47 protein-coding genes, 6 tRNA genes, 1 pseudogene and 1 CRISPR repeat array (1 of these 55 running past the window's edge) are annotated in these 57,671 nt (G+C 40.5%); of the genes and pseudogenes, 44 read left to right on the top strand and 10 right to left on the bottom strand.

Annotated features, from left to right (window positions below):
• The 11 genes from H8S07_RS12480 to H8S07_RS12430 all read left to right on the top strand — a co-directional run.
• Nucleotides 1–968, top strand: partial view of an InlB B-repeat-containing protein gene (locus tag H8S07_RS12480; RefSeq protein ID WP_186856128.1) — the 3' portion only. 220 nt of this gene lie to the left of the window's left edge; only the last 968 of its 1,188 coding nucleotides appear in the window; its start codon lies off the left edge, out of view; its stop codon occupies nucleotides 966–968.
• Nucleotides 969–1,100: 132 nt separating this feature from the next.
• On the top strand, nucleotides 1,101–4,229 hold the full coding sequence (locus H8S07_RS12475) for an Ig-like domain-containing protein (protein ID WP_186856127.1): 3,129 nt from the start codon (nucleotides 1,101–1,103) through the stop codon (nucleotides 4,227–4,229).
• A 206-nt stretch (nucleotides 4,230–4,435) separates the two neighbouring features.
• Entirely contained in the window at nucleotides 4,436–5,485 is a 1,050-nt protein-coding gene (locus tag H8S07_RS12470) for an IS30 family transposase (protein ID WP_186856126.1), read from the top strand.
• Between the two features lie 7 nt (nucleotides 5,486–5,492).
• The gene (cas9, locus tag H8S07_RS12465) at nucleotides 5,493–8,882 is read left to right on the top strand and encodes a type II CRISPR RNA-guided endonuclease Cas9 (protein ID WP_243176027.1); all 3,390 of its coding nucleotides are present in this window, start codon (nucleotides 5,493–5,495) and stop codon (nucleotides 8,880–8,882) included.
• Nucleotides 8,879–9,751, top strand: a complete 873-nt coding sequence (cas1, locus tag H8S07_RS12460; RefSeq protein WP_186856125.1) for a type II CRISPR-associated endonuclease Cas1 — start codon at nucleotides 8,879–8,881, stop codon at nucleotides 9,749–9,751. Before cas9 ends, cas1 begins: the two co-directional genes overlap by 4 nt.
• Before the next feature lie 4 nt (nucleotides 9,752–9,755).
• Complete coding sequence (gene cas2, locus H8S07_RS12455; RefSeq protein ID WP_021861462.1) at nucleotides 9,756–10,061, top strand: CRISPR-associated endonuclease Cas2; 306 nt, start codon at nucleotides 9,756–9,758, stop codon at nucleotides 10,059–10,061.
• Nucleotides 10,058–10,729: a type II-A CRISPR-associated protein Csn2 gene (gene csn2, locus H8S07_RS12450; RefSeq protein WP_186856124.1), complete on the top strand. Its 672-nt coding sequence runs from the start codon at nucleotides 10,058–10,060 to the stop codon at nucleotides 10,727–10,729. Before cas2 ends, csn2 begins: the two co-directional genes overlap by 4 nt.
• A 56-nt stretch (nucleotides 10,730–10,785) precedes the next feature.
• Nucleotides 10,786–12,465: a CRISPR direct-repeat array (repeat unit 36 nt; unit sequence GTTTGAGAATGATGTAAAAACGTATGGTACTGAAAC).
• Between the two features lie 453 nt (nucleotides 12,466–12,918).
• Nucleotides 12,919–14,319 (top strand): glycerate kinase type-2 family protein, encoded by a 1,401-nt coding sequence (locus H8S07_RS12445; protein ID WP_330598583.1) that lies wholly within the window; start codon nucleotides 12,919–12,921, stop codon nucleotides 14,317–14,319.
• Nucleotides 14,320–14,366: 47 nt separating this feature from the next.
• On the top strand, nucleotides 14,367–14,888 hold the full coding sequence (locus tag H8S07_RS12440) for a GNAT family N-acetyltransferase (RefSeq protein WP_118519583.1): 522 nt from the start codon (nucleotides 14,367–14,369) through the stop codon (nucleotides 14,886–14,888).
• Between the two features lie 170 nt (nucleotides 14,889–15,058).
• A complete protein-coding gene (gene cutA, locus H8S07_RS12435) occupies nucleotides 15,059–15,391 on the top strand; it encodes a divalent cation tolerance protein CutA (RefSeq protein WP_186856123.1) in 333 nt (110 codons plus the stop codon).
• A 102-nt stretch (nucleotides 15,392–15,493) separates the two neighbouring features.
• The gene (locus H8S07_RS12430; RefSeq protein ID WP_021861220.1) at nucleotides 15,494–15,904 is read left to right on the top strand and encodes a peptide deformylase; all 411 of its coding nucleotides are present in this window, start codon (nucleotides 15,494–15,496) and stop codon (nucleotides 15,902–15,904) included.
• A 174-nt stretch (nucleotides 15,905–16,078) separates the two neighbouring features.
• On the opposite strand, the gene H8S07_RS12425 is transcribed toward H8S07_RS12430, so the two are convergent.
• From H8S07_RS12425 to H8S07_RS12410, 4 genes are all read right to left on the bottom strand, one after another.
• A complete protein-coding gene (locus H8S07_RS12425; RefSeq protein ID WP_186856122.1) occupies nucleotides 16,079–17,434 on the bottom strand; it encodes a fibronectin type III domain-containing protein in 1,356 nt (451 codons plus the stop codon).
• 93 nt (nucleotides 17,435–17,527) lie between these two features.
• Nucleotides 17,528–21,037 carry a rhodanese-like domain-containing protein gene (locus H8S07_RS12420; RefSeq protein WP_186856121.1) on the bottom strand — a complete coding sequence of 1,170 codons (3,510 nt, stop codon included), beginning with the start codon at nucleotides 21,035–21,037 and terminating at the stop codon, nucleotides 17,528–17,530.
• Nucleotides 21,038–21,267: 230 nt separating this feature from the next.
• On the bottom strand, nucleotides 21,268–21,729 hold the full coding sequence (locus H8S07_RS12415; protein ID WP_021861217.1) for an Hsp20/alpha crystallin family protein: 462 nt from the start codon (nucleotides 21,727–21,729) through the stop codon (nucleotides 21,268–21,270).
• Between the two features lie 97 nt (nucleotides 21,730–21,826).
• Complete coding sequence (locus H8S07_RS12410; RefSeq protein WP_021861216.1) at nucleotides 21,827–22,252, bottom strand: Hsp20/alpha crystallin family protein; 426 nt, start codon at nucleotides 22,250–22,252, stop codon at nucleotides 21,827–21,829.
• Nucleotides 22,253–22,635: 383 nt separating this feature from the next.
• On the opposite strand from H8S07_RS12410, the gene H8S07_RS12405 reads away from it, so the two are divergent.
• Both H8S07_RS12405 and H8S07_RS12400 read left to right on the top strand, forming a co-directional pair.
• On the top strand, nucleotides 22,636–23,310 hold the full coding sequence (locus H8S07_RS12405) for a YkgJ family cysteine cluster protein (protein WP_186856120.1): 675 nt from the start codon (nucleotides 22,636–22,638) through the stop codon (nucleotides 23,308–23,310).
• Nucleotides 23,311–23,341: 31 nt separating this feature from the next.
• The gene (locus H8S07_RS12400) at nucleotides 23,342–26,101 is read left to right on the top strand and encodes an NYN domain-containing protein (RefSeq protein ID WP_186856134.1); all 2,760 of its coding nucleotides are present in this window, start codon (nucleotides 23,342–23,344) and stop codon (nucleotides 26,099–26,101) included.
• A 192-nt stretch (nucleotides 26,102–26,293) separates the two neighbouring features.
• Here H8S07_RS12400 and H8S07_RS12395 read toward each other — a convergent pair whose 3' ends face one another.
• The 3 genes from H8S07_RS12395 to H8S07_RS12385 all read right to left on the bottom strand — a co-directional run bounded on the left by H8S07_RS12395 (nucleotide 26,294) and on the right by H8S07_RS12385 (nucleotide 31,562).
• Entirely contained in the window at nucleotides 26,294–27,214 is a 921-nt protein-coding gene (locus H8S07_RS12395) for a DUF4234 domain-containing protein (protein WP_243176026.1), read from the bottom strand.
• A gap of 64 nt (nucleotides 27,215–27,278) precedes the next feature.
• A complete protein-coding gene (gene carB / locus H8S07_RS12390; protein WP_186856119.1) occupies nucleotides 27,279–30,506 on the bottom strand; it encodes a carbamoyl-phosphate synthase large subunit in 3,228 nt (1,075 codons plus the stop codon).
• A 186-nt stretch (nucleotides 30,507–30,692) separates the two neighbouring features.
• Nucleotides 30,693–31,562 (bottom strand): YitT family protein, encoded by an 870-nt coding sequence (locus tag H8S07_RS12385; protein WP_021861211.1) that lies wholly within the window; start codon nucleotides 31,560–31,562, stop codon nucleotides 30,693–30,695.
• Nucleotides 31,563–32,109: 547 nt separating this feature from the next.
• Between H8S07_RS12385 and H8S07_RS12380 the strand changes: the two genes are divergently transcribed.
• The 6 genes from H8S07_RS12380 to H8S07_RS12355 all read left to right on the top strand — a co-directional run bounded on the left by H8S07_RS12380 (nucleotide 32,110) and on the right by H8S07_RS12355 (nucleotide 36,551).
• A complete protein-coding gene (locus H8S07_RS12380; RefSeq protein WP_021861210.1) occupies nucleotides 32,110–33,042 on the top strand; it encodes an AEC family transporter in 933 nt (310 codons plus the stop codon).
• A gap of 208 nt (nucleotides 33,043–33,250) precedes the next feature.
• Nucleotides 33,251–34,231, top strand: coding sequence for a (Fe-S)-binding protein (locus H8S07_RS12375; RefSeq protein ID WP_186856118.1), 981 nt, complete (start codon nucleotides 33,251–33,253; stop codon nucleotides 34,229–34,231).
• A gap of 46 nt (nucleotides 34,232–34,277) precedes the next feature.
• Nucleotides 34,278–34,985: a TVP38/TMEM64 family protein gene (locus tag H8S07_RS12370; RefSeq protein ID WP_186856117.1), complete on the top strand. Its 708-nt coding sequence runs from the start codon at nucleotides 34,278–34,280 to the stop codon at nucleotides 34,983–34,985.
• A complete protein-coding gene (locus H8S07_RS12365; RefSeq protein ID WP_117536929.1) occupies nucleotides 34,957–35,133 on the top strand; it encodes a DUF3641 domain-containing protein in 177 nt (58 codons plus the stop codon). Before H8S07_RS12370 ends, H8S07_RS12365 begins: the two co-directional genes overlap by 29 nt.
• A gap of 19 nt (nucleotides 35,134–35,152) precedes the next feature.
• On the top strand, nucleotides 35,153–35,599 hold the full coding sequence (locus tag H8S07_RS12360; RefSeq protein WP_186856116.1) for a C-GCAxxG-C-C family protein: 447 nt from the start codon (nucleotides 35,153–35,155) through the stop codon (nucleotides 35,597–35,599).
• 13 nt (nucleotides 35,600–35,612) lie between these two features.
• Nucleotides 35,613–36,551, top strand: a complete 939-nt coding sequence (locus H8S07_RS12355) for a sulfurtransferase (protein WP_186856115.1) — start codon at nucleotides 35,613–35,615, stop codon at nucleotides 36,549–36,551.
• A 256-nt stretch (nucleotides 36,552–36,807) separates the two neighbouring features.
• On the opposite strand, the gene H8S07_RS12350 is transcribed toward H8S07_RS12355, so the two are convergent.
• Nucleotides 36,808–37,527, bottom strand: coding sequence for a zinc-ribbon domain-containing protein (locus H8S07_RS12350; protein ID WP_186856114.1), 720 nt, complete (start codon nucleotides 37,525–37,527; stop codon nucleotides 36,808–36,810).
• 322 nt (nucleotides 37,528–37,849) lie between these two features.
• Here H8S07_RS12350 and H8S07_RS12345 point away from each other — a divergent pair, with 322 nt between their 5' ends.
• The 15 genes from H8S07_RS12345 (at nucleotide 37,850) to H8S07_RS12275 (ending at nucleotide 53,460) form a co-directional block, all read left to right on the top strand.
• A complete protein-coding gene (locus tag H8S07_RS12345) occupies nucleotides 37,850–38,449 on the top strand; it encodes a DUF4234 domain-containing protein (RefSeq protein ID WP_118519570.1) in 600 nt (199 codons plus the stop codon).
• 73 nt (nucleotides 38,450–38,522) lie between these two features.
• The gene (locus H8S07_RS12340) at nucleotides 38,523–39,212 is read left to right on the top strand and encodes a double zinc ribbon domain-containing protein (RefSeq protein ID WP_186856113.1); all 690 of its coding nucleotides are present in this window, start codon (nucleotides 38,523–38,525) and stop codon (nucleotides 39,210–39,212) included.
• 39 nt (nucleotides 39,213–39,251) lie between these two features.
• On the top strand, nucleotides 39,252–40,355 hold the full coding sequence (locus H8S07_RS12335) for a YARHG domain-containing protein (RefSeq protein ID WP_118519568.1): 1,104 nt from the start codon (nucleotides 39,252–39,254) through the stop codon (nucleotides 40,353–40,355).
• A gap of 192 nt (nucleotides 40,356–40,547) precedes the next feature.
• Nucleotides 40,548–41,456 (top strand): substrate-binding domain-containing protein, encoded by a 909-nt coding sequence (locus tag H8S07_RS12330; RefSeq protein WP_118519567.1) that lies wholly within the window; start codon nucleotides 40,548–40,550, stop codon nucleotides 41,454–41,456.
• Between the two features lies 1 nt (nucleotide 41,457).
• Nucleotides 41,458–42,333, top strand: a complete 876-nt coding sequence (gene pstC / locus H8S07_RS12325; RefSeq protein WP_186856112.1) for a phosphate ABC transporter permease subunit PstC — start codon at nucleotides 41,458–41,460, stop codon at nucleotides 42,331–42,333.
• Entirely contained in the window at nucleotides 42,326–43,189 is an 864-nt protein-coding gene (pstA, locus tag H8S07_RS12320) for a phosphate ABC transporter permease PstA (protein WP_118519565.1), read from the top strand. Before pstC ends, pstA begins: the two co-directional genes overlap by 8 nt.
• 37 nt (nucleotides 43,190–43,226) lie before the next feature.
• A complete protein-coding gene (pstB, locus tag H8S07_RS12315) occupies nucleotides 43,227–43,976 on the top strand; it encodes a phosphate ABC transporter ATP-binding protein PstB (protein ID WP_117536925.1) in 750 nt (249 codons plus the stop codon).
• A 3-nt stretch (nucleotides 43,977–43,979) separates the two neighbouring features.
• Nucleotides 43,980–44,633 carry a phosphate signaling complex protein PhoU gene (phoU, locus tag H8S07_RS12310; protein ID WP_186856111.1) on the top strand — a complete coding sequence of 218 codons (654 nt, stop codon included), beginning with the start codon at nucleotides 43,980–43,982 and terminating at the stop codon, nucleotides 44,631–44,633.
• Nucleotides 44,634–44,658: 25 nt separating this feature from the next.
• Nucleotides 44,659–45,333 (top strand): response regulator, encoded by a 675-nt coding sequence (locus H8S07_RS12305; RefSeq protein ID WP_186856110.1) that lies wholly within the window; start codon nucleotides 44,659–44,661, stop codon nucleotides 45,331–45,333.
• 14 nt (nucleotides 45,334–45,347) lie between these two features.
• Nucleotides 45,348–46,688 (top strand): HAMP domain-containing sensor histidine kinase, encoded by a 1,341-nt coding sequence (locus H8S07_RS12300; RefSeq protein ID WP_186856109.1) that lies wholly within the window; start codon nucleotides 45,348–45,350, stop codon nucleotides 46,686–46,688.
• A 126-nt stretch (nucleotides 46,689–46,814) separates the two neighbouring features.
• Nucleotides 46,815–47,774 carry a glycosyltransferase family 2 protein gene (locus H8S07_RS12295; protein ID WP_186856108.1) on the top strand — a complete coding sequence of 320 codons (960 nt, stop codon included), beginning with the start codon at nucleotides 46,815–46,817 and terminating at the stop codon, nucleotides 47,772–47,774.
• Nucleotides 47,761–50,505 carry a YfhO family protein gene (locus H8S07_RS12290; protein WP_186856107.1) on the top strand — a complete coding sequence of 915 codons (2,745 nt, stop codon included), beginning with the start codon at nucleotides 47,761–47,763 and terminating at the stop codon, nucleotides 50,503–50,505. The genes H8S07_RS12295 and H8S07_RS12290 overlap by 14 nt, the downstream gene beginning before the upstream one ends.
• A 44-nt stretch (nucleotides 50,506–50,549) precedes the next feature.
• Nucleotides 50,550–51,287 carry a peptidylprolyl isomerase gene (locus H8S07_RS12285; RefSeq protein WP_118519559.1) on the top strand — a complete coding sequence of 246 codons (738 nt, stop codon included), beginning with the start codon at nucleotides 50,550–50,552 and terminating at the stop codon, nucleotides 51,285–51,287.
• 86 nt (nucleotides 51,288–51,373) lie between these two features.
• A complete protein-coding gene (locus H8S07_RS12280) occupies nucleotides 51,374–52,165 on the top strand; it encodes a zinc dependent phospholipase C family protein (RefSeq protein WP_118519558.1) in 792 nt (263 codons plus the stop codon).
• A 62-nt stretch (nucleotides 52,166–52,227) separates the two neighbouring features.
• Entirely contained in the window at nucleotides 52,228–53,460 is a 1,233-nt protein-coding gene (locus H8S07_RS12275; RefSeq protein WP_118519594.1) for an MFS transporter, read from the top strand.
• Nucleotides 53,461–53,602: 142 nt separating this feature from the next.
• On the opposite strand, the gene ymfI is transcribed toward H8S07_RS12275, so the two are convergent.
• Nucleotides 53,603–54,334 carry an elongation factor P 5-aminopentanone reductase gene (ymfI, locus tag H8S07_RS12270; RefSeq protein WP_117536922.1) on the bottom strand — a complete coding sequence of 244 codons (732 nt, stop codon included), beginning with the start codon at nucleotides 54,332–54,334 and terminating at the stop codon, nucleotides 53,603–53,605.
• Nucleotides 54,335–54,436: 102 nt separating this feature from the next.
• Between ymfI and H8S07_RS12265 the strand changes: the two genes are divergently transcribed.
• The 9 genes from H8S07_RS12265 (at nucleotide 54,437) to H8S07_RS12225 (ending at nucleotide 56,874) form a co-directional block, all read left to right on the top strand.
• Complete coding sequence (locus H8S07_RS12265) at nucleotides 54,437–54,973, top strand: HD domain-containing protein (RefSeq protein ID WP_186856106.1); 537 nt, start codon at nucleotides 54,437–54,439, stop codon at nucleotides 54,971–54,973.
• Between the two features lie 164 nt (nucleotides 54,974–55,137).
• The gene (locus tag H8S07_RS12260) at nucleotides 55,138–55,407 is read left to right on the top strand and encodes an acylphosphatase (protein ID WP_021861187.1); all 270 of its coding nucleotides are present in this window, start codon (nucleotides 55,138–55,140) and stop codon (nucleotides 55,405–55,407) included.
• A 57-nt stretch (nucleotides 55,408–55,464) separates the two neighbouring features.
• Nucleotides 55,465–56,049: a TetR/AcrR family transcriptional regulator gene (locus H8S07_RS12255; protein ID WP_021861186.1), complete on the top strand. Its 585-nt coding sequence runs from the start codon at nucleotides 55,465–55,467 to the stop codon at nucleotides 56,047–56,049.
• Between the two features lie 166 nt (nucleotides 56,050–56,215).
• Nucleotides 56,216–56,287 (top strand) — tRNA-Glu (locus H8S07_RS12250).
• Nucleotides 56,288–56,309: 22 nt separating this feature from the next.
• Nucleotides 56,310–56,382: transfer RNA gene (locus tag H8S07_RS12245), tRNA-Thr, on the top strand.
• A gap of 27 nt (nucleotides 56,383–56,409) precedes the next feature.
• Nucleotides 56,410–56,483 (top strand) — tRNA-Ile (locus tag H8S07_RS12240).
• Nucleotides 56,484–56,486: 3 nt separating this feature from the next.
• Nucleotides 56,487–56,560: transfer RNA gene (locus tag H8S07_RS12235), tRNA-Asp, on the top strand.
• 42 nt (nucleotides 56,561–56,602) lie between these two features.
• Nucleotides 56,603–56,675, top strand: a tRNA-Val gene (locus H8S07_RS12230).
• A gap of 112 nt (nucleotides 56,676–56,787) precedes the next feature.
• Nucleotides 56,788–56,874, top strand: a tRNA-Leu gene (locus H8S07_RS12225).
• 83 nt (nucleotides 56,875–56,957) lie between these two features.
• On the opposite strand, the gene H8S07_RS12220 is transcribed toward H8S07_RS12225, so the two are convergent.
• Nucleotides 56,958–57,350 (bottom strand): tyrosine-type recombinase/integrase, encoded by a 393-nt coding sequence (locus H8S07_RS12220; protein WP_243176025.1) that lies wholly within the window; start codon nucleotides 57,348–57,350, stop codon nucleotides 56,958–56,960.
• Between H8S07_RS12220 and H8S07_RS12215 the strand changes: the two are divergent.
• Nucleotides 57,297–57,467 (top strand): annotated as a pseudogene (locus H8S07_RS12215) (winged helix-turn-helix transcriptional regulator); the annotation flags it as partial. The gene H8S07_RS12220 and the pseudogene H8S07_RS12215 sit on opposite strands and share 54 nt — an antisense overlap.
• Nucleotides 57,468–57,671: the final 204 nt, after the last annotated feature.

Genomic DNA, 57,671 nt, shown 5'->3' with positions numbered 1-57,671 from the left:
TGCTTTGGAATGTGGAAATCTCAGATGCAACCAATAACCATAGTGTCAAGCTGTTGAAAAGCCAAGTAACAACAACGAAAGATAATGAAGGGGATTATTATATCCTTCCAATTCCTATTTCTTATGTGGTACCGGCAAACCATGAAGTAAACGGACAGACACTAACAACTGAGCTAGATGAAAGTGAAGGAAGATGTGGACTTTATGTGAGCCAGAGTGGATCAAAATATTACAGTGCAGCATGTGTCGATAACGATACAACAAAAAGCCAGTATCTGATGGTGAATACAGCTCAGGTAGGTCTGCGAACTGTTGATGGATACAGATATAATTATACGACAGGTTCAAGAGCGATCGTTACATTAACTTTAAAACGTCCGAAGTACAAGGTAACATTCAATGCCGGAACCGGTACAAGCTGGGGAAGTGCGACAACCAAAACAGCAACTGTGGCAAGAGGAAACACGGCATCCATAACAGCACCGACAAAAACCGGGTATACATTTGCCGGATGGGATAAAACACTGACAAATGTAAAATCCAGCTTCACAACAAACGCGAAATGGACAGCCAATAATTATCCGTGTAATTTCTATGCAAACGGTGGAATAGGAACCATGGATGGACAGGATATTGCTTATGATTCCACTGCAACATTGAAAAAGAATACGTTTCAGAGAACCGGGTATATATTTGCCGGATGGAGTACAGAAAAACGTGGTAAGGTAATTTATAAGGATGGGGATTCTATAAAGATGTCCAGTACATCCGGAATTGACCTGTATGCAATCTGGAAGAAAAAAGGGCTTATATCTGATTTCACGAATGTAGAAGAGGATGAAGGTATGTTTTATGGTGATGAAAAACTGGAAGGTGGCAATGGTACAGTTTACGATAATAGACATACAACATCTGACTATGCACATACGGATGAGGAAGATGATCCGGGATATTTTACTGGAAAATAAGAGCTGTAAAGCCTGTAAAAAGTACAGACTTTAGAAATGAATTATGGTACTATAATAATAGTTACAAAGGAGAGTGCCTCGGTAATCCGGGGCATTTCTTATAAATGCTTATGACAAAAGGTGGCAATGAATATGAAGAAATTGAATTGGTTATTAAAAGGGGCAGGAGTAGCACTTTTGCTGGGAGTGTTACTACTTCCTTGTAAAGTGAAAGCTGCAGATTATGCGATAGAAAATGAGGAAACGCTTACTACACATGAAGATGGTATACGATATACATTGAGTAAAAAAACATATGATTCCTGGGAAGAGGCTGCAGATGATATCGGAGAAATTGCAAAAGAATTTGGAGTAAAAAGAGATCATAAAAAAGAATGGCTTGTTATTCCGGTTGAAATAGAATCTGAAAAAAGGATTCCTGAAATAGATGAATCTTATTCACAGGAATTTAAGAATAGGATAGAGAACAGTACTTTTCAAGAGGAAACAGGCAATCCAGATGCAGGACATATGTTACAAAGTGATGTTGGATGGACAAATGGGTTTAAATATCAGTATGAGGATGGCAAGTATATAGGAATGTCTACGATTATATTTACTTATCAAACTCCCTTAGAAGTCTATAAAAACTTCCAAAAAGAAACTACGGACGTAATTAACAGTTTAAATTTGGAAGGAAAATCCGATTATGAAAAATGCCTTTTGGTAGAGGAATGGGTTGGTAAACACATCGCTTATAAGGAAAGTTATAGTAATCCGGAACATTATTGTAATGCGGTGTTTGTTTTTTATTCTAAAGCCGGTGTTTGTATGCATTATGCGGATTTATTTTATTATATGGCGAATAAAGCAGGGCTGCTGGCACTGGAAGATAGTGGAACTTTGGGATATTCTGGACATGCGTGGAATTTAGTTAAGATAGACGGAACGTATTATTATACAGATCCAACAAATTTTCAAAATTTTACGTTTGTAAATGGAACTGCAAAGGCAGAGTTTTTATATGGATCAGATGATTTCAGTTTTCATCGATCTTATAAATCGTCTAATGAATATAAGGACAAATATCCGATTGCATCTGAAATGTATAGTAAAGAGCATTCTTCCTGTAATGGAAAACATGAGTTTACAATAAGCGGAGTACAAGGTGGTTGTTACCCAGGTACTGTTTATAAGTGTAAGAATTGCTTTTATGAATATTGCGTATATACCGGAGAGGAAGACCATGAGTACAATAATGGGAAAATAACACAGGAAGCAGACTGTACGCATGACGAGATTACAACCTATCAATGTAAGAATTGTAGAAATGCTGATTATACAGTAGTAACCGGACCGGCACTGGGGCATGATTATCAAAAAGAAGAGGTAGAGCCGACTTGTACGAAAGATGGATATATTAAATATACGTGCAGCCGGTGTAATGATACCTATACAGAGCCGGGAAAAGAAAAGTTGGGGCATGATTATAAGGAGACTGTTCTTAAGGAAACTACTTGCTTAGTAAATGGTAAAGTTCAGTATACGTGCAGCCGGTGTGGTGATACATATACAAAAACCATACAAAAATACGGACATGATTATAAAGAAACGTCAGTAACTCCGGCAACTTGTAAAACCGGAACCATCCATATCTTAACCTGTACAAGATGCGGTGGAACATCAAGAAGGATCGATAATGATAAGCTAACAGAACATGATTGGATTACAACAAAAGAGCAGAAAGCGACCTGTACGGAAGATGGATCTAAGACCTCTAAATGTAAAGTCTGCGGTACTACAAAGACGGAAACGACAAAAGCAACCGGTCATGATCCGGAAGTACTCAATGCTGTAGAAGCAACCTGTACAGAAGATGGCTATACTGGAGATACCTACTGTAAAACCTGTGGAGCATTGATCAGTAAAGGAAAGACAATTGATAAGCTCGGTCATTCCTATGATGAAGGAAAAGTGATCAAGGAAGCTACGAAAGAGGAAGAGGGACTTAAGGAATATACCTGTAAGCGTTGTGGTGAAAAGAAAGAAGAGACAATCCCGAAGTACGAACATCTACATGATTCTTATGAAGAGATCGTGATCAAGAAAGCGACCTGCAAAGAACCGGGAATCATGAGATATCAGTGTACAGAGTGTGATTACTACTATGATACAGTCATTCCGGAACTCGGACATGGAGAGCTGGAATACCGGAACCAGAAAGAAGCAACCTGTACGGAAGACGGATATACTGGAGACGGTTACTGTAAAAATTGCGGTGAGCTGTTCCTTGAGGGGGATGTAATCGAAAAACTGGGACATTCCTATGATAATGGAAAAGTGATCAAAGCAGCCACTTATACTCAGAAAGGCTTAATGGAATATACCTGTGAACGCTGCAATGAAAAGAAACAGGAAGAAATCCCGATGTTAAAGTTTGATCTGAAGCTTTCTGTACAGATCAAATCCAATATCCAGGCATTATTCCAGTGGGATACAAAAGACGCCCTTTCCTATCAGGGCACACAGATCCAGCAGCTTAATGGAACGGATTATGAAACGATAGAAGAGAATGGATGGACGGTATTTGCTCCGGATGATCAGAAACAGAAGACTTTTTATAGAGCAAGAGGACACTATCAGTACAAAACGGAATCTGGATCTTATGAAGACGTTTATACAGAATGGGTAGAATTTTCATTGTTTAATGATCCGGAACCGGATAAACCAACACCAGTAAAACCAACTAAGCCGGTTGTAAAAGTAAAGAAGGTTACTATATCCGGAACATCCCATGTCTTATCTGCAGGAAAGAAAATCCAGTTAAAAGCCACTGTAACACCTGCAAATGCCAAAAGCAAAGCAGTTACATGGAAAAGCAGTAACACAAAATATGCTACAGTAAATGCGAAAGGTGTGGTTACAACGAAAAAAGCCGGTATCGGTAAAAAAGTAGTGATCACAGCAATATCAAAAGATGGCAGTAAAAAGTATGGCACTTACAAGATCAAGACTGTAAAAGGTGTAGTTACCAAAGTAAAGGTTACCGGATCGAAAACTATTAAAAATGGTAAGTCAGCCAAATTAAAAGTTGCAGTTTCCGGAACAAAGGAATCTTACAAAGCGGTCAGATGGGTAAGCAGCAATAAGAAGTATGCAACAGTCAATGCAAAAGGCGTTGTTACGGCAAAGAAAGCAGGAAAAGGCAAAACAGTGAAGATTACAGCCGTTGCAAAAGACGGCAGTAAAAAGCAGATGGCAATGAAGGTCAAGATTAAATAAGTATTGCCAAAGTTAGGAGTGTATTTTATAATGTAGTTGTTAATTCAATTTCAGCATTGAATTAGTTAAATTGTCATAAGCAAAAGAGCACTGCGAAAGTAGTGCTCTTTTGTTGTCTGCATGGAAATATTGTAAAAACAAATTGATTTCCGTTATACTGAAATTAATAAGGTAAGAAAATATAGTGGAAATGAGAGAGGTACAGTATGGGGGGAAAGTTTGATCATTTATCAATGCGTGATAGGATTCGGCTTGAAACATTAATTAAGGCAGGTCATACAGTTATAGAAATAGCGAATATGCTTGGGGTTCATCGTAGTACAATTTATAGAGAAATCAAAAGAGGTCGTTTTGTAGCTTTAAATACAAATTTGACAGAAGAAGAACGTTATAGTCCTGATATTGCACAGGAAAAATATGAAGAAAACTTGAAATGTAAAGGTAGTGGATTAAAGATAGCAAATGATATGAAACTTGCCAATTACATAGAAGAAAAGATAGTTGATAAGAAATATAGTCCAGCGGCAGTATTAGGTGAGATTAAAGCGGAAAATAAAGAAAGTGAGTTTTCCGTAATGATTTGTACAACCACTTTATATAGTTATATAAATAAAGGAATATTTCTGTGCTTGACAAATAAAGATTTACCGGTGAAGAAAAATAAAAAGAGAAAAAAGAAGACTTTGAAAAGACAAGCCAGAACAGAAGCTGGAGAGAGTATAGAGAACAGACCAGAAGAAGTAGATGCCAGAGAAGTATTCGGTCATTGGGAAATGGATACGGTTAAAGGAAAAAGAGGAAAATCACGCAATAGTCTTCTCGTATTAACAGAACGGAAGACAAGAAATGAGATAGTGAACAAAATTTCTGACGGAACTACTGCGTCCGTAGTAAATGCGTTGGATATGCTTGAAAGAAAATGGGGAGAACAATTTAAAAAAGTGTTTAAGACAATTACAGTAGATAATGGATCAGAGTTTGCAGATTGCACAGGTATGGAGCGGTCTATTTTTGATGAGAAAAAACATAGAACAAAGATATATTACTGTCATCCATATAGCAGTTGGGAACGTGGATCTAATGAGGTTACAAACAAGTTAATAAGGAGACATCTACCGAAAGGTGTAAATTTTGATAATAAAACAGAGGAAGAAATAGCAAATATAGAAAATTGGATCAACACATATCCACGTAAAATACATGGATGGAGTTCAGCGGAAAAGATGTTTAAAAAAGAAATTGAAAAAATAGGATAAGCATTTGTTGAAAAATAAAAAAATGTCGCATTTAATATTGACATTTAAAATACTTGGTGCCAGGACAAAGTGCGAAAAGGCGGTGATTACTCTTCTGACTGGTGGAACAGCTAAATTGAGTGACATTTTTGCAAATGAAGAGTTGGATGAAAATGAACGACCTAAGATCTCATTTGCTGACAATGGATACGATGAGTATATAGATTCTGTAGAGGCAGAACTTGGAGAACAGTTTTATATTATTGCATCGGCAAAAGCTGTCTATGACTGGTCTGTATTAACAGATATTCTGGATGGATGCACTTCTATTTCCGAAGCAAAGATTAAAGTATATGAAAAACATAAAGCAGACCTTCGCTTATTAAAGAAAGTGGTAAGAGAAAATTTTTCTAAAGATATTTATAAGAAAATATTTGTTATATCAGATGCAAAACTTGCCAATTATCCAGCCTACATTGGAATGACGAAAGTGAATGGTAAAAAGACTGCATTGGAGGGGAAGCAATGCAGTCGGGAAGACTTTTTGAAATATCTGCATAAAACAATGGTGGAAAAACTGCCAGAGAGTGAAGAAAAGACATATTTGAAAAATGAAATAGAGACGGATCAATTTTTGCCGAGACAGGTTACAAAAGATAATGGAGTATTGCCATACCAGATTCATAAGTATGAATTACAGAAGATTTTGGATAACCTTAGTGCTCGTATCCCGGTGATTGCTGAAAATAAAGAGAAATTAATACAGCTATTTACTTTCAGAATTCCATATTATGTCGGACCGTTAAATAAAGTAAAAGAAGAAAATGAACAGAAGTATACCTGGGCTGTAAGAAAGAGTGAAGATAAAATTTATCCGTGGAATTTTACGGATATCATAGATGTTGAGGCAAGTGCAGAAAAGTTTATAAAAAGAATGACGAATAAGTGTACATATTTGATTGGCGAGGATGTACTTCCGAAAGATTCATTACTGTATAGTAAATACAGGGTATTGAATGAATTGAATAATGTTCGCTTGGATGGAAAAGAAATATCAGTAGAATTAAAGCAAAAAATTTATGAAGGTGTATTCTGTAAAAGAAGAAAAGTACGTCAAAAAGATTTAAAGAACTTTCTGCTTAGGGAAGGAATTGCAGAAAGAGATGTTGATATTACTGGAATTGATGGAGATTTTAAGGCATCGCTGACGGCTTACCATGATTTTAAAGAAAAATTAAGCGGAATAGATTTAAAACAAAGTGAAAAGGAAGAGATAATACAGAATATTGTATTATTTAGAGATGATAAAAAGCTATTAAAACAAAGATTAGGGAAACTATTTCCAAAGCTGACAGATAAACAGAAAAGCAGCATAGCAGCTTTGTCTTATCATGGCTGGGGAAGATTTTCAAAAAAATTTTTAGAGGAGATAACCATACCAGCGCCGGAAACAGGCGAAGTATGGAATCTTATAACTGCATTATGGGAAACAAATGAAAACCTGAGTCAGTTATTAGGGAAGAAGTATCAATTCAGTGATCAAATCAAAGAGTATAATGGGGAACAAAATAATCCAACATTGTCGTATAAAACTGTAGAGGAACAATATGTATCTCCGGCAGTAAAACGTCAGATATGGCAGACGTTACAAGTGATAAAAGAAATAAAGAAAGTAATGGGAAAAGAGCCGGAGAGAATTTTTGTTGAAATGGCAAGAGAATCGCAGGAGAGTAAACGGACGGAGTCTAGAAAAAAACATTTGATGGATCTCTATAAAGTATGTAAAGAGGAAGAAAAGGAAATATATGAGAAATTAGAAAAGCATGAAGAACAACAGCTTAGGAAAGATAAATTATTTTTGTATTATACTCAGAGAGGACACTGTATGTATTCTGGAGAACGCATTGAATTTGATGATCTGTGGGATAATACGAAATATGATATTGATCATATATATCCGCAGTCCAAAACAATGGATGATAGTTTAAATAACCGCGTACTTGTAAAAAAGGAATATAATTCTAAGAAATCTGATGATTATCCAATAAATTCCGATATACAGAAAAAACAAGGTGGATTCTGGAAAAGTTTGTTAGATGGTAATTTTATTACAAAAGAAAAATATAAACGTTTAGTCAGAAAAACAGAACTTACTTCGGATGAACTGGCTGGGTTTATTGAGAGACAGATTGTTGAAACAAGACAGAGTACAAAAGTTGTTGCAGATCTATTAAAAAAAGTTATGCCGGATTCAGAAATTGTGTATGTGAAAGGCAGAAGTGTATCTAAATTCCGACAGGATTATGATTTTGTTAAAGTGCGTGATATGAACGATTTGCATCATGCAAAAGATGCATATTTAAATATTGTAGTAGGAAATGCATATTATACGAAATTTACCAAAAATGCGGTTTGGTTTATAAAAGAAAATCCGGGCAGATCATATAATTTAGAGAAAATGTTTATCCATGATATTTCCAGAAATGGAAAAGTAGCATGGAAAGCAGGAGATAAGGGAACGATAAAAACTGTTCGAAATGTAATGAATAAAAATAATATTCTTGTAACCAGAAGATCTTATGAAGAAAAGGGTGGACTGTTTGACCAGCAGATTATGAAGAAAGGAAAAGGACAGGTTCCGGTTAAAACGAGTGATGAGCGGTTACACGACATTAATAAATATGGTGGCTATAATAAGGCGGCTGGTGCATATTTTATGCTTGTCAAATCTACAGATGCAAAAGGAAATGAACAAAGGACGATAGAATTTGTTCCGATTTACAAAAAAGATTATATAGAACAGAGTGAAGAAAATGCACTAGGATATTTATGCGAGATTATGAAAGACCGAAAATTGTTAAATCCGATTATTCTGATTAATAAGATAAAAATCGATACTTTATTTAAAGTAGATGGATTTTATATGTGGCTTTCTGGAAGAACAGGAAAACAATTGATTTTTAAAGGTGCAAATGAATTATTATTATCAGATGAAGAAACTAAAATACTAAAAAAGGTTATAAAATTCATAAATCGGAAAATAGAAAATAAAAATGTGAAGATTGTGGCGTTTGATGGTATAAACGAAGCAGAACTTACACATTTGTATGATGTATTTGTGAGTAAATTACAGAATACAATTTACAAAATCAGACTTGGATTGCAGGCATCAACCTTGATAGACAATAAAGGGAAGTTCGAAAAACTGAGTCTGGAAGATAAATGTACTGTATTAGCAGAAATATTACATTTATTCCAATGTCGAAGTACGATGGCTAATTTAACATTGATTTCAGGACCGGCGAAGGCTGGATCAATAAAAATAAATAATAATATAACAAAATGTAAACAAATTTCTATTATAAATCAATCTGTAACTGGAATATATGAAAAAGAGATTGATTTATTAAAACTATGAGCTGGCGTATAATTGTTATTTCTAAACGGGCAAAACTGGATCTGCAATTGGGATACATGGTTGTACGAAGTGAAGAAGTAACAAAAGTAGTATTAAGTGAAATATCAACAATTCTAATAGAATCAACAGCTGTATCATTGACTACCAGTTTATTGGCAGAATTGACGAGAAGAAAAATCAAAGTGATATTCTGTGATGAGAAGAAGAATCCTTCGTCAGAATTAATCAGTTATTATGGTAGTCATGATACAAGCAATAAAATTCGAAAACAGATTGCCTGGAGAAAGAACACAAAGGAGGCAGTCTGGACGGAAATAGTAACAGAAAAGATCCGGAAACAAAAAGAATTATTAGAAATAATGGGAAAGGAAGAAGCGGAGCTTTTATCATCTTATTTAAAAGAAATAGTCTGGAATGATACAACTAACAGAGAAGGACATGCTGCCAAGGTTTATTTTAATGCATTATTCGGACTGGATTTTACAAGGACAGAAGACAATAATATTAATGCTGCATTAAATTACGGGTATTCTATTATCTTGTCAACATTTACAAGAGAAATAGCTGCCACTGGATATATTACGCAGTTGGGATTATTTCACGATAATATGTTTAATCAATTTAATTTAGCGTCCGATTTGATGGAGCCGTTTCGTGTTCTGGTTGACCGTGAAGTCAAACAGATGAAATTGGATAGTTTTGAGCATGATGAGAAAATGCAACTGGTTAACATTTTGAATCAAGAAGTTTCCATAGATGGAAGAATACAGTATGTAAATAATGCAATAAAGATTTATTGTAAAAGTGTATTTGATGCTTTGAATGATGATGATAGTTCTCTGGTTCGGTTTTACAGGTTTGAGCTATAGGTTTATGAGGGTATTAGTATTTTTTGACCTGCCGGTATTAACAGCAGAGAATAGAAGAGCGTATACCAGATTCCGAAAATTCTTACTTAAAAATGGCTTTCTGATGTTACAGGAATCGGTATATTGTAAATTAGCTTTAAATGGAACGGCAGTTAACGCAATTGTAGATAATGTACATAAGAATAAACCAGAGGAAGGGTTGATTCAGCTTCTTACAGTTACAGAAAAGCAATATGCTAAGATGGATATTGTTGTTGGAGATTTAAAGAGTGAGGTTTTAGATACCGATGAAAGGTTAGTGGTTTTGTGAAATTAGTTCATCCGGAATTAAGCAGAGCAATCATTGATGCTACTGTTGATTATACAGAATGGATAATTGAGGCAACAGAAAGATTCGCGGCATTTGTATATGAACTGAAGAATCAATGTGACGGAAATGATGGAAGGTATGTACTATCTGATGCCGATAAAGAACTGGGAATATCAAAAAATATGGATATCGTATTTGATATTTTCAGCATAGATATCAACAGTAAAAAGATAGTGAATAAATTATATGAGGAAATGCAACAAGTTGCCTATTCTGAAAAGTTGTATGTAAAAACGCAAGAGATAGCACAAAGTATACAAAAATATATTTTAGAATTAGAACAGGAAACAGATTATATACTTACATTTACAGAAGATGTTGACTGGATGGCAATATTTAAAGCATTACAGGTACAGCATGAAATAATAGAGGAAGATTATTTTGAAAAACTGATTCGTTATATTAAAGTTGCAGCGGTAGTCATGAAGTATAAGATTTTTGTATTTGTAAATCTCCGGAGCTATTTGTCAGATTTGCAAATGCAAAAACTTATCCAAGAAGCAATTCATCAGGAAGTAAAACTGATATTTGTGGAAAATTGTGTAAAAGATTGCATGGGAGAGGGATTAAGGTATATTATAGATAGAGATCAATGTGAAATCTATTAAATGTGTTTGAGTACCTTGTTTTGCGCAAATGATGGCGGTTCATTTTTGAATTTGAGGTTTGAGAATGATGTAAAAACGTATGGTACTGAAACGACGAGCGGAAGTAATCTCCCGCTCGTCAGGTTTGAGAATGATGTAAAAACGTATGGTACTGAAACGGCGCACAAATAGCATTGGATGTACTGATGGTTTGAGAATGATGTAAAAACGTATGGTACTGAAACCAATTCATCAATACCAAGTGTATAGGTCTGTTTGAGAATGATGTAAAAACGTATGGTACTGAAACACTAAAATGAAAGTAACGAAAAAAATTACAGTTTGAGAATGATGTAAAAACGTATGGTACTGAAACGTTAGCTAAAGCAATCTTTTTCCGATATGCGTTTGAGAATGATGTAAAAACGTATGGTACTGAAACCATGGCAATACATGCCACGATTGGAAATCCGTTTGAGAATGATGTAAAAACGTATGGTACTGAAACAATCTGCAATGCTGATAGGTGTTATCCCATGTTTGAGAATGATGTAAAAACGTATGGTACTGAAACTATCCAAACGAAGGAGTTGCGTATGTTTAAGTTTGAGAATGATGTAAAAACGTATGGTACTGAAACCGGTCCGCTATAATCTCTTCTGCCGCGTCCGTTTGAGAATGATGTAAAAACGTATGGTACTGAAACTACTTGATGCAGACGGACATGAACTTGCTGTTTGAGAATGATGTAAAAACGTATGGTACTGAAACTGAAAATGTTTAAAGAAGAGTACGGGGAAGTTTGAGAATGATGTAAAAACGTATGGTACTGAAACGTGGTGGTCGGTATCCACAGGCTTTTGTGAGTTTGAGAATGATGTAAAAACGTATGGTACTGAAACAGTACAATGCCAAGAAAAAGCAGCGATAGCGTTTGAGAATGATGTAAAAACGTATGGTACTGAAACGGTATAATGTTATCCAATTGTGAACAACTGTTTGAGAATGATGTAAAAACGTATGGTACTGAAACGATTCAGACACATGGTTCTAATTTTGCTACGTTTGAGAATGATGTAAAAACGTATGGTACTGAAACAATTAGTGCATTAGACTTGTACCCGTCTGGGTTTGAGAATGATGTAAAAACGTATGGTACTGAAACCCAGACATCACGAGCGACAGCAGAGTCATGGTTTGAGAATGATGTAAAAACGTATGGTACTGAAACTACTTGATGCAGACGGACATGAACTTGCTGTTTGAGAATGATGTAAAAACGTATGGTACTGAAACTTGACTGATCTCTTTTTACGCCTGCCGTATGTTTGAGAATGATGTAAAAACGTATGGTACTGAAACGCCTTTTGGTGGTTACAAACCTAAAAACAAGTTTGAGAATGATGTAAAAATGTATGGTACTGAAACTTGACTGATCTCTTTTTACGCCTGCCGTATGTTTGAGAATGATGTAAAAATGTATGGTACTGAAACTTTGAGATCCCAACACGTGCCAGCGCGTCAGTTTGAGAATGATGTAAAAACGTATGGTACTGAAACCTGCAGTCACGAAATGAGCGTATGTTTCTGTTTGAGAATGATGTAAAAACGTATGGTACTGAAACTACTGGTTCTGGAATGGCACACAATAACATGTTTGAGAATGATGTAAAAACGTGTGGTACTGAAACACAGATTCGACAGTTACAGTATCCACTGGTGTTTGAAAATGATGTAAAAATGTATGGTACTAAAACTGATAAGTAATCGGTTATAAAAAAAGGAACTTGAAATTGATGTGAAAACATATAAACTATAGCATACATTAAGCTCCTCCACATTAAGTTTGAAAATGATGTAAAAGAATACGGCATTAAAAGTACAAATGTACCCAATTTGGGTGTGTGGGTGTTTGAGAAAGATTGTAAAGTTAATGTATATGGAAACTAAAATCAATGTAATCTATTTATATTTGAGAATGATGTAAAAGGTTAAAGGCGGCAAGTTTTTTGCTACCTTTATTTGTTTTAAAGCTTACAAAAGTCGCTTTATCGTATACCTATTTTGCTATGCTATAACTATAAAGAAACATAAACAAAAAACGTTTTTTCTATTGATATATTAATTATAAATAATTTCCTGTATAATATTGGAGAGGCAAAATTTGTAAAAACAAATTTAAATTAAAGATAATATATGAGGTGTTAGTTTTGAGCCATGAATTGAAGAACATTAACGAATTTAATATAGAAAAATATTTAAGAGAAAGCAAGGACAGAGGAGCCAATATTATGACACTTAGACAACAATCCGAGTATATCATCCGTCATGCACTCCACAGCGTTCTCCCGGATGAGGCGGTAAAAGCTGTTCTGACCGGGGATAGATTCCGTTCGGTTGTGGATGATAGTGGAAAACTATATCTTGTTGCAATCGGGAAAGCTGCATGGCAGATGGCGCAGGCGGCAGTAGAAATATTGGATGATCGGCTGGATGGCGGAATTGTTCTGACAAAATATGACCATGTAAAGGGAGAAATCCAGCACGTAGAATGCCTGGAAGCAGGACATCCGGTTCCGGATGAGAATTCGTTTGAAGGAACGCAGAAGATACTTGACATGACGGCAGGACTGAGTCCGGAGGATGTAGTATTATTTCTGATTTCCGGTGGTGGATCGGCATTATTTGAGAAGCCGCTTGTATCCGGCAAAGAGCTGGAAGATGTTACAAAGCAGCTTCTTGCCAGTGGCGCAAATATTAAAGAAATGAATACGATACGGAAACGCCTGTCGGCGGTAAAAGGCGGTCGATTTGCTCAGCATGTCGCACCGGCGAAGATATTTTCGATTGTGCTCAGTGATATTATAGGCGATCCGCTGGATATGATTGCATCCGGTCCGGCATGTGCGGATCGGAGTACCTGTGAGGAAACACTGGAGATTGCGGACAGGTATGGATTAAAGCTGAAGGATTCCATAAAGGAGCTGCTGAAAAAGGAAACGCCGAAAGAATTGCACAATGTCGAGACGGTCATCAGTGGAAGTGTGAGTGCGCTTTGCACAGCTGCAAAGGAGGCTTGTGAGGAACTGGGCTATGAGTCGGTCATTTTAACAGACTGGATGGACTGCGAAGCGAAAGAAGCAGGGGCGTTTCTCGCATCGATTGCGAAAACACAATGTTGTAATATGCAAGGAAAAAGGTGTGGAGATATTCCGCAGAATATGCAGCAAAATGTGCAGCAGAAGAATACGAATAAGCTTGCATTTATTGCAGGCGGTGAGACGGTTGTACATTTACATGGTACCGGAAAAGGTGGGCGCAATCAGGAGCTGGCGCTGTCGGCGGCAATCGGTTTAGATGGAATGGAAGGCGTAGCACTTTTCAGCATTGGAAGTGACGGAACTGATGGTCCGACGGATGCCGCAGGCGGTTATGTGGATGGAAAGACTTGCGAAATGTTGCGAAAACATAAGACAGATATTTACCACGAGCTTCGTAATAATAATGCGTACGCAACTTTGGAGAAATGTGATGGACTGATAAAAACAGGTCCGACCGGAACGAATGTAAATGATGTTACAGTTTTGCTTATAGAAGAAAGAAATATTTAACATTGCCAGTGTAATTATATAATGAATAAGAGAAGGAAAGGAAAACAATGGATAAAAAAGCACTTTATGAAAGATTTGAATTTCGGAATATAGAACAAGGAGAAGCGGAACAGGCAGCAGAGATTGAACGAATCTGTTTTCCACCAAATGAAGCCTGCTCTGAGAAAAACATGTGTGACAGGGTCAGGGATATTTCGGAACTATTTCTCGTTGCAGTAGATAAGGGAAATGGAAAGATTGCCGGATTTTTGAACGGACTTGCGACAGACGAGCCAAAACTTCGGGATGAATTTTTTACTGACGCCGGTTTACATAACCCGAACGGGAAAAATATTATGCTGCTGGGACTGGATGTTTTGCCGGAATATCGTAGACAAGGACTTGCAAGAGAACTGGTTGCCGTGTATTTGCAGAGAGAACAGGCGAAAGGGCGCAGCGAGATTATTCTTACCTGCCTGGATGCGAAAGTAGAGATGTACGAAAAATTTGGCTTTATTGACCGCGGCATATCTGACTCTGTCTGGGGCGGCGAAGAGTGGCACGAGATGAGTGTAGTTTTGGAAAAATAATAGATTTTTTGAAAATAGCAAAAATTTTGCCGGGGGGTTTAGGATGGAAAATACATTCACGGGGAAATGGATTAAAATTTGAAATAATATAGGCAGATCATAAAATAATTTATATTATGGTTTTATTTAGATTTAGTGATAAATAAAATCAGGAAAGCAGGTAAAAAATTATGGAATTTAAATATTGCAAATTAGAGATTTTTATTCCGGAAACGAAAATATTGGAACTACAGAAAGCGTTACAGAAAGTGGACGCCGGACATATTGGAAATTATGATTCCTGCATGTCAGTAAGTCAGGTGACGGGATATTGGAGACCGTTAGATGGATGTGATCCGTATATTGGCGAGAATGGGAAAATAAGCAGCGAGCCGGAGGAAAAAGTAGAAGTGACAATCTATGCAGAAGCGGTAGAGCGGACGATTCAGGCAATCAAGGAAGTGCATCCGTATGAAGAACCAGTCATCAACGCAATTCCAATCTGGAAGACGAGCTTTTTATAAAAAAATAGATAGATGTTTTGGTTTCAACATTATATAAGTTATTATAATCAGAATATGTATGGAAGCGTTACAGAGGAATTTTAAGAAAGCGGGGAATAAAAAATGGTACGAATGATAATGCATGATCCGGTGTTTTTGAGTCAGAAATCAGAGCCGGCAACAGAAAAGGACAGACAGATCGCAGTCGATCTGCTGGATACTTTAAAAGCACACGAAGAAGGCTGTGTTGGCATGGCTGCAAATATGATCGGTGAGAAGAAACGGATAATTGCAGTGAATATGGGATTTATGAATGTGGCAATGTTCAATCCGAAAATCATAAAAAAATCAGGGAGATATGACACAGAGGAGGGATGTCTTTCGCTGCCTGGAGTGAGAAGCTGCACAAGATATCAGGAAATAGAAGTGGAATATCAGGATATAAATATGAAGAAACAAAAGCAGAAATATTCTGGCTGGATCGCACAGATCATTCAGCATGAAGTAGACCACTGTGAAGGGATATTGATTTAGTCGAGAACTGGGTGAAGCCAGAACAAGATTAGGTGATTTGGAATTGATTTTTTAATAAATAAAAGAGAACGAAAATGAGCCAGTATAATAATTGATGTTACACTGGCTCATTTATAATATCTGTATTAAGTTCCCAGGTAAGTATGACAGGAAATACAGAACGGATGTTCCTTATCACTTAATTTTTCCAGAAGTCTTAATGCTGCTCCATTTACTGAAATAGGTCTTTTTACTCACCTTTTTATAAGCACGGACGCGAACCTGATATTTCTTTCCTTTTTTCAGAGATTTCAGTGTTTTGATCTGCTTGCCCGTCGTAATAGTTTTCCATTTTTTTGTACCCTTTACACGGTAGGCAACCTGATATGCTTTGCCGTAGTAGCCGGACGGCTTCTTTGCAAATTTGACAGAAAGAGATTTCTTCTTAGGAGTCAGTTTCGCAATTTTCGGCTTTGTAGAAACAACCTTCGGCTTTGCTGGTGTAGAAGGTTTCAACGGTGTAGATGGCTTTGACGGTTTGTCATTTGAATTGTCAGCAGGATTTTTCGGTTTTGATGCAATTTTCCATGTAGAACCATTTTTCGCAAGCTCGTATTTAGTAGAATCAAAGTCCCATTTGATCTCCGGAGCATTATTTGTAAGCTGAATCGGTTCGATTTCAGAGCTGGTAGAAATAAAAGTTCCACATGCAATACTTGTGACCGCTCTTTCACCGGAAATATCAAGAGCAGGAGCACCCTGATAAGTGCCACATTCAATGGAAAGAGTGGCATCACCTTCAATTGCGCCGCCATTTACCTTTACGGCAGGTGCAGAGACGGTTTGCGAGTACGTGCCGTCATCCAGTGTCAGTGTTCCCTGGTTTTCCAGAAGAACAGTTGCATATTTTCCGGAGGAAATGGCACTGCAGTTATGAAATGCTGCATTTCCGTAGAGCATATAATAGCAGGAACCTGTGCTTGTGACCGTACAGTCAGTTATTTTAAGATCAGAGCCTTTCACAGACTGCTGAATTGCCATTGGATTGCCGGAACCACCGGTTGCCTGGTTGGCGATAGTTATATCAGAAAGTTCCAATGCCCCGGCAACATTGAGGGTAGTGATCTCCTGTGTGTTCGGATATTGACCGGAGGTAGAGATAATTGCCTTCGATATGTCTTCGCCGGAATTTGTAATCCGGAAAACGGCAAGGTTATCTGCTCCGGAGCCACGCACAGAAAATCCATTTGCTTTTTCAAATAAAATGGAATGGTTGTTAAGATCCAGTGTCAGATCCTGAGTCAGATAAGTGATCAGATAATCCGAGCAGGTCAGATCACTTGTAAGTTTTACCGTTGAATCATCCGGCGAGATGTATGTACCGCCATTTTGGGTAATGAAATTTTCCAGACCGGTTTTATCGCTGATTGAAGTGGCTGCCATTACGTGAACCGGCTTCGCAAATAAAATCATACCTGCGCTTAAGAACAGTGCAGTAATCGCAATCATGACGAGCCGGGAAAGATGATTTATTTTTTTTAGTATGTGCATAAATCCTCCTTAAAAAAAACGGTCCTGCCAGAAAGGCAAGACCGTTCAAAATACTTCAATATATAAGACTTGCTTATAATTTCATGTATTTGATTATTTTAATGTTACAGTGATTTTTACAACTGTTCCTGCTTTAGGAAGTACGTCTTTGTTACCCATTGTTTTAATATCAGCACCGGAAACAAATGGCATATCTTCGTTTGTTACAACACCTGCGTAGCAGCTGCATGTGCAGAGCAGGCATCCTGATTTGTAAGAAGCAGATACGTCTTTGCTGTTAGAGAATACTTCATCGATTGTAACCGGGCTGCCATCTACAGATGTTAAAGTATCAGCCATGGAAACTGTTTTGTCTCCCCATGATACGTTAACGTCTACATGAGTGTAGTCTTTGTTGTCACCATTTTCCGGGGTAATATATTCACCAGATTTGATTTTGTGTCCACCAGGAGTTGTATTCCATGGTGTTCCGCCAAGCTCTGCCATTGCGTCAGCAAAGTCAAGACGATCGCATAATCCTTCGAACAGGCACTGATTTCCAAGTGAGCATCCTGTTGTGGACATATAGTGTTTTGTTGGCTCTTCTAAGTATTTACCGTTCAGTACACCATATACAGAGATTGTCTTGTTAGCTTTGTCTACGCTTACCGGAACAGTGCTTTTAACAACTGTATTTCCGGCAGCGTTCCATGCAGAAGCACCACCTTCAAGAACAATGATCTTGCCTTCGCTTACACCAAGTGCTTTTAAGTAGTTTACAGATTTGTTTGCATATTTGTTACCAGAGTAGCATTCTACAACATAGAATTTATTCGGGTTCGCTTTTACTGCTGCTTCAAGGTTAGCTTTTGATGTTTCATCAGAAAGATCAGCACCGTTGTTCTCACGCAGTGGTGTAGAAACAGCACCGTCAATATGTCCTGCAGCATAAGTTACAGCGTCACGCAGGTCAAATACTACAAATGGAGTATTTCCAGCTTCCAGATTTGCTTTTAACTGGTCAACAGTCATACCATTTACAAAATCAAATCCACTTGTTGATTTGTAAGATTTAACGAGGTAGTTTGCTTCTGTCCAGCCGCCCATACCACCTTTTAATGTGTAAATGTTAGATGGATTCACACCTTTTTCTACGAGAGTAGAAGCAGCGGCTTCAGCGTATCTGTTACCTGAGTAGCAGATGATTGCATATTTCTGATCTGCGGAGTCACCTGCGATTGCTTTTTCAACGTTGGCAGCTGCAGTAGCTTTGTCGCTTCCGGAAACAGCACCAGCCTGATCAGCAGAAACAGCGCCAACGATGTGGCTTTTTGCATAATCTTCAGCTTTACGTGCATCGATTAATTTATAAGACTGTGTGCTGTCAATATCAGCTTTTAAATCAGCAGCAGATACAGTAAGTCCAACAATTGTTGAATGATTTGCATCCTTCCATGCTTTAGCGCCGCCTTCAAGAACGATAATCTTGCTTTCGCTCACACCAATCTCTTTTAAGTAGTTTACAGCCTTTGCAGCGTAGTTGTTACCAGAATAACACTCAACAACATAGAATTTATTCGGGTTAGCATTTACAGCAGCCTGCAGATTTGCTTTAGACTGATCATCAGACAGATCTTTTAAAGCACCATCTACACTCTCACGAAGAGGAGTGGAGATAGAAGGTTTGATGTGTCCTGTTGCGTAAGATGCAACGTCACGCAGATCGAATACTACGAATGGAGTTTTTCCATCGTCAATATTAGCTTTTAACTGATTAACAGTCATACCGTGAGTAAAATCTGTTTTACTCTTGTCAGATGTGTAAGATTTAACACAGTAATTGTCATAATCCCATCCACCGGCATCTTTTTTCATTCCACCCGTTAATGTGAAAATATTTTTGTTGCTAATACCAGCTTTGATCATAATCTCAGTAGCTGCCTGTGCATAGCGGCTTCCGGAATTGCATACAACTGCATATTTTGTACCTGCAGGATCATTTTTGATTGCAGCTTCAATATTCTTTGTAGCAGATGCCACATCAGTACCTGATACAGCACCGTCAACGTCAGCAGAAACAGCACCGGCAATATGAGATTCAGCATATTTAGCAGCCTGACGTACATCTAAGATTTTGTATTCCTGTTTTCCGTCGATGTCAGCTTTTAAGTCTTCTTTTGAAACATAGTTGTATGGAGCTTTGTATCCATCAACAGCGATTGTAATTGTTACAACAGTACCTGCTTTTGGAAGGTTAGCGGAGTTTCCAATCGTAGTTCCACCCATTGCAACATCTTCACTTGCACAGATACCTGCATAACAGCTTGATGTACAGATTTCGCATCCGGATGGGATTGCTTTCTGAACAGCACCACTGTTAGCGTATACAATAGTTCCTGTATATGCTGACTTGTCAGCATTTTTAATAGTATCCTGCATTGCTACAGCATCATGTCCTGCCCAGGAAACGCTGATATTCAGTTTAGAATAATTAGCGTTTGTTCCTTTTTTGTCTTTTACGGCGGCAATAGATTCACCATTCGCTAATACAGTTTTTGAATTTGTATTCCATGCAGTTGCTCCGAGAGAATCCAGTGCATTTGCCAGATCAATACGGTCATTCAGACCTGTGAAGATCGGATTGCCTCCGGAAGCTCCAAGATTAGCAGTCACGAGATAATGCATAGTTGGTTTTTTAAATGCAGAAGCATTTAAGATACCTTTTAAAGTAACAGTTCCGGCTTCTGTATCAACTTTAACCGGCTCAGTTACAGTGATAAGGCATGTAGCTTTTTTGCTTCCACCTTTTTCAGTTGCTGTGATTGTAGCCTGTCCTGCTGCGATACCTTTTACAACACCTTTGGAAGTTACAGTAGCAACTTTTGTATTGCTTGATTTCCATGTAACACCCTGATTGTAGAATCCAGTAGCACCTTTTACAGTAGCTTTTAAAGTAGTTGTCTTTCCGGAAGCTACTGTCTTGGAAGTTGTGTTCAGCTTAACAGAAGAAGCTTTCAGATCTTTTACTGTGATCTTGATTGTAGATTTTACTTTCTTGTTCGTCTTGGAAGTAGCAGTGATCTTTACAGTACCTTTTTTCTTACCGGTAACAGTGCCTTTAGAAGATACAGTAGCAATTTTCTTATTGCTTGATTTGTAGGTTACAGATTTGCTTGCATTAGAAGGTTTTACAGATTTAACAGAAACCTTCACTTTACCCTTGATATCTACTGTTTTAGAAGTGGCTTTGAGGGTAATCTTTGTTGGCTTTCCTTTTACTGTGATCTTGATTGTAGATTTTACTTTCTTGTTCGTCTTGGAAGTAGCAGTGATTTTTACAGTACCTTTTTTCTTACCAGTAACAATGCCTTTAGAAGATACAGTAGCAATTTTCTTATTGCTTGATTTGTAGGTTACAGATTTGCTTGCATTAGAAGGTTTTACAGATTTCACGGAAACCTTCACTTTACCCTTGATATCTACCGTTTTGGAAGTAGCTTTAAGGGTAATCTTTGTAGGCTTTTTGGAAGCCGCCTCACTGTTCATGCCTGTAGAAGCTGCCATAGTAAGAACTACAGCAAGTGAGAGCATAAACAGGGAGATTTTTTTGATTGTTGTTTTCATAATAACAACTCCTCCTTGTCTTACCGTTAAAAACGGACACTTTGTATCTATTTAAGTATAGTTTCATATATAAATATAAGCAAATTGATAATATCTATAAAATGACTAAATAATAGATAATATCTATAAGATGAAAAATAGCCTAAATCCCAGTAAAATTGTGGGCTTTAGGCTATTTGTTAAATAAATTATTTATTAGCTTAAATAGAAGAAAAAGCAAGAATTTGACATTATCCTTCAATAGCAATCTGTTTCTTATTTTCTACGGCAGGTTTGGCTTCTTTTTTCGGAATGGTCAGTTTCAAAATGCCATGTTTGAAGCTTGCTTTAATATCTTCTTCAGTTACATCCTTGCCAACATAGAAACTTCTCTGGCAGGAACCGGCATAACGTTCACGACGGATATAATGTCCGGTTTCTTTTTCTTTCTTATCCTGATCCAGTCCTTTTGCGGCACTAATCGTCAAATAACCATCGTTTAACTCAATGGTAAGCTCATCTTTCTTAAATCCAGGAAGGTCAATATCGAGAACATAACTGCCTTTTCTCTCGCGGATATCGGTCTTCATTAAGTTGTGAGCTCTGTGTCCGTAAAGTTTCTTCTCCATACGATGTTCATCTTTGTCATTATAAAATGGGAATCTGAAAAAATCATCAAATAAATTATCATTAAAAATACTAGGCATCATCATAAGTCATTCCTCCTTGAATCTCTATCTATATTATGTGCTACCAGAGCTTTTCACTCCGGCTATGAGCAACTTGTCGACTATAAGTTTAATTATAAGATTATCCTTCGATGGCAATCTGTTTTTTGCTTTCCACAGCAGGTTTAGCTTCTTTTTTCGGAATGGTCATCTTCAAAGTGCCATCTTCGAAACTTGCCTTAATATCATCTTCTGTGACATCTTTGCCAACATAGAAACTTCTCTGGCAAGAACCGCTGTAACGTTCACGACGAATATAATGTCCATCTTTATCTTTCTCATCGTTGTTCGTATCTGTGCTTGCGCTGATTGTCAGATAACCATCATTCAGTTCAGCCTTTACATTATCTTTCTGTACGCCCGGCATACTCATCGTCAGTTCGTAATCCTTTTCGTTTTCCTTAACATCTGTGTTCATAAGGCTTGTGTCACTATAACCCCATGCATTCCAATCATCATCAAAGAAATCGTCCAATAAGTTCTCTCCAAAAATACTAGGTAACATCATAAGTCATATCTCCTTTCAAAAGACATTCATAAAATATAATTAAGCACTGTCGGAGAATCCGATGTGTTGTTGTCTTATAGGAACATCTGGAATCAAGATCCTTTCTTTTTATCTCTTCTCCTTTGTTCTAACTGTACTATAACATCTATTATTAGCACTGTCAAGAGGTGAGTGCTAATTTCTGGAATTTTTTTATTAACTGAAAAACAAACTTCTATTATGTGGCATATTTTTCTGCAAAGTAAAACAAGGGGTGGCATTTAGTCTTACAATCGTTTATCCTATAAGAAGTACAGTGCTTTCATGTTCTATTACACAGATATAATGTAAAACGTAAGATTCCGACAGACAAAAGAAAGCGAAAACATATAGGGGATAAGAAAATGATAAGAAACATAGATATGAAAGAAATCTCGGATGGTAATTTATATACGGCAAATGACATGGTAAAAGCAGATTGTCAGGACTGCAAAGGCTGTTCTGCGTGCTGCCGTGGTATGGGTGATTCCATTGTGCTAGATCCTTATGATGTTTGGCAGATGAGTGCCGGGCTGGGTGAGACATTTGAAGAATTAATGAAAGGAAAGATCGCGCTCGGAGTTGTGGATGGCATGATCCTGCCGCATCTTGACATGGATGACGGGACGTTAGGCTGTCCATTCTTAAATGAAGCTGGCAGATGCAAGATTCATGCATTCCGTCCGGGAATCTGCAGGTTATTTCCGCTTGGACGATTTTATGAAGAAGATGGATTTAAGTATTTTCTGCAGATCCATGAATGTCAGAAGAAAGACCGAACGAAGATTAAGGTGAAAAAATGGCTTGGCATTGCAAATCTCAAAGCATATGAGAACTATATTACTTCCTGGCATGCATTTTTGAAAAACTGTGAGACGGCGCTTGCAGATTTGAGTGCGGAAGAAGCAAAGATTTTGCAGGTTTTCATTTTGCGGACATTCTATCAGACACCATATCAGGCAGAACTTGCCGCTGGGGATGCATTTTACAGTGAATATGAAAAACGCAGGGAACTGGTACGGAAGAAGCTGGATTTATAATACAGAAAGTGAAGAAACAGGTGTAGGAAATATGAGAAATATTACAATCGGAATACTGGCGCATGTTGATGCAGGAAAGACAACACTTTCGGAAAGTATTTTGTATTTGAGTGGCAAATTAAGAACGTTGGGAAGAGTGGATCATAAAGATGCATTTCTGGATACGCATGAACTGGAGCGGAGCAGAGGAATTACGATATTTTCCAAACAGGCGGTATTTCCGCTTGATCCGTGGCAGGTGACTTTGCTGGATACACCGGGACATGTGGATTTTTCGGCGGAGATGGAGCGTACTTTGCAGGTCCTCGATTATGCGATTCTTGTGATCAACGGAGCAGACGGAATCCAGGGACATACAAGGACACTCTGGGGCCTCCTGAAACGCTACAATGTACCGGTATTTTTATTTGTAAATAAGATGGATCAGGAAGGAACAGACAGGAAACACCTGCTGGAAGAACTGAAAAATGGACTGGACGACCAGATTATGGCATTTGATGTAGAGAAAGATACTTCTTTCTATGAAAATGCAGCAATGGGAGATGAACGGGCGCTGGAAGAATACCTGGAGGCAGAGAAACTTACGGAAGAGACAATTGCTGGACTGATCATGGAAAGAAAGGTATTTCCGTGTTATTTTGGATCTGCGCTTAAAGTCGAAGGTGTACAGCAATTGCTGGACGGGCTGGCAGAGTATATGGAAACGAATGCAGATGAACCGGCAGATTTTGGCGCGCGTGTGTACAAGATTTCAAGAGATGATAAAGGGAATCGTCTGACACATATGAAAGTGACATCCGGGAAACTGAAAGTCAAAGAAGTTCTGGAAAATCATCCGGAAGATGGTGAACACTGGGAAGAGAAGGTGAACCAGATCCGCATTTATTCAGGGGATAAGTTTGAGGCAGTTCCGGAAGTTTCGGCTGGAACAATTTGTGCAGTGACAGGCCTTAGTATGACAAAGCCGGGAGAAGGTCTCGGAGTGGAAGCGGAGAATGTAGAGCCGGTGCTGGAACCGGTACTGACTTATCAGGTGTTATTGCCGGAAGGATGCGATGTATCGGAAATGCTCCGGAATCTGCGCCAGTTAGAAGAGGAAGATCCCCTGCTTCGTGTTGTATGGAAAGAAGAACTGTCGGAGATTCACGTATGTCTGATGGGAGAAGTGCAGATCCAGATTCTGCATGAGCTGATCTTAGAACGCTTTGGCGTGGATGTAACATTTGGGGAAGGCAATATTGTATATAAAGAGACAATTACGAACCGCGTAGAAGGAGTCGGACATTATGAGCCACTGCGCCATTATGCAGAAGTGCATCTGATCATGGAACCGGGCGAGCCAGGAAGTGGTCTTACATTTGATACGATCTGCAGTGAGGATGATCTGGACAGAAACTGGCAGAGACTTATTTTCACACATCTGGAAGAAAGAGAGCACAGAGGTGTCCTTACTGGAGCGCCAATCACAGATATGAAAATCACGCTGGCGGCAGGAAGAGCACATTTAAAGCACACGGAAGGCGGTGATTTCCGTCAGTCTACTTATCGCGCGATCCGGCAGGGACTGATGCAGGCGGACAGTGTGCTGTTGGAACCTTATTATGCATTTGAACTTGAGATTCCGGCTTCAGTAACAGGAAGAGCGCTGAATGATATGCAGAGGCTGGCAGCAGAGGCAGAGGCGCCGCAGCAGGAAGGCGATCGGACACGGATCAAAGGGCTGGCACCGGTGGCAACCATGCGCGATTATCAGAGAGAAGTTGCAGCTTATTCTCATGGAGAAGGAAGGTTTGCCTGCGTATTTTCCGGATACCATCCTTGTCACAATGCAGAAGAAGTTATAGAGGCAATTGGCTATGATGCGGAGCGTGATATGGAAAATCCGACAGGTTCCGTATTCTGTTCGCACGGAGCAGGCTATTATGTGCCGTGGGATGAAGTGCCGGAGCATATGCATATAGAAAGCCAGCTTGCACGGATAGAGGCTGCCGAGAGACAGGCAGAAGAAGCAAAGATGGCAGAGAAAGAATTGAAAACTGCCGGAAATCAGAATCCAGGGGCAGGTGAGAAATATTCCAATACAGGCAGAAGAAGCAATTTTGTCGGGAAGACGGCTCCGGGCGCCGGTTATGGAAGCTGGGAAGAAGAGAAAGAACTGGAAGAGATTTTCATCCGCACGTATGGAAAAATTGAGCGGAAATTATCGGATACTACAAGAACGGTTGCTACACCGGTGAAAAAGAAAAAATCGCAGGAGCATTTACCGGAATATTTGCTTGTAGATGGTTATAATGTCATTTTTGCGTGGGACGAGCTGAAAGAGCTGGCTAAAGACAGTATTGAAGCGGCGAGAGACCGATTGATGGATATTCTGTGCAATTATCAGGGATATAAAAAATGCACAGTGATCCTTGTGTTTGATGCATACAGAGTGGAAGGTCCGTATCTGGAAATCCAGAAATACCACAACATTCATGTTGTATTTACGAAGGAAGCGGAGACCGCAGATCAGTATATCGAAAAAGTTGTTCATGAAGTGGCGAAAAAATACCGTGTAACGGTAGTGACTTCCGATGGAATCGAGCAGGTTGTCACTGTTGGTCAGGGTGCAAATCTGATTTCTTCCAGAGAGTTTTATGAAGAAGTCGAGATTATGAAAAAAGAGCTGCGGGAAGAATACATCGAGCGTCATCATGGTGGGAAAAATTATCTTTTTGACCACATGGATGAGGAACTTGTCAAACGAATGGAGAAATTAAGACTGAGTGACGAAGAAATCGAAAACTGGTAGAGAAATCAGTGGATGAACCTACATTCGGTGAGTGCGGCGGCAAAATAAGAAAGTGAAGATCACTGCACAGGCACTGGATGGAACCAGTAAGAAAGCAAGTGTGACGATAAAAAAAGGGGACGGGGATTTTCTAGAAAATCCCCGTCCCCTTTTTAAGACATTACAATATCACCGCGATAAAATATCGCCAAATTACATGCCTCTGACTTGTTTATTGATCGCATCCTGCATCAGGCAGTAGTTGACAATGCCAAATCCCAAAATCCCGATGACCAGATACAGAATGTTGGAATTTCCCTGAATCCTGTTAATACGATCCGTGCGCTCACCCATTTTATACATCCAGTATAAGTTATAAATGTTACAAGTGACAATGGATAAGAGAAATACCATGCCGCCGGATGTCGCATATGGTTCACCGGCAAGAGCATTGATCTCGTCATTTAGTTTGATCATCCAGTAAATACCGTAAATTCCGCACGTTACGATTGATAAGATTACACAAAGCGGAATGTTTCGTGGCGTGATAACAGAATTTTGCTGAAAATTGTTATTATAACCGGTATTTCCATAAGTATTGTTGGCATTATATGCATTATTTCCCGTATAATTATTGTTGGTATTGTAATTATTATTATTATTATTATCGGTATTGTAATTATTGGTATAGCCGTTATTATCAAAAGTTGTCTCTTTTTCGTTGGAAGAATGAGTGTAGCTGTACGCATTCTCATTTTCGGTTGTATTATCAGTCTGACTGGAAGTATCTGAGTAACTGTATGTGTAGGTATTCTCGCTTGCATGTTCGTCAGAATGAGAAGTTGCGTTTTCAGTAGCTGCATTTGAAGAAGTTCCCTCAGAATTCTCGCTTGTATTGGTGTCAGATGGGGAGTCAGCAGAAGCATCCTCTGGTGCAGTGTAAGCTGTCATAAACGGATTTTCATGCATATGATTGCTATTGCCAGTGTCAGTCTGCTCAGCATTATTGGTAGAATCTGTTGTGTGATCGTTAAGATCTGCATTTGTCTCGCTATCAGAGAGTGGTGCTCCACACTCTGGGCAGTGTTTGTATGCGTCGTCGCAAGGGGCGCCGCATTTTCCACAAAATTTCATGGAAATTCCTCCTTATGTTCTGTGAATGAAAGGGAATCCGGTTAAAACCGGATTCCTTTAAAATTTATTTGTCTGTAATTTCGCTGTGTAGCTGTTGCAAGGATTTTACTTCGCCATTTCCATGTTCTTTCACATAGCGGATTCCTTTTGCAGTTGCTCTCGCAGCAGCAATGGTTGTCATGTAAGGAATCTTTGCCTTGATCGCAGCTTTACGCAGGTAACTGTCATCATTTACACTGTCTTTTCCGACCGGTGAGTTGACGATCAGGTCGATCTGACCATTGGTGATCGCATCCAGCGTGTTCGGACGACCGCCTTCGGAAAGCTTGTTGATGCGTGTAACATCAATGCCGGCTTCCTTGATCAGCTCATAAGTATTTCCGGTAGCAACCAGTTTGAATCCATCATCAGCGAATGACTGAGCAATCTCTACAACTTCGGCTTTGTCTTTGCGGTTTACAGAAATCAGTGCCGTTCCGGAGAGCGGAAGCTTGGACTGTGTTGCTTCCTGTGCTTTGTAGAAAGCTTCTCCGTAAGTTTCGGCAAGTCCGAGAACTTCACCGGTAGAACGCATCTCAGGTCCTAAGATCGGATCAACTTCCTGGAACATGTTGAATGGGAAGACTGCTTCTTTTACTCCGAAATACGGGATATTCTGTTCTTTTAAGTCAGCAACCGGCGATTTGCGTCCGGTCAGTTCGGAAGTGATGATGTCTGTTGCAAGCGGTACCATACGGATGTTGCAAACCTTTGAAACAAGCGGTACAGTACGGGATGCACGCGGGTTCGCTTCCAGAACATAAACTTTTCCGTTTTCAATCGCATACTGCATGTTCATCAGACCTTTGACATGCATCTCCTCTGCGATCTTGCGTGTGTATTCTTTGATCGTCTGTACATTTTCTTCGGAAATGTGCACGGACGGGATAATACATGCAGAGTCTCCGGAGTGTACACCGGCAAGCTCAATGTGCTCCATAACAGCCGGTACAAATGCATGATTTCCGTCGCTGATCGCGTCTGCCTCACATTCCAGTGCGTGGTTCAGGAAACGGTCAATCAGGATCGGACGATCCGGAGTTACGCCGACAGCGGCTTTCATGTATCCTTCCAGACTTTCGTCATCGTATACAACTTCCATTCCGCGACCACCGAGAACGTAAGAAGGACGAACCATAACCGGATAACCGATTTCTTTTGCAATGGCAAGTGCCTCTTCTACAGTAGTAGCCATTCCGGATTCTGGCATAGGAATTTCAAGTTTATCCATCATTTCGCGGAAAAGATCACGGTCTTCTGCAAGGTCGATAACAGATGGAGAAGTTCCGAGGATCTTCACACCGTTTCTTTCCAGGTCAGCAGCCAGGTTAAGCGGTGTCTGTCCGCCGAACTGTGCAATAACACCAACCGGTTTTTCCTTTTTGTAAATGCTTAATACATCTTCCAGTGTCAGTGGCTCAAAGTATAATTTATCAGAAGTATCATAATCTGTAGAAACTGTTTCCGGGTTACAGTTTACAATAATTGTCTCAAAGCCGAGTTTCTTGAGTGCTAAAGCTGCGTGTACACAGCAGTAGTCAAATTCGATACCCTGTCCGATACGGTTTGGACCGCCGCCAAGGATCATAATCTTCGGTTTATCTGTATTTACCGGATTCTTATCTTCAGCGTTGTAAGTAGAGTAGTAGTAAGCGCTGTCTTCGGTACCACTCACGTGTACGCCTTCCCATGCTTCTTCGCATCCAAGTTCGATTCTGCGGTTACGGATATCGTCTTCCGGAACTTCCAGGATCTGGCTTAAATATTTATCTGAGAAACCGTGTTTCTTTGCGGCAACGAGTGCATCATCTGCCGGAAGAGCTCCTTTATTCGCAGCAAGTGCTTCTTCTTCGTCTACCAGTTCTTTCATCTGCTCAATGAAATATGTTTTAACTTTTGTAAGATCATAGATCTCTTCAATTGTAGCACCTTTGCGGAGCGCTTCATACATAATGAAATGACGGTCGCTGGATGGTGTAATGAGCATTTTCAGAAGCTGATCTTTGCTCATGTTGTTGTAGTCTTTGGCATAACCAAGACCGTAGCGTCCGGTCTCGAGACTGCGGATTGCTTTCTGGAAAGCTTCTTTGTAAGTCTTTCCGATACTCATAACTTCGCCGACTGCACGCATCTGTGTTCCGAGTTTGTCTTCTACACCTTTGAATTTTTCAAATGCCCAGCGTGCAAATTTGATAACAACATAATCGCCGTCCGGAACATATTTATCCAGAGTTCCGTATTTACCGCATGGAATATCTTTTAAAGTTAATCCGGAAGCCAGCATTGCAGATACAAGTGCAATCGGGAAACCGGTAGCTTTGGAAGCAAGAGCTGAAGAACGGGAAGTACGCGGGTTGATCTCGATAACGACAATTCGGTCGGAAACCGGATCATGTGCAAACTGTACGTTCGTTCCACCGATAACTTCTACGGAGTCAACAATTTTATAAGCCTGCTCCTGCAGACGTTTCTGACACTCTTCGGAAATCGTCAGCATCGGAGCTGAACAGAAGGAATCTCCTGTATGTACGCCAAGAGGATCAATATTCTCAATAAAGCAGACGGTGATCATATTGCCTTCTGCATCACGGACGATCTCTAATTCCAGCTCTTCCCAGCCGAGTATGGATTCTTCTACAAGCACCTGTCCGACAAGACTTGCCTGTAATCCTCGTGCCATAACGGTTTTTAATTCTTCTTTGTTATAAACAAGTCCGCCGCCGGCGCCTCCCATAGTGTAAGCCGGACGAAGAACAACCGGATAACCAAGTTCGTCTGCAATGGCAAGACCTTCTTCTACGCTGTAAGCAACCTGGCTTTTGGCCATTTCGATGCCCAGTGCATCCATGGATTTCTTAAATTCGATACGGTCTTCACCACGTTCAATGGCATCTACCTGTACACCGATAACCTGTACATTATATTTGTCCAAAACCCCTTCTTTGGCAAGTTCGGCGCAGAGGTTCAGTCCGGACTGTCCTCCAAGGTTCGGAAGCAGTGCATCCGGGCGCTCTTTGGCAATGATCTGTTCCAAACGGTCTACGTTCAGAGGTTCAATATAGGTGACATCGGCTGTTTCCGGATCTGTCATAATCGTAGCCGGGTTTGAGTTTACCAGTACGATTTCATACCCCAGCTTACGCAGTGCTTTGCACGCCTGTGTTCCGGAATAGTCAAACTCGCACGCCTGTCCGATGATGATCGGGCCGGAGCCGATGATTAGTACCTTGTGAATATCTGTTCTCTTTGGCATATCGTGATTCCCTCCTGTGACATGTAATGTAAAAATCTCTTGTTCTATTATATAGATAGAACAAGAGATTGGCAAGAACACATCTTATAAACTTTTTAATATTTATACAAAATAATGAATAAATAATGCATAAGTGATGCATAAGTGATAACAGCTAAGGAAGTTCCACAATTACCGGAAATAGTTTTATTTATATTTTTTCTCTAATGAAAAGCCGTGTCCGCGCACTTCACTGACATGGCTTACAACAACGAAACTTTCCGGATCAATCTCGCGGATGATCTTTTCAATCCGTGGAAGCTCGCGGTTGGAGATTACGCTGAAGATCATCTGGGTTGGCTCATCCATATAACCGCTCCGGGCAGACAGGGCTGTCACGCCGCGGTCCATTTCTGTAATGATTGCCTGACGGATCTTTTCGTGTTCATTGCTCATGACTTTCACTTCGATACGTGTTGTGCCAAAGACGAGTAATTTGTCGAGTACAATCGTGTAGATCATGACAAGGATGATTCCGTAGAGTACATTGTCAACCGGGTTATAAGCTGCCTGGAAGATCAGAATTGTAAAGTCAAATACATACAGACTTACAGATACCGGGATGCGGAAAAAATGATTCAGCACCAGCGGTGGGATATCCATACCACCGGTGGAAGCACCGCTCCGGATGACAATGGCAAGTCCAATGCCGATACCGAGTCCGGAAAAGATGGTACACAACAGTATATTGTCAGTCAGCACCAAATCACTGAAGAGTCGGTTGAAAAATTCCAGTGAGATCGGATAAGCGAATGTACTGATGATCGTTGTCAGAGCAAATTTTTTACCAAGAACGATGAAACCTACGATCAGCATTGCGATATTAAAAATTAAAATAACGCCGGAAATATTAAACCCGGTATAATGTTTTACGGCAAGTGCGATACCGGTTGTACCACCGGTCATCAGGTCAGAAGGGAGAAGGAACAGTTTTAATGCCAGAGCATAGATCATATTCCCCAAAATGACCACAAGTACAGACATGATTTTCTGAAAAACAGTTTCTTTCTTATGCATAGATAATTCTCCTCTTATGTTTTATTTTATGTTGTCGGCAACCTCTGAACTGACACACATATTTCCCTGGTCAGCTGATTCAAAATCAGCATATATAGTTTCCTATTCAGCTGCTTCAAGATCGACAGGTATCGTTTTCTGTGCAGCTGTTTCAAAACCGGCAAGCAGATTCATAGGTTTAAAGCAGAAATGATTGCAACAATGAGAAAACAGACTCTTCCCGCAAAGCTTCCGGCAAACTGATCACCATATGCATCCCCAAGATCCGGGATCAGTGCTGAAAATAGGTTCAGAAAGCAGGTGAAAAACAGGCTTAACGGAAATTGTAAAAGATCCAGAAGAAGCCGAAGCTTCAGATGTTCTTTCTTCTTATTATATAAATATTCTATTGAGGTTCATAACGGATAAAATGCCCAACATTTTTATCATATCACAAAACTTGCTTTCTACGCCAGAAAATATTATATTAGTGCCAGACGCTTTTTTTAATTAAGATATAAAAACAAAATATTATATAGCTATGTTCGACAGCAAAAGGAGGGACAATATGGAAATCAGTATTTTATTAATGAAACAGATTGCAGAACTATTTCTGATGATCCTGATGGGTTACCTGGTAGTGAAAGCCGGTATTGTAACGGCTGAGGATAGTAAAGTGCTATCTAAAATTGTATTGTATCTGGTAATTCCGTGTGTGATCATTCATGCGTTCCAGGTAACCTATACGAAAAATACGGTAAAGGAATTAGAACTTGCATTTGCGGCATCGGTCTTATTGCAGATCATTTTGCTGATCGCAGTATGGGCAATTGCAAAAGCTTTGAAAATGGATGAAGTAGAATTGGCATCGGTATATTATTCAAATTCAGGAAATCTGATCGTACCTCTGGTAACATTTATCCTGGGTGAAAAATGGGTGCTCTGCGGCTGTGTTTTTATGAGCGTGCAGCTGGTGTTTATGTGGACACATGGGAAAAAGATTATCAGCAGAGAAGAGGGAACGGATTGGAGAAAGATCGTATTTAATATCAATATGATCGCAGTTGTACTGGGAATTATTTTATTCTTTTTACAGATTAAACTTCCGGAAATCGTGGATGGAACAATGAGTGCAGTTGGTGTTATGATCGGACCGGCGAGCATGATCGTTACAGGAATGTTACTTGCCCAGATGAGCCTGCGACAAGTGTTTGCGAATAGACGGATTTATTTTGTGACAGCATTAAGACTTGTGGTTGTACCGATGATATCCTTACTCCTATTAAAATTCAGTCATCTGATCAGCTGGCATCCGGATGGAAAGAAGATATTGCTTGTTGTCTTTCTGGCGGTGATCACACCTTCTGCATCAACGGTAACGCAGATGTGTCAGGTGTATGGAAATGATTCAAATTATGCAAGTGCAATTAATGTGATGACAACATTGTTATCCATTCTGACAATGCCGCTAATGGTATATGCATTTGAGGTTTTGATGTAAAATACGGTTTGTAAAAGACATATTTATTTGTCTGTATGATTAATTTGTATCAATAAGTGGAAAACCAAGTAAAACAGAGCGTTTCGGTGGGTTTAACACCTATAGACACAACCTATATTTACAATGATATATTCACAATATCAATTATACGAAATACAGATTTGATGATACAATGAGCGAGAGTAAATAGAAAAGAGAGGATAATAACATGTGTCAGAATGAGAGAGTAAAAGATGCAGACAAATGCATCCACTGTCATGTCTGTCAGGAGAATTGTTCCTTTTTGAAAAAGTATGGTCTTGATATAGGTGATACCGAAAAGCTTAATAAGCTTGCGTATCACTGCTTTTTATGTGGCAAATGTTCAGAAGTCTGTCCGGTGGGGATTGACGGACAGGGAATCATTATGGATATGCGCAGAGCCAGCGTTGCATCTGACGAAGGCGCGCGGGTGAACAAAGAGTACAAGCGGACCATTTCTGAAAAAAAGGAATATTCATATCGCAATTATAGGCATGTGACAGAGAAGAGTGTGTTATTTCCGGGATGCAATTTCCCGTCTGTATATCCGAAGACAACAAAAGTTCTGGTGGAACTGTTTGAAAAAGAAGCCGGGATCGGTGTGGTCTATGACTGCTGTGGAAAACCAATCGCAGATATAGGAATGGAAGACGAAGAGGAACGTATTATGCAGGGAATTCAGAAGCGCATGGATGATGCAGGGGTGACAGAGGTCATTACGATGTGTCCGAACTGTTATGCGTTTCTGAAGCCAAGACTTACGATCCGTGTAGTGAACATTTATCAGAAATTAAAGGAACTGCATCTGGGTGAGAAGTGTCTGCCCGGCGGTACGATGTTTCGTCCATGCCCTGACAGAGAAAAGGGAGAATGGCTCACAGACATTGAGGCGTTTTCAGACGCAGAATTTCAGACATTGGAGGATATCCAGTGCTGTGGCCTTGGCGGCCAGGGATGCGCCAAAGAACCGGAGATAGCAAAAAGCTTTGCTGAGACAGTGAAGAAGTATCCGCAGACGATTTATACATATTGCGGCTCCTGTGCAGGCAATCTGACCAGAAACGGCTGTAAGCAGGTACGTCACGTCCTGCCGGAGATTCTGGGAACAAAAGAAAAACCGGATACGATCAAATCCCTGATCAATCGTATGCGGACAAAGTATCTATAGAAACAAGAGAGAACAAAAGGAAACAAAGAAAAAAGGAGAACAAGAGGTGGAAACAAAAAAACAAAACAAATGGCTCGGTAAGATTATTGTAATCGTGTTGATTGTAGGATGTGTGGCAGTTTATTTCTGCGTACCGAGTGTAAATAAGCTGATGAATCGTATTTTTGCAGCATTTTCAAGCGGCGACTTTACCGTTGTCAAAGAATTCGTTGCATCTTACGGTGCATATGCAGCAGCTGTGTCTTTTGCATTGATGATCTTACAGTCTGTGGCAGCCCCGCTTCCGGCATTCCTGATCACATTTGCGAACGCAAACTTATTCGGATGGTGGCAGGGAGCGATTCTTTCCTGGTCAAGTGCGATGGCAGGAGCAGTGATTTGCTTCTATATCGCAAGAATTCTGGGAAGAGATGTAGCTGAGAAGCTTACAAGCAAAGCAGGACTTCAGCAGATCGATGTCTTCTTTGAGAGACATGGAAATTTAAGTATCCTGATCGCAAGACTTCTGCCGTTTATTTCATTTGATTATGTAAGTTATGCAGCAGGTCTTACATCTATGTCTTTCTGGGGATTTTTCGTAGCTACAGGAATCGGACAGCTTCCGGCAACCATCGTTTACTCTTATGTGGGTGGTATGCTGACCGGAGGAGCAAAACTGCTCGTAACAGGACTTCTGATCTTATTTGCTTTATCAGGTCTTATCGTTCTGTTCAAACAGTTATATAATGAAAAACAGAAAAAGAAAACAAAATAATTTTATAATATCAAAGGTTTATGACTGTGATTTTAATCAGGCGATCGATCTGCCGATCGGATCGAAAGCAACGATTATGGACCTGGTAGGGACTCCGTATAAAAAGCGTAAGATTCTGTTTGACAAACATTGTTATGCAGGAAAATAGAAATAAAGGAGACAAGAATATGAACCAGATGGCAAATGAAATTAAAGACAACTTTATAAAAGGATATGACTGTTCACAGGTAGTGTTCCGTCATTTTGCAGAACGGTTTGACTTAAGTGAAGACGAAGCAAACCGTATCGCTGCCTGTTTTGGAGGCGGCATGATGTTAGGATCTGTCTGTGGTGCTTATACCGGAGCGCTGATGGCGATCGGTATGAAGTATGGACACACAAAAGAAGAAGGACTGATGGACCAGAAGAATGTCATGATCGGAAAATACATGGAGTTTAAGAATCGTTTTGAACAGGAATATGGTTCTGTAAACTGCAAAGAGATCATCGGTTATGATGTGTCTACACCGGAAGGACTTCAAGGGGCATTAGACAGCGGAAAGATGACAGAGTTCTGTCCGTGTCTTGCAGAAAAGGTGATCCAGATCACAGAAGAAATATTAAACGAAGATTAAGAGGAGAAATGGTATGAAGAAGTTTATCAGATGTATGGGTGTCGGACTGCTGGCTATGATGCTTGTAGTTGGATGCGGAAGCAAAGCAAAAGGAGTATCGGACGACGATTTGGTTTCCAAGGATTCTTTTAAAGGAGAATACCTGATAACCGCAAAAGAAGCGAAGAAACTGATGGGCGATGACAATGTAATTTTTCTTGACTGCCGTGGCGAGAAATATTCTAATAAAGAGACGATCAAGGGTGCAGCAGCTACAAGCTGGCAGGCACTTGGAACATGCGAAGACAAATATGGCAAGCAGGGCGATGAGAACTGGGGAAAAGTTCCACAGCCTGTAGAGTTATCTAAAAAACTCAGCAACCTCGGCCTTGATCCGAACAAGGAAATCGTTCTCTTAGGTGAGACACTTGGAGGATGGGGAGAAGATGCCCGTGTTCTCTGGGAGCTGCGCGTAGCAGGTTACACAAACCTTAAGATGGTTGACGGTGGATACGAAGCGCTGGTAAATGCCGGAGCTGAGACACAGAAAGGACCTTCCAAGTTAGACAAAGTAGATGTGAAGATCGACAAACTTGACATGACACATGACATGGAAACAGAAGAACTTCAGAAGAACTACAAAGATTACAAGATCGTTGATGTTCGTACAGATGAAGAGTATGAAGGTGCTAAGAAATATAACGAAGCAAAAGGCGGACATCTTCCGGGAGCAATCCATATTCGGTATACAGATCTTTTCCGTGAAGACGGAACATTAAGATCACAGGCTGACATTGATAAGATGTTAAAAGATGCGGGCATTTCCAAAGATGACAAGATCGTAACTTATTGCACAGGCGGTATTCGTTCCGCATATATGCAGCTTGTACTTGAAATGGCAGGATGCAAGAATACATGGAACTATGACCAGTCATTCTGGAGATGGGCTGTAGTCGGAGATGTTGAAAAATAGGAATTAACAAATTATCAGTGATTGAAAGATGATAATTCAAGAGCAATCACATCCGTTTTAAGAGAGTCGGTTATGCGACTGAATAAAAATAGGGTGTGGTTGCTCTTTTTATCTTATTACGTGTTTTGTGCAAAAGTATATGGCGTAAATAAAAAGCCAGCAAATCAGCTGGCTTTGATAAAATATATAGCATGTAATATAGTGTATTATCTTACATTGGGTCAGATAATATTTACATTTATATCCGTCCGTCGATTTACTGTAAAACATTCAGTTTCACATTCTTCTTGCGAAGGAAGATACTTGCGACTGCACCTAGTACCATCAGAATAATTCCGACAGTCAGAAGCATTCGTCCGATTCCATAATGAACCATAGAAGAAAACTGCTGTAATTTATCGGCGGCATCTTTGTATTCCATAAGAAGGAAGAAAACACCGACACATGATCCGATCAGGCTGATAATATCAATACGGAAGAAGTTAATAATCGCCACTGCCAGGATCACTGCAAGAAATAATTTTCCGTCATTAGTATCAAAAAGAGTGACTGTCTGGGAAAAACCAAGAATAGATACCGTGGCAAAAGTCATAAACATGGATATAAATGCAAGGAAGCATCCAATCCAGGTGACAATATTTCCAATTGTAAAATTTCTGCGTACTTTTGGTGCAGGATCTGTTGTCATATCAGAGGCGGTATAATTCATTGCACCTGCTACAGAAGATTTTGTGTGGTTTATTGTCTGTGTCGGATGTGTGCGGTTATGCGATGCTGTTTTTGCAGTCTGCTGAGTTCGATGTTCGTGGTTATGTGGTGTAGGATGTGCAGCCTCATTGTATGGTGTCTGCTTGTGTGACGTTGTAGCTTCGAAATGCTGCTGTGTATGTTGAGCTTTAGCAGAAACAGGGGTTCCGCAGTCGGGGCAGAATTTTGCACCATCTGTCAGCTGCTTTCCACAGTGTTTACAAAACATAATAATTCTCCTTTGTGTTCGTTAAGTTTTAGCTTAGTTTAGCATTGATAGCATAAAAATGCAATTTCCCTTTTAAAATTTACGGAGATTCTTCATAATGCTAATATTTACAATGATATTTTACTATGATAAAATTTATATAATGCCAGGGTCAAAAGCCTGAAACCACGACGTGCTTGCACGGGAGTGGTTTTACGGCTTAATGATCCTGACATCATTTACATGATACCAAAGCAGCACGGAACAATCCGAGGGTATCATAGTTATCGATAGAGCCTGCATATCCGCAGGAACTATACAGGAATGAGGAGGAAGAAAGATAGTGTTTTGTACGAAATGTGGGGCGAAACTGCCCGATAACGCAAAGTTTTGCCCGAAGTGTGGCAATCCATGCACAATAAAAAAGCAGTTTTCTGAGCAGGTGAATCAGACTTTCCGGTCAACCGAACGGAAAATGGAAAGTGAGATACACAATGTAAAACAGAGCTTTAGCAGTAATGATCAGATGCCGGCAGGAAGAAAAGAGAGACTGCAGGATGACAGAAGTCTTGCCATATACATACTGCTGTCGATCGTTACCTGTGGAATCTACAGTTATTATTTCATATATAAGATGGCGCATGATGTGAACATTGCATGTGAAGGAGATGGAGAGATGACGTCCGGTCTGGCTGCATTTATTATATTGTCATTCCTGACCTGTGGAATTTATTCATTTTACTGGTCTTATAAAATAGGAAACAGGCTTTGCACCAATGCACCGCGCTACGGAATGACATTTCCAGAGAACGGAACAACTGTATTAGTGTGGGATCTGATCGGAATTTTATTATGTGGTTTGGGACCGTTTGTTGCAATGCACATCCTGATCAAGAACAGTAACCGGATTTGCAATGCATATAACAGACAGAACAATTTATAACAGATGAGAGACATTTAGGGCTGTTATATGTTTTGCGAAAGCAAATCTTGAAAAGATATAGGGAGGATGATATATGGCGATGCTGGATAAAATGAAAGACTCAATCAATGCCGCTGGTCAGGGAATATCAACAAAGATAAAAGATGGACTGGAGAGTGAGCGAATTTCTGCGAAAATCAGAGATGACGAGAAGATGATAGAGAAACTCATATATCAGGTTGGTGTGCAGTGTGTGAAACGGCACGCAGAGGAAGCGGGAACCGAATATGAAGAATTATTTGCTGAGATCCGTAGATTGCGTGCACAGATTGAGAAAGAAAAAGAAGAACTGCGTCTGGCTACAGAAGTAAAACCATGTCCACAGTGTGGATATGGCAATAAGATAAATTCCAAATTCTGTGTAAAATGTGGCTCTTCATTGACGGTAAAAGAGAATCTGGAAGCCTCAAATATGAAAGAAAAATATTGTACAAACTGCGGTTTCAAAAATGATGGTGACGCTCTGTTCTGCATTAACTGTGGAAATAAACTGGAAGAAGAGAGCCGACAGACAATGCCGGAGCCAGAGCCGGAAAATATAAGGATGCCGGAGCCGGAGTCAGAAATGCTGGCAGAAGCAATATCGGAGAATGTGCCGGAATTAAAAGCAGAGTCTGAATCTGAGCCGGAAGTACTGGCAGATATTGAAGAAGCTCTGGAAGAGACGGCGCAGGAGATTACGGAAGAAGAACTGAAAGAAGAAAAAATAAAAGAAGAAAATTAAGAATAATAAGGAAAGAAAAAGTACGGAGGAAGAAGTAAGATGGGAGAGAGAGCAAGATTTTGTCCTAACTGCGGCCGGCCGATAGAGCCGGGTGCGATGTTCTGTGCACATTGTGGACACAAAACAGAAACCGAAGAGGCACCGGCTGTACATGAAACACCAGATGCAAATGAGGAATTTGCAACCGAGTGGCCGGACGAGCAGGAAGAAAGAGTACAGAAGAATGAGCCGAAAGGATCAAAAAATCTGGTTATTATACTTGGCATTGTATGTGCTGTTATGGCGGTGGTGATTATCGCACTCGTTGTATTTGGACTTGGAAGGTCCCCAAAAAAGACAAAACCAGAGACAAAAACGGAAACAACAGAGCAGAAAGAGCCGGAAAAAAAGGAAGTAAAAGATTCCAATGAGCCAAATGATTCTATAAATCAGGCGATTACACTGGAAGAAGGAAAACCAGTGACCGGCTATATCGATTCCAAAGATGATGTGGACTACTTTGTGATTTCGACACAAAAAGAAGGTACTGCGGAAGTGAAGTTCAGTTATACACCATCCAATGACCAGGGTGGACTTGGCTGGAAAGTAAATTATCCGGATAAAGGAACAACTAAGACAGAACTGTGCATGCTTGGAGAAGGAACGAAAACATTGAAGTTTGAACTTCAGAAAGGTGATAACTATATTTTTGTTACCGGTGATACCGAAGCTTCTAAGAAAATCGAAGACGTAGTGACAGAAACACCGTATTATATTACGGCTGAGAGTATCAAAGTAAAACAGACAGCAAAGAAAAAGACGAATAACAATGCAAATAACCGTGGCAATACAAGTAAGATCATTGTTATCAATCCATATGATAATCAGAGACACTATATCAGTTCCAGCGGTTATGTAATTCCGTACAGTTCGGATTATCTGCTTGATTATTCAGATATCAGCGGGCTTTCCAGTGCGGAACTCAGACTTGCAAGAAATGAAATCTATGCAAGAGAAGGCCGTCTGTTTGATGATCAGTCATTACAGGTATATTTTGATTCACAGGCATGGTATAACGGATACATTGCTCCGAAAGATTTTAAAGATTCTTATTTAAGTCCGATAGAAAAGAAGAATGTAGATTTCATCAAGAAATATGAATAAGAAGAGCATAGTATTTATTAAGGAATACAAATAAAAAGAACAAACAAGAAACGCGGCAGGCGAAAATCTGTCGCGTTTCTTATTTTACATAGTTTTTACAATCCCGCGATTTTGGATTTTACAATCGACCTGTATGATACATAACTGTAAAGAACATATTGCAAAATATCCAAATCAAAGGAGACAAAGAAAATGAAATTGAAAAAGTTTATTACAGTAGTAGCAATGACAGCAATGGTCGGAACACTTGCAGTAGGATGTGGAAAATCCGACAGTAAAGATAACGGCAGTGATAAGAAGAGCGAGTCAAGTTGGGATTCATCAAACGATATCACAATCTTATCCAGAGAAGATGGCTCAGGAACGAGAGGAGCCTTCATTGAACTGTTCGGCATTGAAGAAGAGAAAAACGGTGAGAAAGTGGATATGACAACAGATGAAGCACAGATCACAAACAGCACATCTGTTATGATGACAACAGTGGCAGGCGATGATTATTCTATCGGTTATGTATCACTCGGATCCCTGGATGACAGCGTAAAAGCACTGAAGATTGACGGAGCTGAGGCAACAGCAGAGAATATCAAAGCAGGAAAATACAAAGTATCCAGACCATTCAACATTGCAGTAAAGAAAGATATGAAAAATGAAGTTGCAAAAGATTTCATCAATTATGTGATGAGTGAAGAAGGACAGAAAATCGTATCTGATAACGGATATATTCCGGTAGATGGAGCAAAACCTTACTCAGGAAAAGAAGTTTCCGGTAAAGTAGTTGTCGGTGGATCTTCTTCTGTATCACCGGTTATGGAAAAACTGATCGAAGGTTACAAAGCAGTAAACAGCAAAGCAAATGTAGAACTTCAGACAACAGATTCTACAACAGGTATGACTTCAACAATCGATGGAAGCTATGATATCGGAATGGCATCCCGTGACCTGAAAGATGATGAAGCCGCTAAATTACAGAACACAGTCATCGCAACAGATGGTATTGCGGTCATCGTAAACAAGAACAACACAACAGATGAACTGTCAGCAGATCAGGTAAAGACCATCTACACCGGCGATGCAACCACATGGGATGAGGTAGTAAAATAATATGAAAAGAAAAGCATTGACTGAAAGAGTCATGCAGGTAATCTTCTTTGTTGCCGCCTGTGCTTCGGTGCTGGCGGTAGCACTCATTTGTATCTTTCTATTTGCAAATGGTATACCTGCAATGAAGGAAATCGGATTTGTAAAATTCCTGACGGGAACGCTCTGGCGCCCGAAGAACGAGATCTTTGGTATTTTCCCGATGATCGTAGGAAGCTTATATGTTACAGCAGGAGCGATCATTATCGGTGTCCCGATTGGAATATTAACAGCAGTATTTATGGCGTACTACTGCCCGGAAAGAATCTATAAACCTTTAAAAGCAGCAACGGAACTTCTTGCCGGAATTCCTTCTGTTATTTACGGATTCTTCGGACTGGTTGTAATTGTACCGTTAGTCAGAGAGTTTGGCCGGAATATGGGATTTCATGGAAATGGAAACAGTATTCTGACTGCGTCTATTTTACTTGGAATGATGATCTTGCCAACTATTATCGGACTTACAGAGTCTTCGATTAGAGCAGTCCCGGAACAGTATTATGAAGGTGCAGTGGCACTTGGAGCTACTCACGAACGTTCTATTTTCAGAGTTGTCATTCCGGCAGCAAAATCCGGAGTGATCGCAGCACTGGTTCTTGGGATCGGCCGTGCAATCGGAGAAACGATGGCAGTTATCATGGTTGCAGGAAACCAGGCAAGAATGCCGGAAGGCATTTTCCGCGGTGTGCGTACACTGACAGCCAATATCGTAATTGAGATGGGATATGCAGCAGGACTGCACAGAGAAGCGCTGATCGCAACAGGCGTTGTGTTGTTCGTATTTATTCTGATATTGAATTTCAGCGTAGCACTTTTAAAGAGGAGGAGTGAACATGAGTAGACAGGGAGGTTCTGTAAAAGAAAAACTGAAAAGCTACAAACGGACACCGGGCTCTTTCATCGTAATGCTTTTAGTTTTGATTGCAGCAATTATTACATTTGCAGCGTTACTTTTTCTGATTGCCTATATTCTGGTCAATGGAGTACCGTATCTGAAACCGTCACTGTTTTCATTTACCTATACTTCTGACAATGCATCACTTATGCCGGCGCTTATCAACACATTGATCATGACAGCGTTATCACTTCTGATCGCAGTTCCGCTTGGTATATTTTCAGCAATCTACCTTGTGGAATATGCAAAACGTGGAAATAAATTCGTAGAAATCATAAGACTGACGACGGAGACGTTACAGGGAATCCCGTCTATCGTATATGGCCTGTTTGGTATGTTGTTCTTTGTAACATTCTGCCACTGGGGATTCTCCATTCTCGCAGGAGCATTTACATTGTCAATTATGGTATTGCCGCTGATCATGCGTAGTACAGAGGAAGCACTGAAATCTGTGCCGGATTCTTACAGAGAAGGAAGCTTTGGACTGGGAGCCGGAAAACTTAGAACGGTATTTCGGATTGTTCTTCCGTCGGCAGTGCCTGGAATCCTTGCAGGAGTGATTCTTGCAGTCGGACGTATTGTCGGAGAAACAGCGGCACTTATCTATACTGCAGGAACACTGGCAAAGATGCCAAAGAATGTAATGAGTTCCGGACGAACACTGGCAGTTCATATGTATAATCTGGCAAGTGAAGGACTTTATATGGATCAGGCATATGCAACCGCTGTTATTCTGCTTGTCCTTGTAGTTGTCATTAACACACTGTCAGGAATTGCAGCGAAGAAACTTACAAAATCGTAAGAACAGACAGATTTAGGAAAATAAAAGAGGAACAGTCATGAGTAAAATTAGTATTAGTAATATGAATCTTTATTATGGCGATTTCCATGCGTTAAAAGATGTGAATCTGGAAATTGAGCCAAATAAAATCACAGCATTTATCGGACCGTCCGGCTGTGGTAAATCAACACTTTTAAAATCTATCAACCGGATGAATGATCTGGTAGAAGGCTGCCGGATCGAAGGTGATTTAAGACTGGACGGTAAAGATATTTATAAAGATATTGATGTAAACCTGCTTCGTAAACGTGTTGGTATGGTATTCCAGAAACCGAATCCGTTTCCGATGAGTATCTATGACAACATCGCATTCGGACCGCGAACACATGGAATCCATTCCAAAACAAAACTGGATGATATTGTGGAAAAATCGCTCCGCAGTGCGGCCATTTGGGATGAATGTAAAGACCGTCTGAAAAAGAGTGCGCTTGGAATGTCCGGTGGACAGCAGCAGAGACTCTGTATTGCCCGCGCGCTGGCAGTACAGCCGGAAGTACTTCTGATGGATGAGCCGACATCCGCACTGGATCCGATTTCAACATCGAAGATCGAAGACCTTGCGATGGAATTGAAAAAAGATTATACTATTGTCATGGTAACACACAATATGCAACAGGCTGTGCGTGTATCAGATAATACTGCCTTTTTCCTGTTAGGAGAAGTGATTGAATACAATGAAACAGAAAAATTGTTCTCGATTCCATCAGATAAGAGAACAGAAGATTATATTACAGGGAGGTTTGGTTAAGATATGCGTAATAAGTTTGATATGCAGTTGGATTTATTAAATGAGCAGCTCACACATATGGGTGAATTATGCGAAGTTGCAATCAACAGAGGAACAGAAGCACTGAAAAAAGGAGATTTAAAACAGGCAGCAGAAGTCATTCGTGCGGATGAAGAGATTGATCAGATGGAAAAAGATGTTGAGAGACTGTGCCTGAAACTTCTTTTGCAGCAACAGCCGGTGGCAAGAGATTTAAGGCAGATTTCTGCGGCTCTTAAGATGATCACCGATATGGAACGAATCGGTGACCAGGCATCAGATATTGCGGAAATCATTATTTCTGAGAATAAGTCAGAAGCAACAGATATCCAGACGATCGGTCAGATGTCAGAATCCGTTGCAAAGATGGTGCGTGACAGTGTGAATGCCTATGTAGAAAAAGATCTGGAGCTTTCCAGACAGGTAATGGAAGCGGATGATGCAGTGGATCGTCTGTTTGAGGAAAATAAGCAGGAGCTGATCAATTTTATTTCTGATAATAAAGGTGTGCAAGGCAAGAGGGCAATCGATCTTATCATGGTTGCTAAATATCTGGAACGAATCGGCGATCATGCGACAAATATTGCAGAGTGGGTAGAATTTTCAATTACCGGAATCCATAAGGACAGCCAGGTATAACCCCACGGAAAACGAGGAGAAGACGATGATATTTTGTGTGGAAGATGACAGCAACATTCGGGAATTAGTAGTATATACGCTGGAGACGACAGGATTTCAAGCAAGAGGTTTTGAAGAGGGGAAAAGCTTTCTTGAAGCGCTTGCGCTGGAGACACCGGATCTGATATTAATGGACATTATGCTTCCGGGAGAGGACGGTATTTCGCTGTTAAAACGCTTGAAAAACTCTTCCAAAACAAGAGATATACCGGTAATTATGGTCACTGCGAAAGGTGCGGAGTACGACAAAGTAAAAGGGCTGGATCTTGGAGCAGATGATTATGTGACGAAACCATTTGGCATGATGGAGCTGGTATCCCGTATCAAGGCAGTGCTGAGAAGAAGTGGTGCGGCAAAGAAGAAAGCAGAAGATATCATTGTGTCCGGTAATCTGGAGATCAATACGAAGAAGCACGAAGTGAAAGCGGACGGTGAAGTGATAGGCCTGACGCTGAAAGAATACGAGCTTCTGAAGAGACTGATGGAGAACCCGAATATTGTTATGACAAGAGATTCTCTGCTGGAAGAGATCTGGGGATATGATTTTGACGGTGAGACGCGAACGGTAGATGTACATATCCGGACATTAAGGCAGAAACTGGGAAAGTGCGGCGAACGTGTAGAGACCGTTCGCGGAGTTGGATACCGGATTAGTGAATAGGAGTCAGAGATACTATGAAGTTAAAGAACAAGATACAAAATAGTATGACACTGGTAGTTATGACAACGCTGTTAATCGCGTATGTCATAACTACTTTTGTTGTTTACAGACAGACATTAGATCTGATGGAAAATGAAATCCATCAGGAAGCGGATTATATTAAAACGGCAATCGAGAAGACAGGAGAATCCTACTTAAAAGAAATGGATGATGTGCGCCGGACGACAAGAGTAACGTTGATCGCAAGAGATGGGACCGTATTATATGATTCCGGTGAAAATGCGATTGAACGGGAGAATCACAAGAACCGACCGGAGATAAAAGCGGCGGAGAAAAGAGGTACCGGTCAGGATATCAGAGAATCCAAAACCATGCAGAAAGAAATGTTTTATTATGCAGTGCGCCTGTCCGACGGCAGTGTCTTACGTGTATCTAAATCCATGGACAGTGTATTTCGTACAGCAATGAATGTTCTGCCGTTCATGGGACTGATTGCTTTCTGTATGATTGTATTTGCCTATTTTCTGTCGCGCTGGCAGGTGGGAAGACTGATCCATCCAATTAACACGCTGGATCTGGAGTCTCCGCTGGATAATGAGATATACGAAGAACTGACACCTCTTTTACAGAGGATTGATCAGCAGAACAAACAGAAAGACCTGGTTGCACAGATGAGAAAAGAATTTTCGGCGAATGTTTCCCATGAGTTAAAGACCCCTCTGACTTCGATTTCCGGTTATGCGGAGATCATGAAGGACGGACTGGTGCGCCCGGAAGACATGAAAGGATTTTCAGAAAGAATTTACCATGAGGCAAAGAGGCTTATCACGCTGGTAGAAGATATCATCAAACTTTCCAGACTGGATGAAGGTGTAGTCGAACTGGAGAAAGAAGAAGTAGATCTCTATGATCTTACAAGAGAGATTTGCAGCCGCCTTGCATCCAATGCTTCTGCAAGACATGTACACATAGAGATGACCGGAGAACCGGTTATGTTCAGAGGCGTGCATCAGGTGCTGGATGAGATGCTTTATAATATTATAGAAAATGCGATCAAATATAATAAAGAAAATGGTTCTGTCAGCGTCTGGGTAGGAACGACGTTACAGGGCAAGAAAGTCATTGTGCAGGATACGGGTATTGGGATCCCGAAGGATGAAGTGGAGCGGATCTTTGAGCGCTTTTACCGTGTAGATAAGAGTCATTCCAAAGAAACCGGCGGAACCGGACTCGGACTTTCTATTGTAAAACATGGTGCACTCATGCATGATATTAAGATCCATGTGGACAGTGAAGTTGGAAAAGGAACACGCATGGAACTTACATTTGCAGAAAAAAAAGAAAGTGCTCAGTAATTATTTAGGAAATCTTAATAGAATGATAAATAAGTTCTTAAGATTTAATGTGTATGCTTCTGTATGAAATGGAAATAGCTTAAGTAATAAAGAGCTGGAAATTAAAATATACAGGAGGTTGCACCTATGAATAAAATATCGATTATTGTACCGTGTTATAACGAAGATGCGGCTCTTCCGATTTATTATAAAGAAATGTGCAAGATTATGGCTCAGATGAAAGAAGAGAAATTTGAGCTGATCTTTGTAGATGACGGATCTACAGATCATACGCTGGCAGAGATGAAAACACTGCATGAGAAGGATGAACGGTGTCAGTATTTTTCTTTTTCAAGAAATTTCGGAAAAGAAGCGGCAATCTATGCAGGACTTAAAAATGCCACGGGAGAGTATGCGGCAATTATGGATGTGGATCTGCAGGATCCGCCGTCACTGCTGCCAAAGATGTATGAGATTTTACAGACAGAAGATTATGACAGTGTGGCAACGAGGCGTTCTACAAGAAGCGGAGAGCCGAAGATCCGTTCCTTTCTATCTGAAAGCTTTTACAAATTTATTAACCGTATTTCCAAAACAGAGATTGTAAACGGTGCCAGAGACTACCGTCTGATGAAAAGAAATATGGTAGATGCCGTGCTGAAAATGAGCGAATATAACCGGTTTTCCAAGGGGATTTTCGGTTGGGTAGGTTTTCGTACAAAATGGCTGGAATATAAAAATATTGAGCGCTCCGCAGGAGAGACGAAGTGGTCCATGAAGAAATTATTTTTCTATTCCCTGGAAGGAATTACAGGATTTTCCGTAGCCCCGTTGTCACTTGCTTCCGTGATCGGTGTAATCTTCTGCGTGGTATCCTTTTTGGTGATCATTTTGATCGTTGCGCGGACATGCATCTGGGGAGATCCGGTTTCTGGCTGGCCATCGCTGGCATGTATTATCTTCCTTGTCAGTGGTGTGCAGCTTCTGTGTACCGGAATTGTTGGAGAATATCTGTCCAAGACTTATCTGGAAACAAAGCGCAGACCGATTTTTATCCTTAAAGATTCAAGCGAACCGGATAAGGAGTTAACGCATGATATGGGCTAAAGAATATTTAAAAATATGGAAAAACAGGCAGCAGTGGAAACAACTGCTGCCGTATATTTTACTGGCATTATTAAGTGTGGGAGCATGCTGGTTTTTCGCCGGAAGATATGGAATCTTTGGCGCAAAAGTAGACTGGATCAGCCAGCACAGTGTCATACCGGAACTGTTCCGCCAGCAGTTTTATGATACCGGGAATTTCTTCCCGGATTTTACACTGCAGGCAGGCGGCGGGCAGAATATTTATAATTTTGCTTACTATGGTCTGTACAGTCCGGCAATCCTTCTGTCATATCTGTTTCCGTTTGTAAGCATGAGTGATTACATTATGGCAGTCAGTGTGGGAAGTCTCGCACTTTCTGTAATGCTTTTACATTACTGGCTGAGCCGCAGAGGGTTTAACCGGAAAATCTGTTTTGGAGTCAGCCTGCTTTTTCTGTTAGCAGGTCCGATGATCGTGCAGTCTTACAGCCAGATCATGTTTGTAAATTACATGCCGTGGCTGTTATTGTCCTTTCTTGGCGCAGATCGCTATCTGGACTTTGTAAAAATCATCCGGGAAGAGGTAAAGCTGCATCCGGTGCGGGAAGGTGTCAGAGCACATACTATTTTAATCATTGGTGTCTGGGGGATGATCCTTACCAGCTTTTATTTCAGTATCGGAGGGATGCTGGCGCTCGCAGTATACGGACTGTGCCGATATATAAAGATGGAAGAAAAAGCAGAAGGCGTGACAAAAGTGACAGTCTGGAGAGATTTCATAAAAGCGGCAGCAGGTTATGTTTTTTCGATGGGAATCTCCGTTTTGTTAAGCGGAATACTGCTTGTGCCGACTGCGTATTCGCTCATGCAGGGGAATCATATCCAGTCCGGCTATACATGGAAAGATCTGTTATTTCCCAAAATGCCGGTAAAAGAGCTGTTTTATCAGTCATATGGTGTCGGACTTACTACACTCCTTCTTACGGTATTGCTTACCGGGCTGTTTTATCGGAAATGGCAGGAACGGCTGTTGAGCCAGATCAGTCTGGTTCTTCTGGCGATTCCGGCATTTGCATGGGTTTTGAACGGCGGCTTATATATCCGCGGAAAAGTATGGATTCCATTTCTGCCATTATTCTGCTATATGATTGCCACATACATAAAGAAACAGACAGAGAAACAGGTAAATGTAAAGATAAGTGCCGTAGCATATCTGGTGACATTGCTTTTTGTCTGGCATACAGATACGAAATATAGTTTTATATTGCTGGCAGAAGATATTGCATTGCTAGTGTTTTATCTTGCATTCTGTTATTTGGCTGTCTGCCGGAAAAAGAAAGGGCAGGAGCTGTGGTTGCTCGTTCCGTCCGTCTGTTTTCTGGCTGTATTTTTAACTGTCTGTATGCCAAATAAAACCCGCGTTCTGGAACCGGAATTTTATAAAACAGTAACGAACCGTTCATACAGCCGATTAGAACAGAAAATAGAAAAGAAGATGACAAAAGCAGTGAAAAAAGCAAATGGCGATTCTGGAATGTATCGCATTGAAGAGGTCGGAAATTCCAGATTCAAGGCGGCAGATTTAAACCGTATCCGTGGGAGAAAGCAGTATCTGTCATCCATGTATTCTTCAGCGTACAGTACAGAGTATCAGAATTTCAGAAAAGATACTTTCGGAGTGGAACAGCCATTCCGAAATCTGATGATGCAGTCAGTGTCGGAGAATCCTGAGTTCCGTTTCCTGATGGGTGTGCGTTATATCCTTTCAGAGAAAAATGTACCGGGATACCGGATGATCATGCAGGATGGGAAAGTGGCAGTTTATGAAAATAAAGAGGTACTCCCGATGGCATATGTAACAGATCAGACGATTTCAGACAGTGAATATGACAGCCTTAAGTATCCATATAATCAGACGGTATTTGAGAAAGCTGTCGTTGTGCAGGGTGAGGAAGCACAGGCAGTACAAAGTATAAAATCAGAAGGCAGTAAAGACAGACAAATACACAATGTGACTGCACAGAGTGTAAAAGCAGGAACGAAAGAAGTTCAGAATGTGACAACTGGAGATAAGAAAAAAGACGATATAGAGAAGCTTAATATATCTGGCAGCTTCTGGAAGATCCGCACCAGAAAGCAGACGCAGAAGGAGATAACTTTTGGACGGAAAGCAAAAGAGGGAGAAGTTCTTTATATCCGCTTCCAGGTGAAGAATCACCGCTGCGGTAAAGATGTCGCTGTGTGGCTTAACGGTGTGCGCAATAAACTGACGGCAAAGACGCATATTTATTATAATGGAAATACGATGTTCACATATGCCGTTGCGTTGAATAAAGGAGAAGAAAAAGCGAAACTTCTTCTGGACAGCGGAGATTATGATGTGAAAAATGTAGAAGCATATATGGGACAGACAGAGCAGACATTTTCTTATCATACATTCCAGACGGACTGGAAACGTACAAAGGGTAACCGGATCGAAGGAACAGTAAAAGGAATGGCGGATGGATGTTTTGTTACGTCTGTACCATATGATAAAGGCTTTACTGTTAAAGTAGACGGTCATACTGTGAAGACAGAGAAGGTAAACAAAGCGTTTTTAGGATTTCGCATTGGAGCAGGAACGCATCGTGTAAAAATAACGTATCACTCACCCGGAAAACGGGCAGGCATGTTTGTTTCGTTTGTCGGAATTTTCCTTTTTGCCGGGTGGATGGCTTTAATTTCTTTACAAATAAAAAGGATATCGGTATAATACCCTTACGTGGTCAGAAGACCTGGAAAAAAGGAGAATAAATCATGAGTGAAAACGTATTAGCCGTAGTGGCAGGAAAAGAACTTACAGAAGCACAGTTTGAAGCGTATTTAAAGAGCGTTCCGAGAGAGCAGCAGATGTATGCACAGAATCCACAGTACAGAGAACAGTACAAAGAACAGTTTATCGATCTGTATCTGTTTGCACAGCTTGGAAAAGATGAGAAGATGGATGAAACTGACGAGTTCAAAGAGATCATGGAAGGAGCAAGAAGAGACATTCTGGCACAGCTTTCCATGAGAGATATGTTAAAAGATATTACAGTAACAGAAGAAGAGCAGAAGGCTTTCTATGAGGAAAATAAAGCACAGTTTGGCAAAGGTGCAACAGTAAGCGCAAAACATATCCTGACAGATTCTGAAGAAAAATGCCAGACAATCTTAAAGAATATCGAAGCAGGTGAAAAGACATTTGAGGATGCAGCAAGAGAATTTTCTACCTGCCCATCCGGAGCAAAAGGCGGAGACCTTGGCGAATTTGGCAAAGGTCAGATGGTAAAAGAATTTGAAGATGCAGCATTTGATGCAGAGATCGGCAAGGTGGTCGGACCGGTAAAGACACAGTTCGGATATCACCTGATCAAAGTTGAGAAGAAAAATGAGCCAAAGACAGCAGAATTCGAAGAAGTAAAAGGTCAGATTTATCAGCAGTTATTAGGCAAAAAACAGAACGATGCTTATGAAGCGAAAGTAAAAGAATTAAAAGATAAATATTTAAAATAGTTTTTACGTTTTGAAAAAGAACCGTTTACTTTTCCCTGTTATCCTTATATAGTTAGAGGAGAAAGTGAAACAGGAGGATCAAAGGTATGCCAGCATTATATGCACACGACCGTTTCGGAGAGAAAGTATCGGAAAAATCAGACGGAGAATTAAAAAATATCATATTCAAATATTATAATCAGTATGAAGTCGGCCTGCAGGGACCGGATATCTTATTTTTCTATCGCCCATATCACGGGAATGATGTAGCAAAATACGGAAGCCACCTGCATGCCGTTTCTGCTTTACCATTCTTTGAGCATGCAGCGAAAGTTGTAAACCATTATGGAAGAGACAGCGCGCAGTATGCTTATCTTCTGGGATTCATCTGTCATTATACACTGGACAGTGAATGTCACCCTTATGTCAGCGAGATGATGGAAAAGGAACACGTTTCCCATCTTGCGATAGAATCCGAATTTGAGAAATATTTACTAAAAAAAGACAAACAGCATCCACTGGCTTACCGCCTGGACCGACTGATCACTGCAGACAGAGAAACTGCGCTGGCGATCGCACCATTTTATGAAAATATTTCGCCAAAGACAGTGAAAGAGTCTTTGCAGTGGCTGAAACTTGTCAAACGTTTCCTGCGCGCGCCCGGAGCGTTGAAAAGAGGATTTCTGAATCTGTTATTTACAGTTGTGCCGGGATTTGGATTCTGCAAAGATCTGATGCACCAGAAACAGGATAATCCAAACTGCACAGAGAGCAATTACGGACTTTACAAACGGTTCCGGAGAGCAGAAGATGTCGCAGTACGGTTGATGGAAAGTTTTGATGAAAGCCTGAAATACGGACAGGATCTGGAACAGCGTTTTAACCGCACATTTGAGTAAGAAAATAAAAAATGTGGATAAACAGGGATAAAGAGACGAAGACAGTGGAAAAGAGGACAGACATGGAGAATAAAAAACTGACAAAACTGGAAAAATACTGGATTATGTATGATGTGGGAAACTCGGCATTTGTAATGCTGATCGCGACGATCATACCGATCTATTTTAACTATCTGGCAAAATCTGCCGGAATATCGGAAGTCAATTATCTGGCATACTGGGGATATGCGGCATCCGTATCTACTGTGATTGTGGCGGTGATCGGACCGGTCCTTGGATCCATTGCAGATATGCAGAATTACAAAAAGCCATTATTTACTATCAGCATGATGGTCGGAGTGATCGGCTGTGCGGCAATGTCATTTCCAACATCATGGGTGGTATTTCTTGCTGTATTTGTGATCGCAAAAGTTGGTTACAATGCCAGCCTGATTTTCTATGATTCCATGCTGGTAGATATAACAAGCACAGACCGGATGGACGAAGTGTCCTCCCAGGGGTATGCGTGGGGATATATCGGAAGCTGTATTCCGTTTATCCTGTCGCTTGTTCTCGTGTTAATGTATGAGAAGATTGGAATCACGATGCATATGGCGATGACAGGCGCATTTATTTTAAATGCAGTCTGGTGGGCAGTCGTAACGATTCCGCTACTTCGAAATTACAGACAGAAAAATTATGTGGCCGTGCCGTCTCATTCGGTAAAAAACAGCTTTAAACGTCTCGGACAAACATTTATGGATGTGCACAAAGAGAAGAAGATTTTCTGGTATCTTCTGGCATTTTTCTTCTTTATTGACGGTGTATATACAATCATTGAGATGGCAACAGCTTACGGAAGTGCGCTTGGACTGGACTCTACAGGACTTCTGCTGGCACTTCTTGTGACGCAGATTGTAGCGTTCCCGTGTGCGCTGATCTGTGCAAAATTATCCGGAAAATATCCGACAGAGCGGCTGATCGGAGTATGTATTGTGGCATATATCGGAATCGCATTATTTGCGATCCAGCTGGATAAACAGTGGGAATTCTGGACACTTGCTGTACTGGTCGGTATGTTCCAGGGAGCGATTCAGGCACTGGCGCGGTCGTATTTTGCGAAGATCATTCCGGCAGAAAAATCCGGAGAATATTTTGGGATTTATGACATATGCGGAAAAGGAGCATCCTTTATGGGCACAACGCTTGTCGGAATAGTGGCGCAGGTGACCGGCGTGGCAAACGCAGGCGTGGCGGTGATAGCAGTTTTGTTCGTTATTGGATACATTTTATTTAAGAAAGCGGTAAGAGCATAAGAGATGAAAGGGCAGAAGAAAAGCCGGTATGCGAGGTTTGTGTTCGCATACCGGCTTTTCTTCTGTATTGTCATAGTATCTGGAGAAAGCTGCCAATGGCAGCTGCCTTTGCTATGTCTTGCAACGTACATTTCAACAGGGTTTACAAATATCCGCCGTCCAAGCCGATGATCTGTCCGGTCAGATAAATCGGTGAATTGACAAGATTTACCGTTGCTTGGGCAACTTCTTCCGGTGTGGCAAATCTGCCGGCTGGAATTTCTTCTTCTAATTCTCTGCGCTCTTCTTTATTAAGCCATTGATTCATAACGGTATCTATGACACCGCATGCAATGGCATTTACCGGGATCTGGCTTGGCGCAAGTTCTTTTGCAAGTGCGCGAGTCAGTCCGTTGACACCTGATTTGGCAGCAGAATAAGCAACTTCACAGGATGCACCGGATACGCCCCACATGGAAGAAATGTTAATGATATGTCCGGATTTTCTGGATACCATTTTCGGGATGGCTTCCCGGCAGCAGTAGAAAACAGAAGACAGATCGGTCTGTATCACACGGTTCCATTCGTCATCGGTCATGTCACTTAACAGACCAAGATGGGAAACACCTGCATTGTTGACAAGCACATCAAGGGCATTACATTCGTTGTAAATGCTCTTGAAGATGTTGCGGACATCATCTGGATTGCCAATATTGCCAGGTACGCAGGTTGCGGCACCTGGATATTGTGCTTCTATCTCCTGCTGTACTTCCCGGAGTTGTTTTACAGATGAGTTACAATTTAAAAATACATGGTAGCCACAGTCTGCAAATGCATGTGCGATTGCCCGCCCAATCCCACGGGAAGCGCCTGTGACAAGAATTGTTTTGTTCATAATCGGAATCCTCCTTACGGATATTATTATACTGTCTCGTGATTGATATTTAAAGTTGTAAATGGTATCATGAAAGAAGAAATTCATACGGAGGAAATCAGCATGATAGACAAAGCAAGAGAATTTGCAACGAAGGCGCATGACGGACAATTTCGAAAAGGAACGAAAAGACCGTATATCGTCCACCCGATAGAAGTCGGGGATATTGTTTCAACGATGACGACGGATGAAGAAGTTATAAGCGCGGCTATTCTGCATGACACGATTGAAGACTGTGAGGGCGTGACAGAAAGGATGCTTGCCGAGCTTTTTTCAGAGAGAGTGGCAGGAATGGTTGCACAGGAGAGCGAAGACAAGTCCAGAACATGGATGGAGCGCAAAAGCGCTACGATCGAGCACCTGCGTACAGCGCCGCAAGAAGTGCAGATGATCGCACTGGCAGACAAGCTGTCCAATATGCGGGATATTGACCGTGATTATCCGATTGCCGGAGAGAAGCTTTGGGAACGCTTCCGCATGAAAGACAAAGAAATCATCGGCTGGTATTATAAAGGAGTAAGAGATTCTCTGAGAGAAGCATTTGCCGGTGTAGAGGCGTATGAAGAGTACTGCCGTCTTGTGGCAAAGAATTTTGAATAAATCTTAGAAAATGAATAGTTTTTTAATTGAATTTTGTAACGTGATAAAGTAATATAGTATATGATGTCAGGGGTAAAAGCATGAAACCATAATATGCCAACGTCGGACAGAATTGTGGAAGTACGGAATAATTCGTATGGCATTTTAAAAGAAAGGCAGATAATATGGCTGAGATTCGCCAAAGGATTGTATTTCATGGAAGAGTACAAGGAGTAGGTTTCCGTTATACCGCCAAATATCTGGCACAGTCACTTGGACTGACCGGCTGGGTAGAAAATGAATTTGATGGTACGGTTGTAATGGAGATTCAGGGCAGAGAGCCGATGATCCATAAGCTCCAGGAAGGACTGAACCGCAATAGCTTCATAGAGATTGAATGGATCGACACGGAAAATATACCGGTGGAACCGGAGAGTTGTTTTTATGTACGGTGATGGATGCAGTTCGGAATAGAAAAAGAACATTAAAAGATATAAGTTGGAGTGTTTAAGATGGAAAAGATAAAAAAAGAGAGCATAAAAAACAGAATTGTAACGGCTGCGTGGCAGTTGTTTTACGAAAAGGGATACAATGGAACGACAGTAGACGATATTATTGAATTATCTGGAACATCAAAAGGTTCTTTTTACTATTATTTTAATACAAAGGATGAGCTGTTGAACACATTGTCTATGATCCTGGATGATTTCTATGAAGAACTGGAAGTAAAGATGGATGCCAATATGAACAGTTTTTATAAGTTGTTATATATAAATTATGAAGCACATTCTATGATGGAAGAGAAGATCAGCATTGATCTGCTGGCATCTTTGTATTCGACACAGCTTGTGGCTCAGGGAGAAAGACATTTGCTGGATCAGAACCGAAGTTATTATAAACTGGTAACGAAGATTGTGGATGAAGGGCAGAAGAAAGGACAGATCCGCAGTGACATGCCGATAAGTGAGATTACCCAGTATTATGCGATGTGTGAGCGTGCACTTGTATCCGACTGGTGTCTGAACAAAGGAGTATACTCGCTGGGTGAATACAGCAAAGAATGTATGCCGATTATGCTGGAACACTTTAAGGCATAAGCAGATTTTGGCGGATAGCTATACAGCAAAAGGGAGAAGAAATTATTCTGGAAAAATAAAATAAAAAAATTTCAAAAAACCCTTGTCAAAATAAAAATGATATGATAATATATAACTCGGTCGCGTGAGTAACATGTTAAGCGATCGACATGATAATGTATCTTTTGGCTCCATGGTCAAGCGGTTAAGACATCGCCCTTTCACGGCGGTAACACGGGTTCGATTCCCGTTGGAGTCATTACCCAAGTAATTGGGAAGATGCCGATGTGGCTCAATTGGCAGAGCAGCTGATTTGTAATCAGCAGGTTATCGGTTCGAGTCCGATCATCGGCTTAGTTCCTAACAGGGACTTAATGATTTGGACCTTTAGCTCAGTTGGTTAGAGCAATCGGCTCATAACCGATCGGTCCTGGGTTCGAGTCCCCGAAGGTCCATATGGCCCAGTGGCTCAGTTGGTTAGAGCGCCGCCCTGTCACGGCGGAGGTCGAGAGTTCGAGTCTCTTCTGGGTCGCTTGCTTATCACATATGTGAGTAAGCGATAACAATTTGATATGGGATCATAGCTCAGCTGGGAGAGCATCTGCCTTACAAGCAGAGGGTCATAGGTTCGAGCCCTATTGGTCCCATTTCGTGATAATAGTTTGTCACGATTCGCAAGTATTAGAATCACGAAATGTGACGCGATGCTTCGCATCGATGCACACGATTCCTTCGGAATCGGCGCGATTCACCTTGTATGCCGCAGTGGCGGAACTGGCAGACGCACAGGACTTAAAATCCTGCGGGACTTATACTCCCGTACCGGTTCGATTCCGGTCTGCGGCATTAGTTAAAAATGGGAGAAACGTTGAATTTACAGCGTTTCTCTTATTTTTTTGCTTCAAAAAGTTTGAACACCTTTGAACACTTTATGATGAAATACCAAGATTCTGAAAAGCAAGCCTATCGTTCTTCCTCTTATTGACATTCCGCAAGTAATGCAATGTTGTAGCTGTTTCACTATGTCCCATTAAATAACTAAGGGTTGTAAGATTATTTCCGTCAAAAGCTGTTGAAGCATTGTAAAAGCGGATTTTATGACTGGAATGATAAGGAACACCGGCTTCTTTGCAATATTTCTTCAATCGGCGGTTAAAGCTGTCTGTTGTCATAATCGCACCGTTAGGTTCAAAGACATATATTCCATTTGGATTTAATTCCTTTGCTTTGTGAAGAATTTTAAGTGCTTCGTCTGTAAGGAACTGTTTACGGAATCCATGAGAATGATGAGTGATGGGCTGGCATATCGCCACGATTACCATGAGCAGCCACCGAGAGTTGAATACGGCTTAACGGAACTCGGAACAAAAATGCTTCCAATTGTTAATTCACTTGCTGACTTTGGTAACTACTATAAATCAATTATTGAACAGAATTAAGAACGTTAGTATTTGAAAAGCTTGAACAATTCCAGTTTGGAGAATTGAAAAAAAACGGAATTTACCTATTAAGACATATAAACTGTTGACAATAAAGCTCCTATATAGTATGTTTTTAATAAACTACTATATAGGAGCTTTTGTATGGAAATGAATGGAGGATTTCTTGTCACCAAAATAAAACAGCTTGGAGACCGGATTTTC

It is taken from the genome of Dorea hominis (assembly GCF_014287705.1).
GTDB classification, from domain to species: domain Bacteria; phylum Bacillota; class Clostridia; order Lachnospirales; family Lachnospiraceae; genus Dorea_D; species Dorea_D hominis.
The sequence above is the reverse complement of the archived record's forward strand: the minus strand, read 5'-3'. Positions and strand labels throughout refer to the sequence as shown.

Bases quoted from the DNA above. Each gene is read 5' to 3' on its own strand.
- phoU (WP_186856111.1), top strand. From the start codon at position 43,980: ATGCGTAATAAGTTTGATATGCAGTTGGATTTATTAAATGAGCAGCTC.
- H8S07_RS12415 (WP_021861217.1), bottom strand. From the start codon at position 21,729: ATGATGATGCCTAGTATTTTTAATGATAATTTATTTGATGATTTTTTC.
- H8S07_RS12350 (WP_186856114.1), bottom strand. From the start codon at position 37,527: ATGTTTTGTAAACACTGTGGAAAGCAGCTGACAGATGGTGCAAAATTC.
- H8S07_RS12280 (WP_118519558.1), top strand. From the start codon at position 51,374: ATGCCAGCATTATATGCACACGACCGTTTCGGAGAGAAAGTATCGGAA.
- H8S07_RS12355 (WP_186856115.1), top strand. From the start codon at position 35,613: ATGAAGAAGTTTATCAGATGTATGGGTGTCGGACTGCTGGCTATGATG.
- H8S07_RS12360 (WP_186856116.1), top strand. From the start codon at position 35,153: ATGAACCAGATGGCAAATGAAATTAAAGACAACTTTATAAAAGGATAT.
- ymfI (WP_117536922.1), bottom strand. From the start codon at position 54,334: ATGAACAAAACAATTCTTGTCACAGGCGCTTCCCGTGGGATTGGGCGG.
- cas1 (WP_186856125.1), top strand. From the start codon at position 8,879: ATGAGCTGGCGTATAATTGTTATTTCTAAACGGGCAAAACTGGATCTG.
- H8S07_RS12475 (WP_186856127.1), top strand. From the start codon at position 1,101: ATGAAGAAATTGAATTGGTTATTAAAAGGGGCAGGAGTAGCACTTTTG.
- cas2 (WP_021861462.1), top strand. From the start codon at position 9,756: ATGAGGGTATTAGTATTTTTTGACCTGCCGGTATTAACAGCAGAGAAT.
- H8S07_RS12335 (WP_118519568.1), top strand. From the start codon at position 39,252: ATGGGAGAGAGAGCAAGATTTTGTCCTAACTGCGGCCGGCCGATAGAG.
- H8S07_RS12305 (WP_186856110.1), top strand. From the start codon at position 44,659: ATGATATTTTGTGTGGAAGATGACAGCAACATTCGGGAATTAGTAGTA.
- H8S07_RS12265 (WP_186856106.1), top strand. From the start codon at position 54,437: ATGATAGACAAAGCAAGAGAATTTGCAACGAAGGCGCATGACGGACAA.
- pstC (WP_186856112.1), top strand. From the start codon at position 41,458: ATGAAAAGAAAAGCATTGACTGAAAGAGTCATGCAGGTAATCTTCTTT.
- H8S07_RS12380 (WP_021861210.1), top strand. From the start codon at position 32,110: ATGGAAATCAGTATTTTATTAATGAAACAGATTGCAGAACTATTTCTG.
- H8S07_RS12275 (WP_118519594.1), top strand. From the start codon at position 52,228: ATGGAGAATAAAAAACTGACAAAACTGGAAAAATACTGGATTATGTAT.
- H8S07_RS12295 (WP_186856108.1), top strand. From the start codon at position 46,815: ATGAATAAAATATCGATTATTGTACCGTGTTATAACGAAGATGCGGCT.
- H8S07_RS12420 (WP_186856121.1), bottom strand. From the start codon at position 21,037: ATGAAAACAACAATCAAAAAAATCTCCCTGTTTATGCTCTCACTTGCT.
- H8S07_RS12385 (WP_021861211.1), bottom strand. From the start codon at position 31,562: ATGCATAAGAAAGAAACTGTTTTTCAGAAAATCATGTCTGTACTTGTG.
- H8S07_RS12255 (WP_021861186.1), top strand. From the start codon at position 55,465: ATGGAAAAGATAAAAAAAGAGAGCATAAAAAACAGAATTGTAACGGCT.
- H8S07_RS12395 (WP_243176026.1), bottom strand. From the start codon at position 27,214: ATGAAATTTTGTGGAAAATGCGGCGCCCCTTGCGACGACGCATACAAA.
- H8S07_RS12410 (WP_021861216.1), bottom strand. From the start codon at position 22,252: ATGATGTTACCTAGTATTTTTGGAGAGAACTTATTGGACGATTTCTTT.
- H8S07_RS12405 (WP_186856120.1), top strand. From the start codon at position 22,636: ATGATAAGAAACATAGATATGAAAGAAATCTCGGATGGTAATTTATAT.
- H8S07_RS12365 (WP_117536929.1), top strand. From the start codon at position 34,957: ATGAAAAACAGAAAAAGAAAACAAAATAATTTTATAATATCAAAGGTT.
- pstA (WP_118519565.1), top strand. From the start codon at position 42,326: ATGAGTAGACAGGGAGGTTCTGTAAAAGAAAAACTGAAAAGCTACAAA.
- H8S07_RS12440 (WP_118519583.1), top strand. From the start codon at position 14,367: ATGGATAAAAAAGCACTTTATGAAAGATTTGAATTTCGGAATATAGAA.
- carB (WP_186856119.1), bottom strand. From the start codon at position 30,506: ATGCCAAAGAGAACAGATATTCACAAGGTACTAATCATCGGCTCCGGC.
- H8S07_RS12220 (WP_243176025.1), bottom strand. From the start codon at position 57,350: ATGGTAATCGTGGCGATATGCCAGCCCATCACTCATCATTCTCATGGA.
- cutA (WP_186856123.1), top strand. From the start codon at position 15,059: ATGGAATTTAAATATTGCAAATTAGAGATTTTTATTCCGGAAACGAAA.
- H8S07_RS12425 (WP_186856122.1), bottom strand. From the start codon at position 17,434: ATGCACATACTAAAAAAAATAAATCATCTTTCCCGGCTCGTCATGATT.
- H8S07_RS12260 (WP_021861187.1), top strand. From the start codon at position 55,138: ATGGCTGAGATTCGCCAAAGGATTGTATTTCATGGAAGAGTACAAGGA.
- H8S07_RS12340 (WP_186856113.1), top strand. From the start codon at position 38,523: ATGGCGATGCTGGATAAAATGAAAGACTCAATCAATGCCGCTGGTCAG.
- H8S07_RS12375 (WP_186856118.1), top strand. From the start codon at position 33,251: ATGTGTCAGAATGAGAGAGTAAAAGATGCAGACAAATGCATCCACTGT.
- H8S07_RS12285 (WP_118519559.1), top strand. From the start codon at position 50,550: ATGAGTGAAAACGTATTAGCCGTAGTGGCAGGAAAAGAACTTACAGAA.
- H8S07_RS12290 (WP_186856107.1), top strand. From the start codon at position 47,761: ATGATATGGGCTAAAGAATATTTAAAAATATGGAAAAACAGGCAGCAG.
- H8S07_RS12400 (WP_186856134.1), top strand. From the start codon at position 23,342: ATGAGAAATATTACAATCGGAATACTGGCGCATGTTGATGCAGGAAAG.
- H8S07_RS12470 (WP_186856126.1), top strand. From the start codon at position 4,436: ATGGGGGGAAAGTTTGATCATTTATCAATGCGTGATAGGATTCGGCTT.
- H8S07_RS12300 (WP_186856109.1), top strand. From the start codon at position 45,348: ATGAAGTTAAAGAACAAGATACAAAATAGTATGACACTGGTAGTTATG.
- pstB (WP_117536925.1), top strand. From the start codon at position 43,227: ATGAGTAAAATTAGTATTAGTAATATGAATCTTTATTATGGCGATTTC.
- H8S07_RS12330 (WP_118519567.1), top strand. From the start codon at position 40,548: ATGAAATTGAAAAAGTTTATTACAGTAGTAGCAATGACAGCAATGGTC.
- H8S07_RS12430 (WP_021861220.1), top strand. From the start codon at position 15,494: ATGGTACGAATGATAATGCATGATCCGGTGTTTTTGAGTCAGAAATCA.